At 48.5% G+C, this 56,707-nt stretch carries 60 protein-coding genes and 2 pseudogenes; 12 read left to right on the top strand and 50 right to left on the bottom strand.

All coding sequences use genetic code 11. The features are described 5' to 3' along the window. Nucleotides 1-92: 92 nt before the first annotated feature. Nucleotides 93-1,286 carry a DUF819 family protein gene (locus D479_RS12110; protein WP_008637425.1) on the bottom strand — a complete coding sequence of 398 codons (1,194 nt, stop codon included), beginning with the start codon at nucleotides 1,284-1,286 and terminating at the stop codon, nucleotides 93-95. Between the two features lie 233 nt (nucleotides 1,287-1,519). On the opposite strand from D479_RS12110, the gene D479_RS12105 reads away from it, so the two are divergent. Then, complete coding sequence (locus D479_RS12105; RefSeq protein WP_008637424.1) at nucleotides 1,520-2,755, top strand: dicarboxylate/amino acid:cation symporter; 1,236 nt, start codon at nucleotides 1,520-1,522, stop codon at nucleotides 2,753-2,755. Between the two features lie 177 nt (nucleotides 2,756-2,932). Here D479_RS12105 and dacB read toward each other — a convergent pair. Further along, nucleotides 2,933-4,380 (bottom strand): annotated as a pseudogene (dacB, locus tag D479_RS12100) (D-alanyl-D-alanine carboxypeptidase/D-alanyl-D-alanine-endopeptidase). A 284-nt stretch (nucleotides 4,381-4,664) separates the two neighbouring features. Beyond that, nucleotides 4,665-4,880 (bottom strand): hypothetical protein, encoded by a 216-nt coding sequence (locus D479_RS12095; protein ID WP_008637421.1) that lies wholly within the window; start codon nucleotides 4,878-4,880, stop codon nucleotides 4,665-4,667. A 395-nt stretch (nucleotides 4,881-5,275) separates the two neighbouring features. Here D479_RS12095 and yfkAB point away from each other — a divergent pair, with 395 nt between their 5' ends. Beyond that, nucleotides 5,276-6,400, top strand: coding sequence for a radical SAM/CxCxxxxC motif protein YfkAB (yfkAB, locus tag D479_RS12090; protein WP_008637419.1), 1,125 nt, complete (start codon nucleotides 5,276-5,278; stop codon nucleotides 6,398-6,400). A gap of 253 nt (nucleotides 6,401-6,653) precedes the next feature. On the opposite strand, the gene D479_RS12085 is transcribed toward yfkAB, so the two are convergent. From D479_RS12085 to D479_RS12070, 4 genes and pseudogenes are all read right to left on the bottom strand, one after another. Next, nucleotides 6,654-7,358 (bottom strand): hypothetical protein, encoded by a 705-nt coding sequence (locus D479_RS12085; protein ID WP_008637418.1) that lies wholly within the window; start codon nucleotides 7,356-7,358, stop codon nucleotides 6,654-6,656. Further along, a complete protein-coding gene (locus D479_RS12080; protein ID WP_008637410.1) occupies nucleotides 7,351-8,226 on the bottom strand; it encodes an ABC transporter ATP-binding protein in 876 nt (291 codons plus the stop codon). Before D479_RS12080 ends, D479_RS12085 begins: the two co-directional genes overlap by 8 nt. Further along, nucleotides 8,223-8,591, bottom strand: coding sequence for a GntR family transcriptional regulator (locus D479_RS12075; protein ID WP_008637408.1), 369 nt, complete (start codon nucleotides 8,589-8,591; stop codon nucleotides 8,223-8,225). The genes D479_RS12080 and D479_RS12075 overlap by 4 nt, the downstream gene beginning before the upstream one ends. A 272-nt stretch (nucleotides 8,592-8,863) precedes the next feature. Continuing rightward, a pseudogene (locus tag D479_RS12070) lies at nucleotides 8,864-10,605 on the bottom strand (solute:sodium symporter family transporter). A 382-nt stretch (nucleotides 10,606-10,987) separates the two neighbouring features. Here D479_RS12070 and D479_RS12065 point away from each other — a divergent pair. Beyond that, nucleotides 10,988-11,287 carry a hypothetical protein gene (locus D479_RS12065; RefSeq protein ID WP_008637402.1) on the top strand — a complete coding sequence of 100 codons (300 nt, stop codon included), beginning with the start codon at nucleotides 10,988-10,990 and terminating at the stop codon, nucleotides 11,285-11,287. A 196-nt stretch (nucleotides 11,288-11,483) separates the two neighbouring features. Here the strand turns inward: D479_RS12065 and D479_RS12060 are convergent, their stop codons facing one another. Genes D479_RS12060 through qoxA form a run of 5 tightly spaced genes read right to left on the bottom strand, consistent with a single transcriptional unit; the run spans nucleotide 11,484 to nucleotide 15,633 of the window. Beyond that, on the bottom strand, nucleotides 11,484-11,711 hold the full coding sequence (locus D479_RS12060; RefSeq protein ID WP_008637400.1) for a hypothetical protein: 228 nt from the start codon (nucleotides 11,709-11,711) through the stop codon (nucleotides 11,484-11,486). Between the two features lie 24 nt (nucleotides 11,712-11,735). Next, the gene (gene qoxD, locus D479_RS12055) at nucleotides 11,736-12,122 is read right to left on the bottom strand and encodes a cytochrome aa3 quinol oxidase subunit IV (protein WP_008637398.1); all 387 of its coding nucleotides are present in this window, start codon (nucleotides 12,120-12,122) and stop codon (nucleotides 11,736-11,738) included. Then, nucleotides 12,123-12,728 (bottom strand): cytochrome aa3 quinol oxidase subunit III, encoded by a 606-nt coding sequence (qoxC, locus tag D479_RS12050; protein WP_008637396.1) that lies wholly within the window; start codon nucleotides 12,726-12,728, stop codon nucleotides 12,123-12,125. Nucleotide 12,729: 1 nt separating this feature from the next. Beyond that, nucleotides 12,730-14,670, bottom strand: a complete 1,941-nt coding sequence (gene qoxB, locus D479_RS12045; protein WP_008637394.1) for a cytochrome aa3 quinol oxidase subunit I — start codon at nucleotides 14,668-14,670, stop codon at nucleotides 12,730-12,732. Between the two features lie 18 nt (nucleotides 14,671-14,688). After that, complete coding sequence (qoxA, locus tag D479_RS12040; RefSeq protein WP_008637393.1) at nucleotides 14,689-15,633, bottom strand: cytochrome aa3 quinol oxidase subunit II; 945 nt, start codon at nucleotides 15,631-15,633, stop codon at nucleotides 14,689-14,691. A gap of 300 nt (nucleotides 15,634-15,933) precedes the next feature. Between qoxA and D479_RS12035 the strand changes: the two genes are divergently transcribed. Then, on the top strand, nucleotides 15,934-16,533 hold the full coding sequence (locus tag D479_RS12035) for a YgjP-like metallopeptidase domain-containing protein (RefSeq protein WP_008637391.1): 600 nt from the start codon (nucleotides 15,934-15,936) through the stop codon (nucleotides 16,531-16,533). A gap of 53 nt (nucleotides 16,534-16,586) precedes the next feature. Here the strand turns inward: D479_RS12035 and zupT are convergent, their stop codons facing one another. Together zupT and D479_RS12025 are read right to left on the bottom strand one after the other, a co-directional pair. After that, on the bottom strand, nucleotides 16,587-17,384 hold the full coding sequence (gene zupT, locus D479_RS12030; protein WP_039871414.1) for a zinc transporter ZupT: 798 nt from the start codon (nucleotides 17,382-17,384) through the stop codon (nucleotides 16,587-16,589). A gap of 234 nt (nucleotides 17,385-17,618) precedes the next feature. Continuing rightward, nucleotides 17,619-18,254: an SIMPL domain-containing protein gene (locus tag D479_RS12025; RefSeq protein ID WP_008637389.1), complete on the bottom strand. Its 636-nt coding sequence runs from the start codon at nucleotides 18,252-18,254 to the stop codon at nucleotides 17,619-17,621. Between the two features lie 122 nt (nucleotides 18,255-18,376). On the opposite strand from D479_RS12025, the gene D479_RS12020 reads away from it, so the two are divergent. Next, the gene (locus tag D479_RS12020; protein ID WP_008637388.1) at nucleotides 18,377-19,846 is read left to right on the top strand and encodes a flavin monoamine oxidase family protein; all 1,470 of its coding nucleotides are present in this window, start codon (nucleotides 18,377-18,379) and stop codon (nucleotides 19,844-19,846) included. 436 nt (nucleotides 19,847-20,282) lie between these two features. Here D479_RS12020 and D479_RS12010 read toward each other — a convergent pair whose 3' ends face one another. Further along, the gene (locus tag D479_RS12010; protein WP_008637386.1) at nucleotides 20,283-21,479 is read right to left on the bottom strand and encodes a trypsin-like peptidase domain-containing protein; all 1,197 of its coding nucleotides are present in this window, start codon (nucleotides 21,477-21,479) and stop codon (nucleotides 20,283-20,285) included. 11 nt (nucleotides 21,480-21,490) lie between these two features. Continuing rightward, complete coding sequence (locus tag D479_RS12005) at nucleotides 21,491-22,660, bottom strand: FxLYD domain-containing protein (protein WP_008637384.1); 1,170 nt, start codon at nucleotides 22,658-22,660, stop codon at nucleotides 21,491-21,493. Nucleotides 22,661-23,366: 706 nt separating this feature from the next. On the opposite strand from D479_RS12005, the gene D479_RS12000 reads away from it, so the two are divergent. Next, nucleotides 23,367-24,605, top strand: a complete 1,239-nt coding sequence (locus D479_RS12000; RefSeq protein WP_008637382.1) for a YeeE/YedE family protein — start codon at nucleotides 23,367-23,369, stop codon at nucleotides 24,603-24,605. 260 nt (nucleotides 24,606-24,865) lie between these two features. Continuing rightward, nucleotides 24,866-24,991 (top strand): hypothetical protein, encoded by a 126-nt coding sequence (locus D479_RS21200; RefSeq protein WP_255358479.1) that lies wholly within the window; start codon nucleotides 24,866-24,868, stop codon nucleotides 24,989-24,991. A 148-nt stretch (nucleotides 24,992-25,139) separates the two neighbouring features. Here D479_RS21200 and D479_RS11995 read toward each other — a convergent pair whose 3' ends face one another. The 10 genes from D479_RS11995 to D479_RS11950 form a co-directional block, all read right to left on the bottom strand. After that, nucleotides 25,140-25,535 (bottom strand): secondary thiamine-phosphate synthase enzyme YjbQ, encoded by a 396-nt coding sequence (locus D479_RS11995; protein ID WP_008637381.1) that lies wholly within the window; start codon nucleotides 25,533-25,535, stop codon nucleotides 25,140-25,142. Nucleotides 25,536-25,540: 5 nt separating this feature from the next. Next, entirely contained in the window at nucleotides 25,541-26,509 is a 969-nt protein-coding gene (dapF, locus tag D479_RS11990) for a diaminopimelate epimerase (RefSeq protein ID WP_008637380.1), read from the bottom strand. Nucleotides 26,510-26,553: 44 nt separating this feature from the next. After that, nucleotides 26,554-28,581, bottom strand: a complete 2,028-nt coding sequence (locus D479_RS11985; RefSeq protein ID WP_008637379.1) for an iron ABC transporter permease — start codon at nucleotides 28,579-28,581, stop codon at nucleotides 26,554-26,556. An 18-nt stretch (nucleotides 28,582-28,599) separates the two neighbouring features. Further along, nucleotides 28,600-29,592: an iron-siderophore ABC transporter substrate-binding protein gene (locus D479_RS11980; protein WP_039871412.1), complete on the bottom strand. Its 993-nt coding sequence runs from the start codon at nucleotides 29,590-29,592 to the stop codon at nucleotides 28,600-28,602. Nucleotides 29,593-29,684: 92 nt separating this feature from the next. Next, a complete protein-coding gene (locus D479_RS11975; protein ID WP_008637375.1) occupies nucleotides 29,685-30,509 on the bottom strand; it encodes a helix-turn-helix domain-containing protein in 825 nt (274 codons plus the stop codon). A gap of 152 nt (nucleotides 30,510-30,661) precedes the next feature. Next, nucleotides 30,662-31,162 carry a GNAT family N-acetyltransferase gene (locus D479_RS11970; protein ID WP_008637373.1) on the bottom strand — a complete coding sequence of 167 codons (501 nt, stop codon included), beginning with the start codon at nucleotides 31,160-31,162 and terminating at the stop codon, nucleotides 30,662-30,664. Nucleotides 31,163-31,173: 11 nt separating this feature from the next. Beyond that, nucleotides 31,174-31,839, bottom strand: coding sequence for an HAD family hydrolase (locus D479_RS11965; protein WP_008637371.1), 666 nt, complete (start codon nucleotides 31,837-31,839; stop codon nucleotides 31,174-31,176). An 18-nt stretch (nucleotides 31,840-31,857) separates the two neighbouring features. Beyond that, nucleotides 31,858-32,673, bottom strand: a complete 816-nt coding sequence (locus tag D479_RS11960; protein WP_008637368.1) for a lipid II flippase Amj family protein — start codon at nucleotides 32,671-32,673, stop codon at nucleotides 31,858-31,860. Nucleotides 32,674-32,709: 36 nt separating this feature from the next. Continuing rightward, on the bottom strand, nucleotides 32,710-33,234 hold the full coding sequence (locus D479_RS11955) for a GNAT family N-acetyltransferase (protein WP_008637365.1): 525 nt from the start codon (nucleotides 33,232-33,234) through the stop codon (nucleotides 32,710-32,712). Beyond that, entirely contained in the window at nucleotides 33,231-33,770 is a 540-nt protein-coding gene (locus D479_RS11950; RefSeq protein WP_008637363.1) for an adenylate kinase, read from the bottom strand. The genes D479_RS11955 and D479_RS11950 overlap by 4 nt, the downstream gene beginning before the upstream one ends. 55 nt (nucleotides 33,771-33,825) lie before the next feature. Here D479_RS11950 and D479_RS11945 point away from each other — a divergent pair, with 55 nt between their 5' ends. Further along, nucleotides 33,826-34,119 carry a hypothetical protein gene (locus D479_RS11945; RefSeq protein ID WP_008637361.1) on the top strand — a complete coding sequence of 98 codons (294 nt, stop codon included), beginning with the start codon at nucleotides 33,826-33,828 and terminating at the stop codon, nucleotides 34,117-34,119. A 4-nt stretch (nucleotides 34,120-34,123) separates the two neighbouring features. Here the strand turns inward: D479_RS11945 and D479_RS11940 are convergent, their stop codons facing one another. The 4 genes from D479_RS11940 to D479_RS11925 form a co-directional block, all read right to left on the bottom strand. Continuing rightward, nucleotides 34,124-34,939 (bottom strand): hypothetical protein, encoded by an 816-nt coding sequence (locus D479_RS11940; RefSeq protein ID WP_008637359.1) that lies wholly within the window; start codon nucleotides 34,937-34,939, stop codon nucleotides 34,124-34,126. Nucleotides 34,940-35,064: 125 nt separating this feature from the next. Then, a complete protein-coding gene (locus D479_RS11935; RefSeq protein ID WP_241210929.1) occupies nucleotides 35,065-35,541 on the bottom strand; it encodes a PadR family transcriptional regulator in 477 nt (158 codons plus the stop codon). 31 nt (nucleotides 35,542-35,572) lie between these two features. Then, entirely contained in the window at nucleotides 35,573-38,035 is a 2,463-nt protein-coding gene (locus D479_RS11930) for an FtsX-like permease family protein (protein ID WP_008637355.1), read from the bottom strand. Further along, on the bottom strand, nucleotides 38,004-38,723 hold the full coding sequence (locus D479_RS11925; protein WP_008637353.1) for an ABC transporter ATP-binding protein: 720 nt from the start codon (nucleotides 38,721-38,723) through the stop codon (nucleotides 38,004-38,006). Before D479_RS11925 ends, D479_RS11930 begins: the two co-directional genes overlap by 32 nt. Nucleotides 38,724-38,928: 205 nt before the next feature. Here D479_RS11925 and D479_RS11920 point away from each other — a divergent pair, with 205 nt between their 5' ends. Further along, a complete protein-coding gene (locus D479_RS11920) occupies nucleotides 38,929-39,687 on the top strand; it encodes a sporulation protein (protein ID WP_008637352.1) in 759 nt (252 codons plus the stop codon). 56 nt (nucleotides 39,688-39,743) lie between these two features. Here D479_RS11920 and D479_RS11915 read toward each other — a convergent pair whose 3' ends face one another. Next, nucleotides 39,744-40,052 carry a DUF5316 family protein gene (locus D479_RS11915; protein ID WP_008637351.1) on the bottom strand — a complete coding sequence of 103 codons (309 nt, stop codon included), beginning with the start codon at nucleotides 40,050-40,052 and terminating at the stop codon, nucleotides 39,744-39,746. 126 nt (nucleotides 40,053-40,178) lie between these two features. Further along, nucleotides 40,179-40,622, bottom strand: a complete 444-nt coding sequence (locus tag D479_RS11910; RefSeq protein ID WP_206536241.1) for a putative immunity protein — start codon at nucleotides 40,620-40,622, stop codon at nucleotides 40,179-40,181. A 582-nt stretch (nucleotides 40,623-41,204) separates the two neighbouring features. On the opposite strand from D479_RS11910, the gene D479_RS11905 reads away from it, so the two are divergent. Beyond that, a complete protein-coding gene (locus D479_RS11905; protein ID WP_008637349.1) occupies nucleotides 41,205-41,543 on the top strand; it encodes a hypothetical protein in 339 nt (112 codons plus the stop codon). A gap of 417 nt (nucleotides 41,544-41,960) precedes the next feature. Here the strand turns inward: D479_RS11905 and D479_RS11900 are convergent, their stop codons facing one another. The 5 genes from D479_RS11900 to D479_RS11880 all read right to left on the bottom strand — a co-directional run bounded on the left by D479_RS11900 (nucleotide 41,961) and on the right by D479_RS11880 (nucleotide 45,717). Continuing rightward, complete coding sequence (locus D479_RS11900; protein ID WP_008637348.1) at nucleotides 41,961-42,395, bottom strand: hypothetical protein; 435 nt, start codon at nucleotides 42,393-42,395, stop codon at nucleotides 41,961-41,963. A gap of 298 nt (nucleotides 42,396-42,693) precedes the next feature. Further along, nucleotides 42,694-43,887 (bottom strand): alpha/beta hydrolase, encoded by a 1,194-nt coding sequence (locus D479_RS19960; RefSeq protein WP_008637342.1) that lies wholly within the window; start codon nucleotides 43,885-43,887, stop codon nucleotides 42,694-42,696. A gap of 114 nt (nucleotides 43,888-44,001) precedes the next feature. Then, on the bottom strand, nucleotides 44,002-44,400 hold the full coding sequence (locus D479_RS11890; RefSeq protein WP_008637340.1) for a DoxX family membrane protein: 399 nt from the start codon (nucleotides 44,398-44,400) through the stop codon (nucleotides 44,002-44,004). A 53-nt stretch (nucleotides 44,401-44,453) separates the two neighbouring features. Beyond that, entirely contained in the window at nucleotides 44,454-45,302 is an 849-nt protein-coding gene (locus D479_RS11885; RefSeq protein WP_008637338.1) for a M56 family metallopeptidase, read from the bottom strand. Between the two features lies 1 nt (nucleotide 45,303). Then, on the bottom strand, nucleotides 45,304-45,717 hold the full coding sequence (locus tag D479_RS11880; RefSeq protein WP_008637336.1) for a BlaI/MecI/CopY family transcriptional regulator: 414 nt from the start codon (nucleotides 45,715-45,717) through the stop codon (nucleotides 45,304-45,306). Nucleotides 45,718-45,948: 231 nt separating this feature from the next. On the opposite strand from D479_RS11880, the gene D479_RS11875 reads away from it, so the two are divergent. Beyond that, nucleotides 45,949-46,617, top strand: coding sequence for a DsbA family protein (locus D479_RS11875; RefSeq protein ID WP_008637333.1), 669 nt, complete (start codon nucleotides 45,949-45,951; stop codon nucleotides 46,615-46,617). 41 nt (nucleotides 46,618-46,658) lie between these two features. On the opposite strand, the gene D479_RS11870 is transcribed toward D479_RS11875, so the two are convergent. Continuing rightward, nucleotides 46,659-47,414 (bottom strand): class I SAM-dependent methyltransferase, encoded by a 756-nt coding sequence (locus D479_RS11870; RefSeq protein ID WP_008637331.1) that lies wholly within the window; start codon nucleotides 47,412-47,414, stop codon nucleotides 46,659-46,661. 151 nt (nucleotides 47,415-47,565) lie between these two features. Here D479_RS11870 and D479_RS11865 point away from each other — a divergent pair, with 151 nt between their 5' ends. Continuing rightward, a complete protein-coding gene (locus D479_RS11865) occupies nucleotides 47,566-47,895 on the top strand; it encodes a hypothetical protein (protein WP_008637329.1) in 330 nt (109 codons plus the stop codon). Between the two features lie 190 nt (nucleotides 47,896-48,085). On the opposite strand, the gene D479_RS11860 is transcribed toward D479_RS11865, so the two are convergent. From D479_RS11860 to D479_RS19955, 12 genes are all read right to left on the bottom strand, one after another. Further along, a complete protein-coding gene (locus tag D479_RS11860) occupies nucleotides 48,086-48,577 on the bottom strand; it encodes a GNAT family N-acetyltransferase (RefSeq protein ID WP_008637327.1) in 492 nt (163 codons plus the stop codon). A gap of 54 nt (nucleotides 48,578-48,631) precedes the next feature. Beyond that, nucleotides 48,632-48,985 carry a DUF4181 domain-containing protein gene (locus tag D479_RS11855; protein WP_008637325.1) on the bottom strand — a complete coding sequence of 118 codons (354 nt, stop codon included), beginning with the start codon at nucleotides 48,983-48,985 and terminating at the stop codon, nucleotides 48,632-48,634. A gap of 2 nt (nucleotides 48,986-48,987) precedes the next feature. Then, the gene (locus D479_RS11850) at nucleotides 48,988-49,710 is read right to left on the bottom strand and encodes an AAA family ATPase (protein ID WP_008637322.1); all 723 of its coding nucleotides are present in this window, start codon (nucleotides 49,708-49,710) and stop codon (nucleotides 48,988-48,990) included. A 33-nt stretch (nucleotides 49,711-49,743) separates the two neighbouring features. Then, on the bottom strand, nucleotides 49,744-50,142 hold the full coding sequence (locus tag D479_RS11845) for a DUF1259 domain-containing protein (RefSeq protein ID WP_008637320.1): 399 nt from the start codon (nucleotides 50,140-50,142) through the stop codon (nucleotides 49,744-49,746). Nucleotides 50,143-50,239: 97 nt separating this feature from the next. After that, nucleotides 50,240-50,617: a DUF4440 domain-containing protein gene (locus D479_RS11840; RefSeq protein WP_008637318.1), complete on the bottom strand. Its 378-nt coding sequence runs from the start codon at nucleotides 50,615-50,617 to the stop codon at nucleotides 50,240-50,242. A 27-nt stretch (nucleotides 50,618-50,644) separates the two neighbouring features. Beyond that, nucleotides 50,645-51,061 carry a GNAT family N-acetyltransferase gene (locus tag D479_RS11835; RefSeq protein ID WP_008637316.1) on the bottom strand — a complete coding sequence of 139 codons (417 nt, stop codon included), beginning with the start codon at nucleotides 51,059-51,061 and terminating at the stop codon, nucleotides 50,645-50,647. Between the two features lie 19 nt (nucleotides 51,062-51,080). Continuing rightward, on the bottom strand, nucleotides 51,081-51,368 hold the full coding sequence (locus tag D479_RS11830; RefSeq protein ID WP_008637314.1) for a hypothetical protein: 288 nt from the start codon (nucleotides 51,366-51,368) through the stop codon (nucleotides 51,081-51,083). Between the two features lie 13 nt (nucleotides 51,369-51,381). Next, on the bottom strand, nucleotides 51,382-51,549 hold the full coding sequence (locus D479_RS20760; protein ID WP_161484894.1) for a hypothetical protein: 168 nt from the start codon (nucleotides 51,547-51,549) through the stop codon (nucleotides 51,382-51,384). A 12-nt stretch (nucleotides 51,550-51,561) separates the two neighbouring features. Then, the gene (locus D479_RS11825) at nucleotides 51,562-52,140 is read right to left on the bottom strand and encodes a type 1 glutamine amidotransferase family protein (protein ID WP_008637310.1); all 579 of its coding nucleotides are present in this window, start codon (nucleotides 52,138-52,140) and stop codon (nucleotides 51,562-51,564) included. Nucleotides 52,141-52,299: 159 nt separating this feature from the next. Beyond that, on the bottom strand, nucleotides 52,300-54,642 hold the full coding sequence (gene helD / locus D479_RS11820; protein WP_008637307.1) for an RNA polymerase recycling motor HelD: 2,343 nt from the start codon (nucleotides 54,640-54,642) through the stop codon (nucleotides 52,300-52,302). A 203-nt stretch (nucleotides 54,643-54,845) separates the two neighbouring features. After that, nucleotides 54,846-55,631, bottom strand: a complete 786-nt coding sequence (locus D479_RS11815) for a DUF4037 domain-containing protein (protein ID WP_008637305.1) — start codon at nucleotides 55,629-55,631, stop codon at nucleotides 54,846-54,848. Next, the gene (locus tag D479_RS19955; RefSeq protein WP_008637303.1) at nucleotides 55,628-55,948 is read right to left on the bottom strand and encodes a hypothetical protein; all 321 of its coding nucleotides are present in this window, start codon (nucleotides 55,946-55,948) and stop codon (nucleotides 55,628-55,630) included. Before D479_RS19955 ends, D479_RS11815 begins: the two co-directional genes overlap by 4 nt. Nucleotides 55,949-56,707: the final 759 nt, after the last annotated feature.

Raw genomic sequence — 56,707 nt, 5'->3', positions numbered from 1 at the left:
AAAATTTATTTAACTGTAGTATCAACCACAAGGAAGGAATTGTCAATAAGAAAAGCCGCTTTCCTTCATTCAAAAGGAAAGCGGCTTTTCTATCAACCTCCGGCAATCATACGTGCGAGCTGACCACAGAGCAGAGCAGCATAGGTTCCGACGACGTTACCGAGGATCCCCATCAGCAGGCCGACAGGGGCAAGCGCCGGCTGAAAGACCGATGCGACGATCGGTGCAGAGCTTGTCCCTCCGATATTCCCCTGTGAACCGACGGCGACAAAGAAGAGCGGCGCCTTCAATAAGCGGGCCGCAAGGAAAATACAAAGCACGTGGATGGCGAGCCAAACGATTCCCATCAGGATAAATTGCGGCGCTTCCACAATATCCAGAAGGTTCGCCTGGCTTCCGATCCCCGCCAGGAACAAGTAGATGCCGGCATAACCGATCTTACTGGCTCCATAATATTCGAGGTTCCGCACCTTCGTAAAGGACAAAAGAATTCCGACGGCCGTAATGATCAAGAACGTCCATGTCGACGTATTCATGACCTCCGACTTCGGAATAAAGGAAAGATCGGCAAACTGACGGACGAGGAACGAGCCGGCAATACCGATGGACAGAATTCCGAAGAGCTGCGGAAGCTCGAGCGGTCTGGCATTCTTCTCCACGTCTGTCGCGATCTCCTCATTCACCCGTTTAATGGTGGAGTTATCCGCACCATTCCATTTATTGAAGCGGTTCTGGAAGTTGGCAAGCGAAATCATGACCCCCATCCAGCCGATTCCGACGATCGTATCGGTCAAAATCATCGGGCTTAGTATATGATCCGGCGTATCAAAGGCTTCGATCATGGCTCCCATGTTAGCCGAGCCGCCGATCCAGCTTCCGGCAAGCGCCCCGACACCTCGCCACGCATCCTCAGGGAGAATCCCCTGGAACAAGGCGAACGCAATCGGTCCCCCGATCACGATGCCGATCGTACCCGCAAAGAAAACGAGCACGGCCTTCGCGCCAAGCTTGAACGTTGCCGGTACGTTCGTACTGATCATTAACAGCAGCAACCCGGCGGGAAGGATATACGTACTCAAAAAGCTGTACACATCCGAGCTCTGCGGGATGATTCCGAACGTCGTCGAAAGCATCGGAAGGAAATACATCCAAATAAGCGGAGGAAGATAGCCGAAGAATTTCTTCAAAGGCTTATACTCCATCGTTGATAACATGAACACGATTCCCACGACAGCGATAAGATAAGCGAATACCGCCATCGGTTCCTGTATAAGTGCGTGGTCCATAAACTTCTTACATCTCCTATCTGAAACCATTAGAAATTTGAAAAATTACAGATATGTAATTTTGCATTTTGCCAGTTTAGCACACAACCGCAGGAAAAGGAATTCATTGAACTTATGCATTTTTTTCCTCTATATACGCAAAATGACATGAGAGAGCATCGATCGAATATTACGCTACTGCAATCGGCACGGAACTGCTATACTGGGTCTATTGCTTATAAAGAGGTGAAAGTATGAAAAAGATTTGGCACTTATACAAAGATTCTTCTTTTCTATTGAAAATGACGCTCGGTTTCCTGCTCGGGATCGGAGCCGGCATCCTTTTCGGCCCGTCCATGGAGGCTGTCAAACCGCTCGGTACGATATTGATCAATTTGTTGAATTTGATCGCTGTTCCGGTCATATTCCTGACCGTCGTCCTTGCGATCAATCAAATGAACCCGAGGTACCTTGGCAGAATTGGAGGGAAGCTGCTCGTCTATTACGGCATAACGACCGCTGCAGCTGTCCTTATCGGGGTAGCACTCGCCCTGTGGATCAACCCGGGAGCCGGGCTGGAACTGCCAAACGCGGATGTCAAAAAGCCGGAAACGCCCGGATTTTCCGATGTACTGCTTAACATCGTCCCGGACAACTTGTTCGCTGCGTTTTCTTCCGGGGAGCTGATGGGCATCCTTTTCCTTGCCGTCATCACCGGCCTCGCTTTGGTGAAGATGCGCTATTCGGACAAGGACGAACTCAAGAAATCAGGAGAGACGCTGCACCAGTTTTTCTCGGCGGCCAATGATCTGTTCTTCCTGCTTCTGCAGGGGATCCTTCTCTATGCGCCTGTCGGAATCTTTGCGATCGGTGCTTCGACATTCGGCAGTCAAGGCTGGGAGACCTTCCGCTCGCTGTTCGCGTTTACCGGTGTGTTTTACTTAGGTGTCCTTCTGCTTTGGCTGCTAGTATATACGTCTTTCTTGAAACTTGCGAAGTGGCACGTTCGTGACTTCTTCGCTAGTACGAAGGACGCCTATGTTACGGCATTCTTTACATCAAGCAGTATCGCTTCCCTGCCCGTTGCGATGGAATCGGCGAAGAAAGCCGGCATTTCCGATCGGATTGTGAACTTCAGCCTACCGATCGGAGCCGTGTTCAACTCGGATGGCGGCGCCCTGCGTATGGGTGTTTCCATCGTGTTCGCCGCCAATGTGACAGGGCTTGATTTAACCGTCATGGATTTCATCACCATCGTCGTCATCGGCACACTGCTGTCGATCGGGACAGCAGGCATTCCCGCGGCCGGACTCGTCACCCTCGCAGCCGTGCTTACGATGTTCAACCTCCCGCTTGAAATCGTCGCATTAATTGCAGGCGTTGACGTCCTGATCGGGATGGCAGGAACGGCCTCGAACGTATTCGGTGATATGGTAGGATCCGCTTTTGTGGATAAAAAAGAAACCGACCGTACCAATCCAGAATCATAATTGTCCAATCAAAAAAGGATCAGAGCCTTCTCTGATCCTTTTTCCATATAGTCGGGAAACTTAAGAGCGCCTTGACTTCAGGTTGTTGAAGAAGTAATTTTCTTTGGCCGGTGAGCCTGATGGACTCTGCCCATTCCTCTCCACACGATGCCGCAATCGATCTTCCATAATCAGTAATTACTCTTCCTCTACAAATCGATGTTCCGCCAGAATGACTGCGATCCGGTCTTCCAGGTCTCCGACATCCTCGACCAGGTAATTATTCAAAACAATAGAGAAAATAAGCTTCTCTCCGTCTTTTGTCGTCACATAGCCCGATAAAGAGGAAACCCCTGTCAACGATCCGGTCTTTGCCTGTACGTTATCCTCGGCAGCCGTGTCCTGCATTCGGGAACGGATGGTGCCGCCGACGAACCGTTCGGCATTCCCTGCAACGGCAGGGAATTCAAATAGGCAGGGAACCATTTTTCGTCCTGGACCTGATAAAGCAGCTCCGATATTTCATGAGCGGGAATCATGTTGACATGGGACATCCCGGAACCGTCTCTTAATCGGAGGGTGGACGTGTCGACACCGGCGCTTTTCAGATAACTATCCACGACTTCAAGCCCCTTCTCCCAGCTGCCTTCGTCATGGACGACTTTCCCCATTTCCTTCACCAGCACCTCCGCATGGCCGTTGTTGCTCAGCTTCATGAACGGAATAAACAGCTCCGCAAGCGGCATCGATTCATGAGTGATCAGCTTGAGAGCTTTCTTCGGTGTCCGCTTCCCTTCCTTGTTTTTTCCTTTCACTTTGATTCCTTGTTCCTCCAAGGCGCTTCGGAATACATCCAAAGCAAGTCCGGTCGGTTCCGATACGGCTATCCAAGAGCGGGATCTGCTTGAGTCGAGAGGAATCGTTCCTTCCACGATGATCCGGTTCGTTTCATGCTCCCTTTCCATCGATATATCCCTCTCCCCATCTGCCGGCACCGTTTTCGTCCGGTTGATGATTTTCACATAATCCGTCTTCGGCGTGACTTCCACCCGAGCCGGGTCCCCTTCCTTCTCTGCCGGATAGGCAGCGACGATGACCGTCCCTGCGTCGTAATCTTCATTCGGCGCCACGGTCAAAGCAGAGACCTGCGCACCGTAGTAGTGGGTTTCATCGTTCCACGTAATGTCTTCAGAAAGCCGGACGTCGTCATACCATGTATCGTCCGCGATCAAATCCCCTTTCACTTCTCGTATGCCATTCTCCTTCAATTCTTCCGCCATCTTCTCAAGGTCTTCCATCATCAAGGTCGGGTCTCCCTTGCCTTTCAAATACAAGTCGCCATGCAGCTTATGCCCCCGAATCGTCCCCTCTGCATAGACTTCTGTAGAAAATGTATAGTCAGGACCAAGCTGATCCATCGCCGCGGCCCCACTGAACAGCTTCATATTGGAAGCCGGCTTCAGCCTTGTGTGGGCATCATGCTCATATATCACTTCGCCGGTTTCCGCCATCCGGATACTGACCCCGGCAAGAGCCCCTTTCAAATCTTCATCTGCAAGCACCGTATCCAGCTTCTTCTTCAAACCCGATTCCTCCTTTGCCGCATCCACTTCCGATTCCGCAGGAGCTTGGTACGAGGAAAACATTAAAAAAGATGCAAGCAGCGGAACGACGACGTGCTTTTTCTTCATTGAAATCATATATGTATGGGCCTCCCATCCAGTTTATTTACTTATAACCATAGCAAAGAACTTCATCTATTGTAATAATTTTCTAATAATTCTGACTAAAACAGACCGTTAGCCGGAGGTCAATGGTCCATCTTTATTCTATGCGAGAGAGGGAACTTTACCCTTTCCGTGCTGTTTCTCCTCCTGAAAAGACCGGAACCCGTCAGACGGGTTCCGGTCTTTTCTAGAGAGATGGACCCTCAGCCATTTACTTTTCGGTTATAGTACACGCGGGACAGGAAGTAGACGGCGACTCCTCCAATGAGAATGGTATACTGCCAGCCGCCCTCGCCCCCTTTCGTGATCTGATTATAGATCGACCAGATCAAGAGTACGACGGTATAATAGACAAACCCATTCTTTGCCGCCCTACCGCTTTGGTGTTTCTCCATTTCGTCCTGCTTCTTCCACTTCATTTCTTTTCCTCCTCATACGAAAACAGCTCGTCTACGGATGTTTTTACCGCGAGAGACAATGGAAAGGCGGGTTTTCGTGTCGAGTCGTATTTATCGTCTCCCTCGTCACCAGGCGCCGTTTTGCCAGTACATCCGGAGAGTTCTTCTTCGCTTTCCTTTTGGACCGGATGCAATTATTTAATCAGAGGTCCCCTCATTATGTAAAAACTTTTCACATATTCAGTATAGAGAAATAAACAAACATGTCAAAACCTTTTTACATTTAAAAGCTTTTCCAAAAAGTCCGATACTCCCGGAGAAATCCGAGCAGGAATGGTATGGTTATCTCTAGAATAGTGTTAGAATAGGAAGGGTTTGTCCTAAACCAATTTTAATAGAAAGGAAGTTTCATACTTATGAGTACCAACATGAAGCTTCAAGAACTCTCCCCATCCTTTGATCCTTGGGAAGCATACATGGATGTAAAGGAACACGGAGACATGACGTTATCCAACATAGAATTTACGACGACGACACTCTGCAACATGCGCTGTGCGCACTGTGCTGTCGGTTATACGCTGCAGTCGAAGGACCCGGATGCCCTGCCGATGGACCTGATCATTAATCGTCTGGATGAAATCCCTCACCTGCGCACCTTGAGCATCACCGGCGGAGAACCGATGATGTCGAAGAAATCGGTCGACAATTATGTCCTGCCGCTTCTTAAATATGCCCATGAGCGCGGCGTTCGGACTCAGATTAATTCCAATCTGACGCTGCCGTACGAGCGCTATGTTCCGATCATCCCTTATCTCGATGTGCTACATATTTCTCATAACTGGGGAACAATCGAGGAGTTCGTTACGACCGGCTTCGCCCGCATGGAAAGAAAGCCGTTGGAGGAGGCACGCAGGAAGTTCTTCGACCGGATGGTGGAGAACTCCCAGAAACTCGCCGCAGAAGGCGTCATGGTATCTGCAGAAACGATGCTGAACAAACGGACATTCCCTTATCTGGAATCGATCCATGACCATGTCAAGGAAATGAAGTGCGCCCGCCACGAAATCCACCCGATGTATCCGGTCGATTTCGCTAGCGCGCTTGAAACACTGAGCTTGGAAGAAATGCGGGAAGGTATCAACCGCCTGCTGGATCACCGTGATGAAGATATGTGGATGCTGTTCGGCACGCTGCCCTACTACCCTTGCAGCACTTCCGACGAAGATTTGGACATGCTGAAACGTTTGTATAGTGCAAAGAATGTAACGGTCAGAAATGATCCGGACGGACGTTCCCGCCTGAATGTAAACATCTTCAGCGGCGATATCATCGTGACCGATTTCGGAGACGAACCGGGCCTCGGCAACATCCAGGATACGAAGCTGACGGACGCTTACCAGCAATGGATGGAAACAGACACAGCAAAAAGCCTGAACTGCCACTGCCCCGCTGTCGAATGTCTCGGACCGAACGTACTCGTCAAGAACGCCTACTATTCCGATATCGACTTCCAGAAACGAAAAGCCAAGATCTCCTTATAAAAAGGACGAAAGCCCCGCTGATAGGTATCAGCGGGGCTTTCAGCTTTTTGAAGAAGTGATTCCCAGCTAGGGAGAGGGCGGGGTCCGGGAAATGGGACGCTTTCCACGCGGCGGCCGGTGAGCCTCCTCATCGCGTTGTTCTTCCAGAGTCTCTCCTGTCCCGCTAATCCCGTCGGTGTCTGCCCATTTCCCTCTACCCTTTGCCGGAATGATCCCTCCCATAATTACTGCTGTTCCTTTCACCAGGACGCTCTTATCTTGCTCTTGCAGCAGTCGTCGAGGCTTTTCTTAGGACCATCCAGCTCGGAACGAAAGTCAACAGGGCTGCAACCAGAAGAAGGAGGAAATCCACGTGAAGCGTCATCCCCTGAAGTCGAAAAACCTCACTGAACAGATAATCCTTCGTGACAGGAAGCATCATCAACACCCCAAAGACCGCCACCCCGCTGAAGCCTCCAATAAGGCCGTATCGGTAAAAGACGGAACCGAGCAGGAACCCGATGGAGATGAACAGAAAGAACAATAAACCAAGCACCCAGATTTCGTTATACCAGGCTGCCTGCACATCCAACATGTCCATAAGAGAATAGTGACGGATGCTTGATATCTTTTCCGCATCCAGGACTGCCCGGAATCCACGTACAATCCCGAGATGAACCATGGATAAAACGAGAGAGAAAAACAGGCTGAAAGCGAACGTACCGAGCAGATACCGGGTACGCGTCGTCCCCATTTTCACACAGAACGGGAAAGTTTCCTTCGTCATATTAAGGCCGGAAATGACACAGAAAACGAAGACGATGGGACTTGTAAAGACAATCATGGAACTGTCCGGAACAAGAATAGAAAGCAGCGTAAACCCAACGAGCGTCGCCGTTAATATGCTCCAAAACACTAGAAAGGAAAAGCGGTAATCGATTAATAAATAATAGAAAATCCCTTTTAAATCCCTAAGCATTCTTCTCCACCCCTTCGAGTTCCGTCAAATGAACCATGATGCCCTGCATGGAAATATGCTCCGCTTCAAGCCCGGCATTTCTGGCGCCTTCAAGCGAATAGCCCTCTCCATACAACCACACCGTTTTCATCCCCATCATTTCCTGCTCTTTTAATACATGCTTATCCGTGGTGAAAGCATCCACCTTTTCTTTCATGCCGGCGACCTTCAAGCTCTTCTGAACCATCGCTTCCGCCTGATCGTGAAACATGATTTCACCATTATGAAGCATGATCACCTCTTCAAACAGCCGGCTTACCTCATCAATCAAGTGCGTCGAAAGCAGAAACGTACGCGGAAATTCTTGAAATTCTTCCAGCAACAAGTCATAAAACATATACCGGGCAGCTGCGTCGAGTCCGATATACGGTTCGTCGAATATCGTAATCTTCGCTCTTGAAGACAGACCGATGATAATCCCAAGCGCTGATTCCATTCCTTTGGAAAGTCCGCTGGCGTTCGTGCGTGGGTGCAGGTGGAATTTCTCCATGAGGCGGTCAGCCGTTTCCTGGGACCAATTCGGGTAAAACATGGAGACAATCTTCAGCACATCTTTAATTTTCAGGCGCCGCTTAAAGTTGCTCGTCTCATTGATCAGGCATATATCCTGCAGCACCGTCCTATTATCAAACGGGGACTGCCCATCCACCAGCACCTCCCCGGAAGTGGGAAGCGTGTGACCGGCCAAAAGCTGCATCAAGGTCGTCTTTCCCGCTCCGTTCTTTCCAAGCAGCCCGTAGAATTTATTTTCTTCCAGCGTCAGGTTGATCCCGTTCAGCGCCGTTTTCTCTCCATACTTTTTCGTCAAGTTCTTCAGTTCGATTTTCATTTGATTCCCGCCTCCCCTAATAGACGATCCAGTTCTTCCTTATCCAACCCGATTTTCTCTGCTTCCTCCTTCAAAGGAAGAATATACTCTTCATAGAAAACCGTTTTACGCTTTTTGAGTACGATAGCCCGCGCACCTTCTGCAACAAACATGCCGATTCCCCTCTTCTTGAATATGATCCCCTCATCCACCAGCAGATTGATTCCTTTGGCAGCCGTCGCGGGATTGATCTGATAGAACTTGGCGAATTCATTCGTTGATGGGACCCTTTCCCCTTCGGTTATCGATTGATCCAAAATTCCTGCTTCGACTTTTTCCGCTATTTGTTGAAATATCGGCTTGTCGACCGCCAAATCACGATCCATAAAAGCACCTCTTCGTTGGTTCATTAGTTATGTAACTAACCATATAACTAGGATGGTGGAAAGTCAAGAAATATTTTACAAATAAAAAAAGCTGTCGGGTACATTCCCGGCAGCTTCTCGCTTCAGTTTCTTCGAAATAAGCACACAATACACGTCCAACAGCAGGTATATCCTTCGACTACTGCTTCATACCGCTCTTGTTTTGTCATGTATGATCCTCCTCATCCACAACTTTATTTATATAATTTCCTTCCTCTACTTTCATTAAACGCTCATTTATGCAACTGGGTCACTTTCGGAGAAATAGGACCTGCTTTCACTCTTTCTCTCCGCGTTTCCGTTCGCTTGAAGAACCAGAAGACGGCTCCAAGCAGTACGAGTGATCCGATCATGAAGACGACGGACAGCGGCGAGTAGCCACCTGCAGATTCTGCGATTCCGATCGGAGAGAAGAAGACATACATCGCGATCATCAAACTAATGGTGAAAATGGCGAAAGCTTCGCATGTTTCCAAGGGGTCAAGTCCACTTTTCCTGCATCGAGAAGAACATAAGGTGTGATGCGCGGTTTCAGTTTTCCTACCAGCACCATAATAAAGATGTTCAGCGGGAACAGGATCGCGAGGACATAAAGGAAGTTGACATGCCCAAGAAAAACCTTACTCAACGAATAGGCGATCAAGTGAACAATGATCGTAATCTTCGGTGCACTGGCCGGCACATATTTGCTGAAGAAGCCGACGAGGACCATGGCAATGATCGGCAGGTTATAGAATCCGAACATCTCCTGTAAGTAACTGTACAGTCCGGAGGGTGCAAATATGATAAATGGTGCGACGAGCACGGAAACGAGAGCCAGTGCTCCTGCGAAGAAGCGTCCCGCTTTAACAAGCTCCCTCTCGGATGCTTCCGGTTTAAAAATCGGTTGATATATATCAAGCGTGAATAACGTAATCGAACTGTTCAAGGCAGCATTGAACGAGCTTAAGATTGCTCCGAACAAAACGGCAGCTAGAAATCCTGACAGTGCAAGCGGCAGGACATCACTGACGAGTGTCGGATAAGCCATATCCCCTGTAGGAAGAGTATTTCCGTAAAGGAAAGAGGCGATGATTCCCGGCAGGACGAGGAAGAATACCCCGAATATCTTGAATAAGCCGGCGAACAAGACTCCCTTTTGCCCTTCAGCCAGATTCTTCGCAGCGAAGGTCCGCTGGATGATGGACTGGTTCGTACACCAGTAAAAAAGATTATTGAACAAGAGTCCTGTCAACAGCACCGTCCAGGGTACCGAGGATTCATGATTACCAATTGCGTTCAGCTTAGCGGGATTCTTATCGATCAATTCTTTAAAGCCGCCGACAAGATCTCCTCCGCCGATCGCCACAAGTGCAAGGATCGGAATCAAGAGACCGCCGATTATGAGACCGATCCCATTGATGGTATCACTGATTGCACAAGCCCGTAGCCCTCCGAAGATAACATAACCGCAGCCGATGATGCCGATTGCTGCCGCCACGATGGAAACAGTCATGATCTGACTCGTACCTGCAATGCTTGATAAAGAGAAAATGCTGTCCAGCACCAACGCTCCAGAATAAAGGACCGTCGGTAAATAGGCGACCGCATAACCAAGAAGGAAAAGGACAGAAACGATCTGTCTCGTTTTTCTGTCATACCGCTGCTCAAGGAAATCAGGAATGGTCGTGATGCCGGACTTCAAATACCTTGGAAGAAATACGAACGCCATCAGGATGAGCACCAGTGGACTCGTCACTTCCCAGCCCATGACTGCCATCGTCTCTGAAAACCCCTGTCCGTTCAAACCGACAAGCTGCTCCGTCGAAAGATTGGTTAATATTAAAGACCCTGCGATGACGACGCCCGTCAGGCTGCGCCCTCCCAGAAAATATCCATCTGAACTGGAAAGATTCGTTTTCCGCGTTTTGAACCACGAATACCAGGCGACGAATATGGTGTAAAAAAGAAAGCTGAAGATGATGATGCCTATCATATGAAATCCTCCCTAAGTTATGTAGTGAAAAGATGACAAGAACGAAATGTTAAATCCTCCCTGTTTTTTTCACTTAACTCAGAGATACCCCGGCGAAAAAAAGCCAAAACTAAAGTAAGCGATTGCAATGTTATTTTTCTAAAAAACCATCAAATCATACGGAAGGACCCCGCCCTTTTTTTGGAGGATATTTCTGCCTTCAGACACTTTTTATTCCTAAATATGAACAAGCTCAAAGCCTGTATTATCAAGGGTCACAGCAATAAGCAAGCCTATTTTTAAATAAATTTCGAACATTTTGTGTCCAAAATAAGAAATTTCTGTTACAATGAATACAAAGAAACCGTTTACACAAACTAGTGTAACAAAGGAGATGAATATAATGGGTGTAGCATCCATGTTCTTGTTGTTGGCGACAGTGACTCCGATTTTGTTTCTGATGATGAAGAAACCTGCTTTTGCGATCGTTCATTCTGTCTTGCTTATGGGCATGTGGGTCTATTACTTCCAAGTACTCCTTTATACAACACCTACCGCATTCTCACCGACATGGACGATGTTCTACCTCGCCCTCATCGGTACACATATCGGATGGGTGATGTTCTTCATAGCAACCGTCAAAGAAGGCCCGATCTACAAACAGGCACTTCAAGAGAAAATCGAAGCGCCGGACAAAATATAATCCACCGAAGTGAAAAGACCCCTTACCGCCTGCCGGTAAGGGGTCTTTTCTGGGAGAAAAATAAAAGCGAATTAAAGTTGGAAGAGGAAAGCTGCAAGAAGACTACCTGACGCGCGCAAAAAGCGATCTTTTTTTGCAGCACGCCCCTACCCAAAAAAAAAGCCTCTTCCTTACTATTAAGGAAGAGGCCTTTCTATTATTGATCCTCGATCGGCTGCGCTTTGAACAGCTGAATCATAGCCTGAACAAAAGCGACACCGCTCAGGATATAGAGAACGAAAGTCGGTTCATAATGAGAATACATCGCACCTGTAAGAGAGAAAGCCGCCAATACGACACATAGAACAAACCCGATCATATGCTTCCACTGCAAGCCTCCGATCATTGGTGCCTGCTCATTGTCCATCTGCTGTTTCTGTTCCATTACTTTCTCCCCCTGTTTGATGTATTAATGCCCGCTGTGTTCTCCACTGTCCATATTCATTTCCTCGTGATTCATGTTTTCCATGTCCCCGTGGTCTCCGTGTTCCCCGTGTTGGAACCCGAAGGACATCGTGAATAAGGAACCTGCTACGAGAATCGCAGCAAGAGCGAAACCGTGGAACATCATATTCCATGGAACATGACCGCCACCGCTGCCCTTTTCTGTGATGTGCATGAACATGAACAACTGAACACCAGCCTGAAGCAGCGCCAGAATCAGAATACCTGAAATGATCACTGCAACTGGAAGGTCGGAATTGATTGCTGCCCAAGCAGCGACAAGCGTCATAACGACGGATAACAAGAATCCTATTACGTGACTAGTCGGTACTTTCTTTGACGTATCTGCCATCTAGACCACCATCCCTATCAGATAGACAGCTGTGAAGATGAAGATCCACACAACGTCCAGGAAGTGCCAGTACAAACTGACGATAAAGAATTTTCGACTTGTCTTTGTTGTAAGTCCGCGTTTTCTTAGTTGAATCAGAAGTCCGATCGCCCATCCGATACCAAGGGTTACGTGAAGCCCGTGGGTTCCGGCAAGGACGAAGAATGCTGACCAGAAGGCAGCCGACTGCAGTGTCGCGCCTTCGTGCGTATAATGGAAGAACTCGAAGATTTCGAATCCAAGGAATCCTAAACCAAGGGCAAGCGTTATGATCATCCATAACGTCATGCCTTTGACATTCCCTTTACGCATTTGGTGAATCGCAAGTCCACACGTGAAACTACTCACCAAAAGCAGGAACGTCATGATTAACACGATGCCTGGCTCGAACAACTCACCAGGTGTCGGTGCATCAGCTGTACGGCCGAATAGGACGGCATACGTTGCGAACAGCGTAGAGAAAAGTACGACTTCGGCTCCAAGGAAAATCCAAAATCCGAGAATACTCATCTGTCCTTCTTGCGTCCGGTATTCTAATGGACCTGTTTTCAATTCTTCTGCAGCCATATCATAACCCCCTCGCTTTTCGCTCGATGCGTTTCACTTCATCGACGCTTACATAGTAACCGTCATCGTAGTCGAAGGAACGGATGATCATCATGATCACACCACCAACAAGACCGAAGATCGCCACAGGCATCCACTCGAAGACGAGACCGAAGCTTCCGATGAACAGGAATGTCATCATGATGATCGGCTGCCCGGTGTAACTCGGCATGTGGATCGGCTTCAATTTCGATTCGTCGAATGTCGTTTGACCTTCTTCTCTCATGCGCTCATACGGGTCGATACGATCGACGTATGGTACGGTAGCAAAGTTATAGAACGGTACCGGAGTTGTCGTAGACCACTCAAGCGTACGTCCATGGCCCCAGGAGTCGCCGTTTGTTTCACGTTCTGCATAGCGGTAGCTGTAGTAAACGTTGTAAACGAAGACGATGAAACCAAGTCCCATTCCAAATGCACCGACAGTAGAGATGACGTTCAATGGAAGCCACTCGACTACGTTTGTGATGAACAAACGACGAGGCATTCCATCCAAACCTAGGAAATACTGCGGGAAGAAGCAGACATGGAAGCCGGCAAAGAACAACCAGAATGCCCATTTCCCGAGACGTTCGTTCATCTTGTGACCGAACATCTTCGGATACCAGTAAGTCAAACCTGCGAAACAGCCGAAGACTGTTCCGGCGATCAGCACGTAGTGGAAGTGCGCGATCAGGAAGTAAGAGTTATGGAACTGGTAGTCCGCTGCTGCCATACCGAGCATAACCCCTGTCACCCCGCCGAGTACGAAACTCGGAATGAAGGATAGAGACCAAAGCATCGGTACGGTAATTTCGATTTTCGACTTGTACAATGTCGCAAGCCAGTTAAAGATTTTAACCCCTGTCGGTACAGCGATCAACATCGTCGATACAGAGAAGACGGAGTTTACGAACGCGCCTGCTCCCATCGTGAAGAAGTGGTGTACCCAAACAAGGAAACTCAGTAGTGCAATAATGATCATGGACCAAACCATGGCGTTGTAACCGAACAAACGTTTCTTCGCAAAAGCCGCAATGACTTCGGAGAAGATACCGAATGCCGGCAGAATAACGATGTAAACCTCAGGGTGTCCCCACATCCAAAATAAGTTCGCCCACATCATCGGCAGTCCTTCTCCGGTCAGTGTGAAGAACTGAGCACCGAAGACACGGTCGATTGTAAGCAGCGCAAGCGCTACTGTAAGGATTGGGAATGCGAACACGATGATGAAACATGTAACCAATGTCGACCATGTGAAGATCGGCATGTGGAACAGTTTCATACCAGGGGCACGCATCTTAAGGATGGTTACCATCAAGTTGATTCCGGTACCCAATGTACCGATACCCGAGAGCTGTAAGCCCATCAAGTAGAAGTTCTGACCCGGTCCTGGACTCATTGCCGCACCTGCAAGCGGTGTGTAACTTGTCCAACCAGCGTCCGGTGATCCCCCGATGACGAAGGAAATGTTAAATAGAATAGCTCCGAATGCAAACGACCAGAAGCTGACAGCGTTCAAATAAGGGAACGCAAAGTCACGTGCTCCGATTTGCAATGGAACGATAATGTTCATCAAACCGATAAGGAACGGCATCGCCATGAAGATGATCATGATCGTACCGTGTGTCGTAAAGATTTCATTATAGTGTTGGGAATCTAGGAATCCAAGCCCTGGAAAAGCAAGCTGGATCCTCATCATTAAGGCGTCGACACCACCACGGAATAACATGAGCAGTGCAGCCAGGATGTACATGATTCCGATTTTCTTATGGTCGACGGTAGTCAACCATTCACGCCAAAGCCAGCCCCATTTCTTGAAATACGTCAATACGAAGACGATTGCGATCGAAACGAGTGCAATCGACACCATAGCGCCGTAAATAAGCGGTTCGCCGGTGACTAATATATCAGTAATGTGCATGTCCTCTCACCTGCTTTCTTAATCGAATGTTTCTTGTGTTTCAACCTCGTCGTTACCTAAGTGCAGCTTCTCTCCATAAAGATCGAAGTATCTGTCAACGACGTAAGACGCTCCTTCATGTGTACCGTGATCAACAAATTCCAAGTGCGTAGAGGAATAAGATGATTTGTCTGTCAGACCAGGTTTGACCAAATCATTGTATTGATCCTGTGTAAGTTCCGGAGACTCGTTCTGGATATCGCTGACCCAGCTGTTAAAGTTCTCTTCGCTTTCCGCATGAACTTTGAACGTCTGTGCTGCGAAACCTTCTCCGTTGAAGTTGGAGTTACGTCCATCGTAGACCCCTTCTTCATCTGCCTGAAGATAAAGCTTCGTCATCATTCCTGCCATGTTGTACTTCTGACCACCGAGTGCCGGGATCCAAAGTGCGGACATGGAGTCTGCGGATGTCAATCGGAATTCGATCGGACGATCCGTCGGAATGTGTAAGTAGTTCACTGTTTCAATGTCCTGTTCCGGATAACTGAAGAACCATTTCCAATCCGCTGCTGTCGCATAAACGACCAGAGGTTCTTTCGCCTCTTCTCCTGCAGCAGGTTCTGGAGGTTTCTCCAGGTCGAACAATGTAGTGACCGTCGGGATCGATAGTAATGTAACGATAATGATCGGAATAACTGTCCAAACAACTTCAATAGCTGTGTTACCGTGAAGGTTCGGAGCATAGTCCTTATCGCCTCGACCAGGACGATCGCGGTACTTGATGACCATATACGCAAATAGTGCAAAAACAACCACGACAATTCCAAGCATGAACCATAAGGAATATACGATTAGATCTTTCTGGCTTTCCGCCACTGGACCTTTCGGGTTAAGCACAGTCATTTGCCCACAGCCGCTCAGGAACAATACCAGGCTTAGTGGAAGTAGTCCTAGCCATCTAGAACGCAGATGTTTAGCTTTCATTTGTTTTAACCCTCCTATCAGACTATTATTTATAAGTACAAGAATGAGACATCTATGACTCTCATCCATACTACTAGGGCTTGAATGATTATATCAGATTTTGTAGAATTTCACCTCCCTTTCACAAATATTTCACATTAACAGGCGCATCTTTGTTAACTTTTTGTTACAATCAAGCGTTTACATGCTATTTACTTCCATTTATTAATAAATTTGTAACACTTTTATCTCAATCTTGGACTTTTGACGGAATCTTCCGTCTCCATTAAACTGGTTAATAGAATAAAGGAGAGAATACTCATGCAGACCATCGTATATGATGACAAGGAAATACACTATGACCTACATAAAAAACCGGATGTCCCGTTTATCAAAATTTATATGGACGATTTGAACGGCGTACAGGTGACGGCTTCTTCTAATAAAGACGAAACACGGATCCGCGCTTTCGTCGAGAAGAAAGCCGGCTGGATCATCGATCGTTGGTGCGGCACCCATGAAGACTTATACATCCTGGATACGATCGATTTTAAGGAAGAGGAACAGCGGATTCCCTACCTTGGCCGCTCCTATAAGCTGAAGATTCATCCGGAAACAGACTCGACCGAGGCTTCCTTCGCCTTCCGTAAAGGAGGGTTCGCCTTCCATTTCCCACAGGAGTGGAACGAAGAGAAGCGTCAGGAAGCGTGGCGGGAGCAGACAAAGGCATGGTTTAAACAAAAGGCTGCCGATAAGCTCGCCTCCCTTGCAGAGGAAACCTCTGTATCCATCGAAGAGGACCACATCCGCTTGGGACGTAAGCATAAGGACGGCATTCAATTGAACTGGCGGCTCGTCCATCGGCCGAAAGAAACGACTGCCCGGACGATCCAGGACCTGATCGAAGAAAAAGCATACTGACATAAAAAACCCTTCCACCTATATAGTGGAAGGGTTTTTTCGATGAGTAAAATTCAGATGAATAGCAATAAGCTGAGCGCCATCACAGCCATACCGGCTACGACACCGTAAATGGATAAGTGTGCTTCCCCGTACCGTCTCGAAGCCGGAAGCAGTTCATCAAGGGAAATGAAGACCATGATTCCGGCAACACCGGCGAACAACACTCCGAACATGACATCATTCAGAAACGGCATGAGAATCAGAAAGGCGAGAATAGCACCAAGCGGCTCAGATAACCCGCTTAAGAAGGAAAGCTTGAACGCCTTCTTCTTATCTCCCGTTGCGAAGTAAATGGGAACGGACACCGCGATTCCCTCCGGGATGTTGTGGATTGCTATGGCTGCGGCAATCGCAATCCCAAGCGTTGGATCATTAAGCGCGGCTGTGAACGTGGCAATCCCTTCCGGAAAGTTGTGAATCGCTATAGCTAGTGCCGTGAAGGTTCCCATCTTCAGAAGAGCCGGATCATGGACAGCGGAAGCACCGCCGCTCTTCATATCTTCGACTTTCTTCACTTCGTGCGGATTTCCGGCTTTCGGAATCAAGCGGTCAATCAGAGCAATGACGAGCATTCCGCCGAAGAAGGCACCGACCGTCGACCACTTCCCAGGGACTTCACCGAGCGCACTCGTCAGCGAATCCTGCGCTTTAAAGAAAATTTCCACCATCGACACATAGATCATCACCCCTGCCGAAAACCCGAGTGCCAGCGATAGGAACCTCGTGTTTGTCGTGGAAGTGAAAAAAGCGAGCACGCTGCCGATCCCGGTCGCCAATCCTGCAAATAATGTGAGCCCGAGGCTAATAATACATTTTCCATACTACCTCTCCTTCTATCTCGTACTATCTAATCGACATTTTACTCGAAGTTTTTCCTTAGTGCAACTTTTTTTGTTTCAGTTATATTTTATGCGCCTATGTAAAAAACGTACCTTTTCCTCGAAAAAATTATCTTGTTTCTTTTGAACCTTTTGCATAGATTGTCCTTTTTCAGAATCTGCTATGTCCGCTGTACGCAAAAAAACCACAGGCACCTGTGGGGATCAAGGCAAATATTGAAACCACACCTCCACGGCTGCGGATGTTTCGATCGTTCCCGGCTGAATCGGTGTGGCGGAACCTTGGAGCATCTGCGTCTTCTGGAACGGCTGCACGGGCTCGGTTCCACTCCTGATTTCCGTCATACGGACCGGTGTCGGGTCAAGCTGCACAGCCATCGCCTCTGCCATTGTCCCGGCATGGGTAACGGCACCGGCCAGGGCTTTAGTCAATGCCTGTTGATAAGCCTGTTCCGGATTCCTGATGGTGAATGTAATGCTGGAAACACGGTTGGCCCCATTGGCGACAGCGGTATCGATTAAATAACCGGTTTGTTCCACCTGGTCGATCGTAATTTGAAGGAGATGGGTCACCTGATACCCCCGAAAGACCTGGCTCCCGTCCACGTAGTCATATTCCGGAAATATCGTATATTGCGATGTTTGGATCGCTTCTTCCGGAACACCCGCCTCCATCAGCTGCCGCTTCACTCTCTCCGTGACAGCGGCATTTTCTTTCTGTGCCTGCTCCAGGCTCTCTTTCTCTGTCACGACACCGACCTCTAATACGGCTCTGTCCGGAATGACGTCGACTGTCCCGCTTCCGGTCACCTTCATGATTCGCCCTTCTCCATGCCTCATGTTCCATTCCTCCCCTTTTTTTCATTCGATGTCGCGGCTTTACGGATTATGCCTGGAAAAGGGAACAAAATCTCATAATGGACGGCATTCAATTGGAATATATAGTAAGAGGGGGTGTTTTCATGCACACGAGGAAACCTGAAGAGCTGTCCTACCCGGAAGATTTCCTGAACATCATCCGGCAGGGACTTCCGTCCGCGGAAAACAAAAAGAAGGTCATCATTATCGGTGGAGGGATGGCCGGGCTCGTAGCTGCGGCGCTGTTGAAGAGCGCCTCCCACGACGTGACGATCCTGGAAGGGAACAATCGGCTGGGAGGACGTGTTCATACTGTCAGGGAGCCGTTTTCACAAGGGAACTACCTCGACGTCGGTGCCATGCGCATCCCTTCCAACCATCTGCTCGTCCAGGAATATATCAAAGGGTTCGGGCTTCCAACCCAGCCGTTCGCCAATACAAGAGACACCGATGTTCTGATGGTGAATGGGAAGAAAGTCTATAAGAGAGCGTATGAAGAAAATCCGGATATCCTCGACTATCCTGTCAATGAAGAGGAAAAAGGAAAAACCGCACAGGAATTGTTTGTGGAAGCTGTCGGGACCTTTTTTTCGATATATGAGAACAGCACGGAGGAAGAACAGGAGAAGCTGCGCAAACAATTCTCCTCCTATTCGATGGGAGAATACCTGCGTGAGAATCCTCTCGGCCCGTCGCTCTCTTCAGACGCCGTCCGCAAAATTAAAGTGCTGCTCGGAATTGAAGGGTTTCCGGAATTTGCGTTTCTCGACATCTTGACCGACATCACCTATCCGATCTTCAACGAAGGGACGACGTTCGTCGAAATTGAAGGCGGCAACGACCGCCTTCCTTATTCCTTCTATCCATACCTCGCATCCGACATTCATTTGAACCAGCGTGTAGAGCGGATTGTCCAGTTCCCGGATAAAGTGAACGTCTATACCGTTGATACACAGACGAACGCCCAAAGGGTTTGGGAGGGAGATTACGTCTTGACGACCATCCCTTTCACCACCTTCCAATTCGTCGATGTGTATCCTCATGACTCGATCTCCTTCAAGAAAAGGGAGGCCATTCAGGAAATCATCAACGTCCCGGCTGTCAAAATCGGAATGGAGTTCAGCCGTCCGTTCTGGGAAGAGTATCTCATCGGCAACGTCACCTCCGACCTGCCCATCCGGTTTATGTATCTACCTAGCCACGGGCAGGGAAAAGATGGGCCTGCCGTCCTTCTGGCTAGTTATTCATGGGGACAGAATGCCATGCTCTGGAACAGTCTGACGAAAGACCAGATTGTCAAAGAGGTGCTGGAGAACCTTTATTTGATCTATGGTCCTGTCGTCTATGAAACCTACATGCAGACCGTCGTTTACAACTGGACCAGGAACCCATTCTCGGCCGGATGTTTCACCTTATTCACCCCCGGACAAAGCCGTGACCTCGGAGACGTGATCACCAAGCCGGAGGGCCGGATCCACTTCGCCGGCGAGCACACCTCCTCCTTCCACGGCTGGATCGAAGGGGCGGTGGAATCAGGCATCCGCGCCGCGAATGAAATTCATCATCGTTCCTGATCCCTGAAAAAGATTGCAGCGTATCAGGGACCTTTCAACGAAGAAAATCCATCCTATGTAGATAAAGCTTTCTCTAACGGGAAGGCTTTTTTCAGGCTATCAAGAAAAGCGCTTGGGACAGTAACTGGAGGTAACACATTTATCTAATGAAACGAGCTAGAAAGAATATCTTACCTCCAGTCCCCGTCCTATTCCCATTAAAGAATTGCCACTTATTGTGGAAGGCTCCGTTTCGATATATTAGGAGTTAGTACCGTTTCAAGATAACTATTCCCGTGCAGGGAAACAAGATTCCATGTAGGTTTCAACACTTGGAAATAATATTCTCTCCGTCATCATATAATTCCAGTCAGGATACAGATAAAGATACTTCGGTGGTGCTCCATTAGAATGCTGTTGCATAATAAAAAACCTCTCCCAAACGGGAGAGGTTTTTTTACGCTGCTTCTTCTTTTTCGCCATCTTTTTTCTCTTTAGAATCTTCTGCTTCTTCGTCTTCCGCCTTCAGCTCCTGCACGCTGCCTTCGCCGATTTTAACAGCGCGATTTTCCGATACGACAGGGTAGACGACTTTATATTTTTTCGTCACCACATCTCCGTCAACTGTCTCCTCGGTTGTCAGGAAGGCTGTCACTTCCACGGAACCCTCTTTCGGATCAGCGACGACGTTGTCCACTTGAACGTTCAGGATGTCATGGTATGTGGAACGAAACTCCTCAAAGGATGCTTTCTCCTGCCAGCTGCTGCTTAACAGAGAAAAAGCGGTTACGAAATCGCCTTGATTGATGCTGTCATAGAAATATTGGACGAGGTAACTCGCCTGTTCCGCATCCGTGCCGGTGACAGGGGAAGGGGTCTGGTCACTGAATTCTGGAAATTCCGGCAGGGACTTCATCGGAGACTCACTCCAGCGCTCGACCATAGGCAGTACGTCCGCAATTGGTATACTGAAGCCGATCGTCTCTTCATCCAGCTTTGCTGAATTGATGCCGATGACGTCACCCGTCGTCCTGTCCAACAGCGGACCACCGCTGTTCCCTCTTTCGATCGGTGCAGAGATCTGATACATGTTCTCATAGCGGAACGGGTCGATGTCGAGGGTGCGATCCAGCCCGCTGATTTCTCCGCGCGTCACGGTATTCTGCAACCCAAGCGGGCTTCCGAGAGCCAGCACCTCATCCAACAGTTTAGCAGAGTCTTCCCTGCGGATCGGAAGCGGCTCTTTCCCTTTCAATCCTGGTACGCGGACGACCGCGATATCCGTATCTCTGCTGATGCCGATCACTTCCCCGGGCATGCTCTTCGAGTCGGCGGTTATGACACTCACATCTTTCGCATTGGCGACGACGTGGGCGTTGGTCAGAATGTCTCCTTTATCGTTGTAAAGGAAACCGGACCCGATCGTCCCGTCCTCCAATTCTACCTGGACGACAAGCTTTTGTGATTCGAATATAATTTGCTGCGTATCTTTCGGTACCTGCGTTTTCTCTGCATCTTCTTCCGGGGGCGCACTAAGCACAGCCTGCACAGTCATTTGTCCAGGCACAGATTTCATGATGTAGAAAACGCCCGCAGCGCCGCCCCCTATCAATATGAGGGAAACAGCGATGCTGATGATCCATGCGCGATTCATCTGCTATCCTCCTATTCTACCATCCATTCCATCTCTGTCATGTTGACAGAGTATTCGCCTTCTTCAAGCTCGTAATATACCTTTTCGAAGCTGCCTTTTGTACCCGGATTTATATACGTCGGATACACTTTCGCAGATTCAGAACGGACGACTTTCCCGTCTTTATCGAGAATGTCATACTTTACCGTAACGGTACTGATGATCTGGGTGGCCACACTCTCCAGCTGGCCTTTCACCTTGTAATCCCCGAACTCATCCTTTGTAATGTCGAAGCTCAACACTTTCAACGCTTCCGTCTGGTTGACGAGTTCATCTTCCGCCGCCTGCTGCATCGCCTGCTCCAACCGTTGCTGCTCTGCCTGCTCGAAGGCCTCTTTCTCCTTCTGGATCCGTTCCTTCAGCTGGATCAGCTGGTCATCATTGGACACATACTGCAACCCCTGGTCGATCAATGCAATCGCTTCGGTGTACTGCTTTTCTTTCATGGCGGCTTCCGCTTCTTTGGTCGATCGGTTAACGATCTTCTCGAAGATTTTCTCTCTCACCTTTGCCGTCTCTTCCAAATTCAAATCCGACAGCGTATTCAATTTAGCCGCCAGCTCATCGACGCTGGAAAGCTTCGCCAGTTCCTTATTTACTTCCTGAAGCGTAATGGTGGAATTCAATTCATTTAATCTCGGTACAAGGGTAAGGATGACCCTGCTCTGGTTTTGTTGGATCTTCTCCTGGATCGCAGAGAGCCTCTCCTTCGCTTTCGCCAGGTCTTCCTTCTCTATCTGCTTCTCCGCTTCCGTTAACTTCTTATCGAGACCTACCGCTACCTGTACTTCCTTCAGTTCTGCTTTCAACGATTCATTACCCGGACGCTGATCGATCGCTTTCGAGAGCAGCGTTTCCGCCTGACGATACTCCCCGTCCATTGCAACATTCTCGGCCTTCTTCTTCCATGCGGCCACTTCTTCATTCACATGCTTTTCCTGCTCATATACAAAATAAAGGGCTACCCCAATCACGACCAGAACAACCGCTGGTGTGACAACGGGCAACCACGATCTCTTCTTATTTTTGTTAGAATTATTTATTAGTTGAGACTCCCCGTCTTGATTCAACGCAGCTCCGCAGTGGGAGCAGTACCGGGAGTTTTCCGTCATTTCCTGTTTACATTGAGGACATTCTTTCACAGTCCCGTCCTCCTCCTCTATCAATCTTACATAATAATGGAACGAGTTCCATGCTAACAAACATTATAGCACGCCTGTATACAGTTCTGTAAACGTTCTTTAGGCCTTTTTTTCAAGGTAGAAAGTAATTTTTTTCACAAAAAGCGGGAAAAGCGAACACCCCTCTGACCTGCGGCCTGCATACAATGGATTATCTCAATGTTGAGAGGAGGGATTCTATATGGGAAGCCGCGGAAATCAACAAAGTCAGCCGAAAAGAAAACCCTGCTGTGGACGTAAGCCGAAAGGAAACTCACGCTAAGCGCTCCTCCCTTCGGGCAGTCGTGCCCTACAAAGAACGCAAGCCCTGCATTCATAAAGAATACAGGGCTTTCTTACATATATTTGTTACACGGGGGAGGTGCGCCGGATGTATGCCAAGAGGTTCTTCGAATTGCATTCAAGTGAACGACGAAAAACCGACGAGTGACATAAGAGCGAACGACGACAGGTATAAGACATCCCTCCCATTATTATTAACAAAGCCTGTCTACACTTCCATTCTACCATTCTGCGGGACGGCCGAATGTAAAATCCTTGTAAATCAGGTACTTGTCCCCTCTGTACAACCAATGTATGCATGTTTGTTTACAAAAAGAACACCATCCCTTAAAATGAGAAAAAGTTAATACCGAGTAAACAAATGAGTATTAGGAGGTTTTTATAGATGCAGCAAGAAGCTGTCCACCAAGACAACAGACGTACGACCGTCGTCGCTCCGCTTGATCCAGTGCAGAAACCGTTCGTATGGATCGGCGTCATCGTATCCATTGTTCTGCTGATTGCTATCACAGCGGCCACGACTATGACACAAGGGGTGCTTTTCCTCATCGGAATCGCGCTCGGACTCGTGCTGCTCCATGCACGTTTCGGTTTCACATCGGCCTTCCGCAGACTCGCTTCTGTCGGAAATGTACAGGGGCTGCAGGCACATATGCTGATGCTCGCCGTAGCTACAACACTTTTCGCCATCATTCTCTCTACCGGCTTCAGTTTCACAGGGACGACCCCGCAAGGGTATGTATCCCCCGTCGGGATCAGCGTCATCTTCGGTTCGTTCCTTTTCGGAATCGGGATGCAGCTTGGATCCGGCTGTGCGTCCGGAACGTTATATACGGTCGGAGGCGGGAAATCGTCCATGATTCTGACGCTGCTCGGTTTCATTGCCGGTTCCGTTCTAGGTGCCTATCACATCGGTTTCTGGCGGGAAACACCATCCCTTCCGGCGATTTCCCTCGCGGAATCAACCGGCTTCGGTTATTTTGGCGGTTGGGTGCTGCAGATGCTTATTTTCCTAGGGATTTACGGCGCAACCGTTAAAATCGCCAAAAAGAAGAACCCACCGAAAATGGCGCCGCTGAAGACAACGACTGGCTTTAAGAAATTATGGCGCGGGGCATGGCCGCTGCTCGTTGCTGCCGTACTGCTTGCCCTGCTCAACGCACTCACACTGACGGTACGCGGCAATCCTTGGGGCATCACCTCCGCTTTCGCGCTGTGGGGTTCCAAATTCATTCAGATGTTCGGCGTGGACGTCGCAAGCTGGACGTACTGGGCGGATAACCCTGCACCACTGAACCAATCTGTCCTTGCCGATTCCACAAGTGTCATGAACTTCGGCATCATTCTTGGCGCGTTCATCGCAGCGAGCTTCCAAGGAAACTTCAAACCAGGTAAAATCAAGCCCGGTATTGCGACGGCTTCCATCTTCGGAGGCATCGCTATGGGCTACGGCGCACGCCTTGCCTTCGGTTGTAACATCGGTGCTTACTTCGGAGGAATCGCCTCCTTCAGTCTGCATGGATGGGTATGGATGATCATGGCTCTGCTTGGTACGTACCTGGCGCTGTTCATCCGACCGATGTTTGGATTGAAGAATCCGAGTCCGAAAGATTCCATCTGCTGATCGGACAGTCCTATAAAAGAACGAACGCATCCTTTCCTGCATAGGAATAGGATGCGTTCGTTTTATTTTCAAAAAGGAAAAAAGCGCCCTTTTATTGAGAAATGTGGTATGATAATGGTAGATAAAGGGTACACATGAAGAAAGAGGCCGCAGCTGGCACTGCGACCTCCCCGGATAGCTGTCGTCCAAAAGGGGCGCAGCCTACATGAAGAAAAATAGACTCACCCGCATTCACGTCAGAATAGGGAGTCTATTTTTTTATGCGAAAAATCGCTACGACTAAACCGAGGATCGATACAGTAAGGGAACTGAAGGCGATCATCACCATCAACGATTCATACATACTCAGAGGCATCACCCCCTCCAGCCTTCGACATGGGGATTAGCCGACACCCTATTCAGTTGGAACGAACAACTACCCTATACAAATTATACCATGTTCACCCGCCAAGAAAGACAGGTTTTTCGACTATCCTTAGTCCCCACCTGTCCCGCTTTTTCCACAAAAAAAGAGGCGTCATCCGCCTCTTTTCCCTATAACAGCTTCGCTACGAATTTCCGTTGCCTCGGACCGTCGAACTCACAGAAATACAAGCCCTGCCACGTCCCGAGTACAAGCCGCCCGCCGTCAATGATCAGCGTTTGGGCATGACCGATGGTGCTCACTTTCATGTGAGAAGCCGTGTTTCCCTCCATATGCCGGTCCTCGGGATGTTCCCAGGGATACACTTCACGGAAACGACGGAGCATATCCGTCTTCACATCCGGGTCGGCATTTTCGTTGACGGTAAGTCCCGCCGTCGTGTGAAGGGAGGAAACGACGACGATGCCGTCCTTCACTCCCTGTTCCTGAATCCAATCTTCCACTTGAGCCGTCACATCGATCATTTGATCGTGGTGATCGGTTTTTACATGGAACGTCTTCATCACAGCAATCAGCCTCCAATTTCAGAAGCAGCGAAAGCTTCCAGTTTTTCGTACAACGCATTCTCTTCTTCAAAATATTCCTTCTCGGAAACGGTGAACGCAGCTGCATGTAAATCCACCTCGACAGCCGCTTCGTACACATTCGTTCCATTCCCGCGCAGCTGGATGGAGAAACGCCCTTCCTTCTTCTCCACGACGCAGTTGACCATTCCGCCTTTGTTAATGACGACAATCGGCGTATCAAGATCGTTCGGTCCAAGGATGGTCGACACCAGAGAAGAAGCGGACATGGCTGTTCCACAGGCATTCGTCAAGCCGACACCACGCTCATAGGTACGAACGAATATTTTGTTCTTCTCAAGCACCTGAACAAAGCTTACGTTTACCCCGTTCGGAAATACCTCCGGAAGATCATTCGCCTTCCTGCCAACCGCCAGGATTTCTTCCTCCTCCACACGGTCGACAAGGGTTACAATATGCGGATTCGGGACGCTCAAAGCAGTGAACGTGCGAATATCCGAAAGCTCCGGAATCTTTATATCCACCGCTTCCGATCCCTCTGTGCGTATCGGCAGGCTGGCCGGATCAAAGGAAACCGGTTCGATCATAACGGAATACGTATCAACATCCGGGTAGATTTCTTTGACTTTCCTGACAGGAAGAACGGCTTTCTCTGTTTCAATAGCGATATCCTCGCGGCCGATCTTGTCGATCATATGACGGGCGACACATCGGAGACCGTTGCCGCACATCTCTGCTTCTGTTCCGTCTGAGTTGAACATCCGCATCCGTCCTTCTGCTTTCTTACTCGGCAGGACGAACAGAATTCCGTCAGAGCCGATCCCACGCTCGCGGTCGCATAAAAGCAAAGACAGCTCTCTTCTATCGTCCTCTGTGAATGCAAAGTCATGTTCTATTTCATCGATCAGGATAAAATCGTTTCCCGACCCGTGGCATTTAATGAATGGAATGCGCATGTTGGTTCTCTCCCCTGTTGTTTTTTCCTATCATAGCATATTTGTTAAGCGGTGCGGCGTTTCATCAACCATAGAAAATAAGGTGCTCCGATCAAAGCGACGAGAATGCCGGACGGAATCTCATTCGGTGCAAGAAGCGTCCGGCTGAAAAGATCCGCAATGACAAGCAGAGCGCCGCCAATGAGCATCGTCACCGGCAGCAGCTTTTGGTTGACGCTGCCGACAAGCAGGCGTGCTACATGTGGTGCAATCAGTCCGACGAAGCCGATGGCACCGACAGCTGCGACGCTCGAGGCCGCAAGCAGTGTCGCAATGAAAGCCATTTGAAAGCGGATCGAGCGGACATGCAGCCCGAGGCCTTTTGCCGTATCATCGCCAAGCGCCAGCACATCGAGCGTTTTCATATAGAAAAGGAGCAGCGGCACGAACAGGAGTACCGGCCAGATCAAGTACTGAATCAAGTCCGACCACCCTTTTGCATAGGTCGTTCCGGACAGCCACGTCAAGGCGGAGGCGACACCCAGATCCGCCTGCACGACAAGGATTTGGATCAGGGCCGAACCGAATGCGGACATCCCGATACCGAGAAGAGCGAGCACCGTCGGCTGAAACTCCGCCTTCGCACCGAGCGTCATGACAATTAAGAAGAAAACAAAGGCACCGACCATCGCTCCGACTGGAATCCAAATGGCCGACACGCTGAACACATACATCGTGAACAGGGCACCGACGCCGGCGCCGGAAGTAATCCCGATGACAGACGGGTCCGCAAGAGGATTCCGCATCACCCCTTGAAAAATGAGCCCGCTGACCGCAAGCACCGCGCCGCTGAAGAGAGCGACAAGTGCCCGGGGCAGCCTTAAATCAATGATGAGGCTCTGCAGGAACGTATTCCCTTCTCCGAAGAACGCCTGATAAGTGACGAGCGGTTCGAAGCCGTAGTTCCCGGAAGCGAGGCTGACGAGCACGGTCAGAAGAATGACGATGACGAGGACAGGGAGCATTTTCTTCAGCGGCCATTTAACCGAGTGTTTCCCGGCAAGCAGCGCTCCCGTCTCCTGTTTATTTCCGGACTGCTTCATACGCAGGACAAGCCAGATCAGCCACGGCGACCCGATCAACGCCGTAATGGCACCGACAGGAAGTTCATTGAAGGATGGATCGATGACGCGTGCAAGCACATCGGCAAGCAGCAGCACATTCGCTCCCCATAGAAACGAACCGAGCAGCAGGAGCACATGGGAACGATAGCCGAGCAGCTTGATCAGATGCGGAGCTACGAGGCCGACGAATCCGATCGGACCGACGATGCTGACCGTTACACTAGTCAAAAGAACTGCAGCGAGTACTGTAACCAACTTCACCGTCCGGACATTTTGTCCAAGGGCTGTCGCCACATCGTCCCCCAGGGTGAGCGTGTCGAGCTTCCCGGCAAACACTAAAGCAGCAGTCAAGCCGAAGGCAATCAGCGGCAGGGAAAAGCGGACGCCGCTCCAGTCATTTTGGATCAGCGTACCGGACCCCCACAAGAACAGCCCCTGTGTTTCGTTCTCGAAGAAGATTTGCAGGACAGAAGTCAGGGAGGAGAACAGGAACGTGACAATCATTCCGGCGAGAACCATTCGGACCGGCGTCGCATCGCTGCCGCCAGACAGCACGTACACGAACAGGAAAGTAAGGATTCCGCCGAGGAAAGCCGTCAGAATTCCATTCCCGAACATGACGGACGGGAAGAAGATCGTGGAGACGACGACAGCGAAATACGTACCGGAATGGATACCAAGCGTACTTGCAGAAGACAGCGGATTTTTCGTAACCGTCTGGAGGATCACTCCGGACACAGCAAGTGCTCCGCCCGCAAGTATCCCCATCACCGCCCGCGGCATCCGAAGCGTACGGACGGTATGATGCTCAAGCGTATCCTCCGGACGGAAGACCGCATCGATCACTGTTGATAAGGGAATCGAAACATTCCCTTGATTGATATGTATAAATGTTAAAAGACACAACAGCGCGGTCCCACCTCCGAAGGTGAGGACCGCAACTATTGTGTTCTTAAGCTTAGCGTTCATCCGTAATCACGCCCTTTTCTACTCTTCCAGAGCGGCATCCGCTACCTGCTCAGCGAGTACCTCTGCGGACAATGGTCCACCGAACGTCCACGCATCACCGGGTAGTTGATACGTCCGGTCTTCTTTAACGAAGCCGAGACCGTCCCATACAGGGTTTCCTTCCAGCTGGTTCGTGAAGATATTGTCTTCTTCCTGCACGATATAGAAGAAGTTCGAATCCTGATAGTTTTGCAAGGCTTCAACCGTTGTTTCCGTGTAGCCGTAAACTTCCAGATTCTCCGATTCGTAATCGTTCTTCATGCCCATCTGGTTCATAATTTGAGCGGCCATCGAGTTGTCTGTGAACAAGCGGAGTGTCGGTGTGTTTTGAGCGGTGAATGCCTGAGTCAGCACATAATTCATCCCATCCTTGCCGCTATCCTCGAGACGCTTGGCCTGTTCCTCAAATGTCTGTTCCATGTCCTGGATGACTTCATCCGCTTTATCTTCTTTATCCAGGATTTTAGCCATGGCTGCAAATTCATCCTTCATGTTCTGGAACTGATCTTTGGAGGCTTCTTCAGAATATGGAGCGAACAATACCGTCGGAGCAATCTTCTCCAAATCCTCTTTGATCGCTTCATGACGGAAATCGACCCCGATGATCAAATCAGGGTTCAAGCGGGAGATCGCCTCGAGGTTCGGTTCCTGGCGCGTACCGACGTCTTCGACGGAGTCACTGAAAGGGATACCGACATTGACCCAGTCCCCGTAATCACTCAATCCGGCTACACCGACAGGCTCCATGCCGAGCGCCTGCATATTTTCTGCATACGTCCACTCGAGAACGACGACTTTCTCAGGTGTTCCTTCGATCGTCTTCTCCCCTGTAGCATCTTCAATCGTTACGGAGCGGGAATCGGTTCCTTCTCCGCTTTGACTATCCGAGCTGTCTTCGCTTTCTTCCTGACCACCACAGGCAGCAAGCAGCACCAACCCTAACATTAACGCAAACAACCAAACTTTCTTCACGTTCAACACCCTTTCGAATTATGTAAATGATAAAGATTCTCATTCTCATAACATCTATCATAATCTATGCTCAATTTTCTGTCAATAACCTTTCACACGCTTTCATTCACTTGGAGCCAGTCATAATAAAGGAGGGATTCCTGCCGCTGAAAAGCCTCTTTCCTGGCCTGTATTTCAAACGTCCGCACAAGCCCTCCGTAATAATAGCGCAGCAGCTCTGTCCGTATTCTTCCCTTTTTCCACGCGTACACGCCCTGTTTGAAGGTTTGGATGTACAAGTCTTCATAAGCTTCCAACGGCATCATCAAATCTGACTGTTTATAGGCATTTTCTACCGTGCGCCATGCATCAAGGATCTTATCTGTCTGTAAAAAGGGTATTGTTGTTTGAATGAAGCGATTCGGTATGAAAGAGGGAAGGTAGGATGCGTCGAGGGGTACTGATTTACTAAGAGAAGCTTTTCTTTGTTTCTCCTTTGTTTCCGGTTGGGAAAATGATGCTTCCGAGCAGAGATGGAAAGGTTTCTCTGATTTTTGAGGGGTGTCAGGAAGGGTGTCGCGAGGGGTGTCATCAACGGGAAGGGAACCCGTGTCCTGTGGAAGGAAAACGATCAGATTCACGCCCTGCCGACCGTTCGGTTTCGTCGTCCTTACTTTTTCAATCAGGCCTTCCTGGACGAGCCGCCGGAGTGCCCTTACGACTGTGCTCTCACTCAGGCCGGTGCTTTTTACGACGGTCTGCCTTTTAGGGAAAGCGACGCCTGGAAACTTCACGGCGTGCCGCCAAAGGAACGTAAGCACCTCAAGCGTCCCCTCCGACAAAGCGGCCTTTCTTCTATACAAGAAGCTTCTTACGTGCTTGTCCAACTCCGCCTTCGATTGAAATGTTTGATGCTTGCGGACCCAGTTCATCATCATTCGTCATTCCTCCGATTTAAGTGTTCTATCCTAATAATCGAAAGAAGGACTAAGGGAGGTGTCTATAAAATGAAAAAATCCGCATAAAAATATGCGGATGATGCGTTTATAGAAAAAGCGTGGCCCGGGAATGGACACGATCCTACCTGTACTCACGCTTCCAGCTGCCAATACCATTCCCCGTCCGACTCGCCGGTCCGCTGGAATCCGGCTTTCTCAAGCACCCGGATCGATGCTTGATTTCCGGTCGAGCATGACGCCGTGATTTTCTTTACACCCGGCTGCTTTAACCCCCAGCGGACGATCGACGACGCCATCTCCGAAGCATAGCCGTTTCCGCGATATTCTGGAAGGATGCTGTAGCCGATGTCCATTTCCCCATTCTCATCGGGGCCGCCTTTGAAGCCCATATCTCCGATGATTGTGTTCGATTCTGTATGAATGATGAGACCTTCCCATAGATTCTCTTCCGGATATTCGTGAAATCGTTCGATTTTGTACGGCAGCATCTGCTTGTACAATTCCATCGGATAATTCTCCGGAACCTCACAGCCCGATGCTTCCTTAAGCCGGGTGTTACTCTCAAGAGCAGCGTTCATCATATCCAAAGTAAAAACCATCATCGTCAATCGTTCCGTTTGGTATTGATCCATTTGTCCTCCCCCTATTCCACGCTTACCGTCTGCATAACGACGGGCAGCAGATCCTGTAAGTCATTAATGATATAATCCGCTTCGGCAAGTTCTTCTTCCTTGGCAAAGTCAAAACGGCAGCCGACAGAAACCAACCCGTTTGTCTCTGCCGCCCGAATATCGGAGAGACGATCACCGACGACTACTGCGTCCTTTAAATCGTATTTGTTCACGATTTCCTTTACCAGGTCTGCCTTATCGAGAGAATCGATTTGTTCAATGCTGAACGTCTCCGTCACCCATTCATCCAAACTGTAACAGCGAACAATTGACTGAAGGTAGTCGATCAGACCGTTGCTGGCTATGAATAAACGGCAGCCTTTCTCCTTCAGCAAACGCAGCGTCTCTCCAGCATGAGGGTAAAGGGCCCCGTTCCCTTCTTTGATGTGGTGAAGGAGCCTGGCAAGAAAGAAAGCATCCGTCAAACGTCTGTCCTCTTCGGAATGATCCGGCATCAGGGCTTTCCATACTTCCGGAAGCGGCACACCCATGATTTCCCGATACAGCTCAATCGGTGTTTGTCCTTCCCATTTTCCGGAATTCCTCAAGTAGTCGAAAGCATCATCCAGTGCTGATTCCAATACCAGATTCGTTTGAAACAAGGTTCCATCCATGTCAAAAATCACGGCTTTTTCCATTTTCTAATCCCCTTTTCTTTATACTAAGAATTTAGTGAACCAACCGATATAATAAGCGCCCGGTATAAACAGCAGTTGGGCAAGCAGCGTTCCCAGAAGCCGGGAGGTGATCATCATCAGCGAGACGCTTTTTAATCGGCTGTAATCCCCGCGCTTATGAATGACGTCATCCGCCATGACGGAAATCTTCGGATCGACGAAAACGGCAAGCAGAATCGTCGCGATCCCGTTAATCATCCCGGAAGCCATCACTGCGGTATTGGACCGTTCAGGGACGAGCAGCGAAGCGTATAGAGCAGACAGCACGCCGATGGTATAGACGGCTGTGACAACCATGTTGATGAAGAACAAGCGTTTCGGGATACGTGTGAACGATACCCCTTTCAAATAAGAGCGCTTCGGTATATGCATCAAATGAAGACCGCGCTTGATGTACTGCGGGGTGAGAAGCAGTTTGATCAAAGACGGCACCGAGCCTCCCTGCTTCGACAGCTGAATGATTGCCCGCGAGAACAGGGCGATGAATGTCGGCAGCAGAATAATGCCAAGCAGGGTACCTAGCGTTGACGCTCCGATGATGACACGGAATTGATCTTCGATAAAACCAAGCGCGTTCCCGTCCGGAGCCTTATCCACCAGACTTCCGGTAAAAGGCTGTTGGAGCATATTCGCCATCCGTGACACGATGACCATCAGATTGAACAAAGACAGGGCCGCCGCGATCATCCCGACCCGCGCCCCTGACAGCCGGACTGCATAGGCAAGGGTCTCGATCGTATGAATAATTAAAATGAACAAGGAAATATACAAGACTTTCGCTGTGATGAACGCCATCTTTCCTTCTCCTCTTTCTCTGTGTTTTACTAAGTATTAAAAGGAATGAAACCTTGCCATCAGAAGCGTATCGTAATAGCCGTCTGCGAGACGTTTATCTGCCCGCAGCCTGCCTTCTTCTACAAAACCATATTGCTTATACAGCTCCACTGCTTTTTGATTGGCTGCGAGGACACTCAGCGTAAGTTTAACAATCCCGCTCCTGTCCGCCCAGGCAACAGCTGATTCAAGGAGTCCCCTCCCAATCCCACATCTCCAGTACTCCTTGCTTACGGCAACACCGAACTCCGCCTGATGGGCTTTCCTTTTTAAATCCATCCCTTCACACCGTGCAAAACCGACCAGTTTCCCTTCTGATTCTGCAACAAGAAACAAACGGTTCTCCGCTTCTGCATCCTTCTCAATCAACTTACGGAAGCCTGTCTCATCAAGGAACGCTTCCCCCTGTTCCCGATCGAGGTATTCCGTCTCCCCATCTATCTGATAACGTAAGGCAGACAACTCTCCCGCATCCGCCACTTCGGCCGACCGGATCGTCCACCGGCGTACGTCATGCTTCATCCCATATCCCTCCTGCGCACCAGACTGTCCAGGTTTTCAAGATCGCCGCTCCACCGCGTCACCCGTTTCGTCTTCGGAAGCAACCCGGCTTCTGACTGCAGGAACTTCCGTTTCTCCACCTTTTCGAAATGTCTGTTCCAACGAAACATCCGCAGGAAAATTTTCAGAGAGGGACGATAATTGGCTGATTCCAAGCCTGCTTTCTGACGGAAGAAACGGCGGATAATCCGCCAGGTTCTAAGCATGTATGGCGGATCCAACATAAGGACGACATCCGCTTCGAAGAACGTATCCTCCGTCCAGTCCCCTCGGTGCACCCCCTCGAGGATCCACTGATCTTCCACCAGAACTTGGTGAAGGCAAGCATCCCTCTCTTGCGGTGTACGCCGACGGTCTGTCCCGCCCCCTCTGTCCCATACAAGATTATCCATTTCAATATAGGGAATATGTAAATATTCGGAAAGTTCCTTAGCCAGCGTCGTCTTCCCGCTTGCCACCGAGCCGATAATCCTGATCTTCTTTGTAGCGTCATCCATTCTGCATCTCTCCACCCACTAGATTCCCAGACTCTTTACAGAAAGGAAAAAGTCTATGATTACAATTCTGATCGTCATTCTCATTCTATTGAACACAGCCGTAGCCACTTTTGTGAAAAGGAATAAGAAAAGCTGGCTGATCACCGGAGCCCTTCTGTCCACAGCAGGCGCTGCTGTATTCTACTTTCTTATCCGGGCGGCGCTCGCTCTTTTTGTCACCCGCGACCTTGACGGAGCGGAACACGTCTTCGGAGCGATCGGCGCGATGGTCCTCTTCTTCAACGGACTGATCATCATGGCAGGCGGCCTGCTGTTCAAGCCCAAATATTACCCAAAAGATCTTCGTTGATCCACTACCGGTTTCTCTGCTGACGCTCCATGAAAAGGAAGCCGACAGCACCGATCACCAGCTGCTTCTCGTCCTCCCGAAGCTGTCCGGAGAGTCCGACGATATCATTATCGATATCCCGAAACAGTTCCGTATATTCATGCGGGAACCTGCCGTTATAAAAGTCCGCCCAACACCGCCCTTCTTCGTCCACCAGGTTGAAATCACCGGAAAACCCGGACACCTGAACAGACAGAAGTTTGTTTCCATCGGTTCCCCTGAGCTCCCCCTTAATATGGACAAGGCTTTTGAATTCTTTCTGTATGTAAGACCCGAGCGTTTCCCCATCCCGGTCGTAAATCGTTACGACCGTATCTTTAAACCCTTTTCGACTCCAGGAGAGGATTCGTTCCCCTGTGTTGGAGTAAAATCCGAATGTCGCCGGAAAGAATGACAGCACCGATTTTCGATAGAGGATCAGAGGGCGCACCCACCAGGCGGCTTTGTCTAGCTTCCATCCGCCCAGATAAGCGCCGTTCTTTTCGAAGATGAGCAGGCGGGGGAACCATCCGGCATCTCCTTTCAGCACAAGATGATCCACCTCTGAAAGAGAATTATTCGATTCCGGTACCTCCACTTTCTTTACTTTGTTATATTTCTGTCTGCTGGAAACCACCATACTGCCCATGAATAGAAGTGGGAGCGCAAACACAGCAATATTCAGCCACTGCTCCGCTGTTCCCGGCGGTCTCCATAACACATAGACAGAGAGCACGGCCAAAAGAATGACGGACAGCAGGGCGGCCAGTTTCTCCCTCCGTTTATACATCGTTGCAAGCATTCGTTCACGACCACCTTTTTAGAATTTTCAATATTCCACCTTTATCCAATGTAGCATGGTACGGTGTCTAATGGAATAGTAAAAAAAAGCAGGGGACCCTTTCTCGGGATCCCCTGCCTGAATCGTTATCGTATCCTGTTTTCCACCTGCATGATCCAGTTCAAGTCCGCCTCCAGGTGCAGCAGCAGCCCGCTCATCCATAGGTACGTATTCTCGTCTCCCTTCATAAGGGCTTCCGTCTTCGCGGACGTCAGTTCCATGACCCCTTTAAGGATCACTTCCTTCTGATTCTGGAGCATTTTATCTTCGTCCTGAAAACCGATTCTGCGGGAGCAGTTCCATTTGAAAAAGAAGTCGTCCTTCGTCGAATGATAAGGCACCGGTTCCAGCAGCCACTTTTCCACCTGGTCCTTCCCCTTCTGCTCCAATTCGAACAGCTTCCTGTCCTGATCATCCAAGCCCGGAGACGATACCAATTCGTCCCGGATCAAACGGTCGAGCGTCGTGTAAATCTGTCCTGGATTGACTTTTCCCTTCATACCAAGAAGGGAGTCCATCTCCAGCTTCAATTCGTAGCCATGATGTCTCTCTACATATAACAAAGTTAAAATTCCATATTTAACGGACAATGTATCAACCTTCTTTAAGTGATGCCTGTACATCGATTTTACTTGCCGACCGGCTTGAAATCCACGCCGCGCCTATACTTAAGACAATTCCGGCAGCCAGCGCCACCATCATCGTCGGTACAGGGAGGCGGAACGTCATAAACCCTTCCATCAGTTCGGATTTACTCGTCGCATAGATGAAAAGCACCCCAGACAATAAACCGCCTGCTACGCCCGATAAGCCGATGAGGAGCCCTTCGGACAGAATCATCGTCTTCACCTGCTTTTTCGTAAAACCGAGCGCTCGCATCGTTCCGATCTCAAACCTGCGCTCGTACGTATTCATCAACAGCGTATTGGCGGTACCGACACTTGATAAGGCAATGATGATGACCATCAATAACAGGATCAATTCATTCATCCCTGTAATAGCGGAAGTGGTGGACTGAATTTCTTCCTCTGCTGTCTGCACCTTGGACAGATGCTCCCCGAAATCCTGCCACAACTGATTGCGCAGCGCCTGGTCGGCGTTGTTCGTTACCGTTAACAGCATATCATAGCTTTGGCTCCAACCGAATTCATCCGCCAAGTTCTCCTCCTTCATGAAAGCTGTATAGCCGGCATGATGGGAGGTTTTCACGACGTCGACCACTTCGTACTGCTGCTCTCCGTTCGGAGTGTTCATCAAGATGGAGTCCCCGATCTCCCCGCCCCATTCATCAAAGGCCCGTTCACCAAGCGCAATCGTAGATTCCTTTTCCAGGGAGGCATAGGTGTCTTCTGTCCCCTTTTCTTCAAATAAGACGGGGCCTTCCTCCCTCACAGAAAGCACCGAAAACTGCCGCCTCTCTCCTCCCACGGTTTCCCATGTAATCGGAGCAGCTTCCGACAAAGGCTCTACATCCGTAATTTCCTTATACGTAAGCAGTTTATCCACATCATCCTGCGTCCACGGAGCCTCTGAAGTGATTCTCATATCCCCGCCGTACGTACTCGTAATTTCTTTTTCATAACCTTCCGGCGCTGTTTCAATTACGGCACTAAGTAACAAAATGATTGCTACTCCAACAGCGAGGATCGCAGCGGTATTGGCGTTTCTGTTTATCTGCTGATACAGATTCCTGACAGCCACTACACCCGGATAGTGAAAAAATGACCGGAATAAAGGGGCCGTCAGTTTCCCTATCCCCGCTAACAAAAGCGGGAACAAGAGAAGGACACCTGCAATTCCCGCCGCGTAGGAAATTGGATGATCGATGAAAACACAGCAAATAAGCACAAGTCCTGCGAGCCCTCTTCCTACATAGCTTGTTGATGAAGGCTGTTTGACACCTGCTTCCTTCAACGCCAATAAAATAGAAACCTTCCCCGCGTGATAGATGGGAAAAAGAGAAAACAACACAGGATAGCAGAGACTGAGCAGGAAGGCGGTCAAAACAGGTCCCTTCCAATTTAACGTGTAAACCATATCGAATTGGAATACTTGCAGAAGCGCCCCCATGAATGCATCCCCCATCCAAATACCAAGCGGTACCCCGACGAAGGAGCCGATTAAAGCGAGAAGCACCATTTCAATAAGAACCAGTTTGGAAACAGAACCCTTCGTGTAACCAAGGCTCTTCATAATGGCGAATTCTTTCTTCCGCTCAATCACGCTCGTATAAATCATATTGAACACGATGAATCCGCTGATAAATATGGCAAGTGCTGCAATGATATAGAAGAAGGTGTACAGCCCTCCGATGTCATTACTCTGCAGATCATCGGCGACGACAGGTTCGATATAGGCGCCCGTCCCCTGGAATTTCTCCTGCCATTTCCGGAACAGCGCTTCCCCATCCCCATCTGTTTGAAAACGAACATAGGACAGCGCATCTTCCTCCCCGGTCCACTCTCTTAACAGGTCAAGTGGAGCCATGACGCGGAAGCTGCTAGATTCCGCCCCTTCCCAGTCACTTGGACTGGAGAGCAGCTGGGTATATTCCGTAATGGCAGACACTTTCGCCTCTCCCATGCCTGTGAAGCGGACGGTATCGCCGACTTCCTTATCCAGCAGGGCTGCAACCGGTTCCGGAAGGACGATCCCCTCATTATCGAGCTCACCCTCTATTACAGGAATCTTCAAAAGAGAACTCTTTTGATCATCGACGCCGGTAATCCGGACAGACCTCTCATTAAGAGTACGATCCCCCTCCAATTCGAAGAAGGTCTGCTTATCAAGTGCATGCAGCGTCTCTGTAACAGCCGGATCATTCTCCATTGGAGCGATCGTGGATTCCGGATACGTCTCCCCTTCGCTCAGCACCCAATAGTCCGCATCCGCTACATACATATCTTCGTAATAGTCAAAGACGTCTTCCGTCGTTTCATTCGCGATCAACATCGCCGTCAACATCATCGTTCCAACGATAATCGCAAGCAGGGTAAAGAAAAAGCGCTTCTTGTTCGACGTCGTATTACGCCATGAAATCAGCCAAGTATTTAGCATAGTCCCGATCCTTCCTGGATATGACCTGATCGACGACCCCGTCACGGAAAAGAACGATTCGATCCGCAAAACCCGCCGCAAAGATATCATGGGTCACCATGACGATCGTTTGTTTCTGTTCGCGGTGGAATTTGGAAAACAACACGAGAATCTCTTCCGCCTTTTGTCTGTCCAAATTCCCGGTCGGCTCATCCGCCAGCAGGACAGCCGGGTCATTGACAAGTGCACGGGCAATGGCGACCCGCTGCTGCTGCCCTCCGCTCAAAAGGTTGGCCCGTTTCTTATGCAGTCCCTCCAACCCTACCGATTGAAGCAGCTCATGGACGTATTCCTTCTTTTCTCTCGTCAGCTTCCCATCTGCATGGAGCGGAAACGCGACGTTCTCCTCCACCGTCAAGGTCGGGAGCAGTTGATAATTTTGAAAGACAAACCCTAATTCTTTTCTCCTGAAGATCGTTCTTTCCTTCTCCTTCATGTCATGCAGCGGACGCCCCTTCACATGCATCTCTCCGTCTGTCGGCGCATCCAGCCCTCCCAACAGCTGCAGAAGCGTACTCTTCCCCGACCCGCTCGCCCCCATGATCGCGACGAATTCTCCTTCCTGCACTGACAAATCGACGCCTTTCAACACGTCCACTCGCTGCCTCCCCTGGACAAAGTCTTTCGTTAAACCATTAACTGTAATCATTAACAATCCCTCCCATCTTTATCTACGCTCATTATATACTAAGTATATATAAAAGGGTAGGAATAATCCTAGAATAATTATCTAAATGTGACAAATAAAGAAATAAACCATTATACTAAGTATGCACGCAAATTAGTTTTCTGTTAAATTTTGAACCCTTTTGTGTTGTCCGGACGTAGGTATAAAAAAGAGGAGGAGAGGCCCTATGTTTAAGAAATTCCTGGCAAGTGTCGGCGTCGGTGCTGCGAAAGTGGATACCCAATTGGAAAAGAATCAATTCGTTCCCGGGGAGGACGTGCGTGGGAGAGTCGTCATTAAAGGAGGAGATGTCGAGCAGTCGATCGATTCTATCCATATGTTTCTGATGACCGAAGCGGTGCGCGAAGTAGATGAAAAGAAAGTGAAAGAAAAAGTGGCGCTCGAGAAATACTTGATTGCAGACAACGAAACGATCGGGGCAGGCGAAACGAAAGAAATACCGTTCGTCATACAAATGCCATTTCACGCTCCCGCTTCCCACGGCCGCCTGCCGATCTGGTTTGAAACGGGACTGGATATTCCGATGGCACTGGACCCGGGTGACAGGGATCCGATTAAGATCGCTCCGCATCCGTCCATCCAGAAAGTGATCGAAGCACTCGAATCCATCGGCTTTCACATTAGGAAAGTGGATATGGAGGTATCGAAACGCCACGGGTACGTCCAGGAATTCGAGTTCGTTCCTAACGGGGAATACCGCAGCTACCTGGACGAATTGGAGGTCATCTTCTTCCTGAACGAAAATAAACTGGATGTCATGCTGGAAGTGGACCGCCGGGCCAGGGGGCTTAAAGGGCTGTTCTCAGAAGCGTTGGAGATGGACGAGAGTATCGTGAAAGTATCCTTTGACGAGCAAGAACTTCAAGAAGGAACGACAGCGATAGCCGGTAAACTGAGGACATCCATCGACCCCCTTAAACAATAATACTTCCCATAAAAAAAACGTCTGAGAAGCCAATTCTCAGACGTTTTCCTATCCTTTTAAAAACCGCCGTTCTGGACGACAGCGATGACAACGAAGAGGAGCACACAGACGGCATTCGGTGCCCCGATCAGCAGGAAGCGTACCGTCCAGCTGCCCCTTGCCTTCCTCGTCTCCTTGTCCCCGGAATGATAATTCGCTCTGTTCCGATCCCCGCTGACGAACACCCCCGCAAGCAGACCGGCAAGCAGAAGAGGCACCAGCGCGAACCAGCCGATGATCTGCACTGTCGTTTCCCAACGCTGCGTGAAAAAACCATAAATAAGAGCCAGAAGGGTACCGATCAAACCTATTCCGATGTATCGCACACCGTCCACTCCTTCCTATCCCAAAGAAAGACGACCTCCTCCGTTTAGGAGACCATCCTCCCTTAACAAAAGCTATGCTTGATATGCCGGTTGTGTGCCCGGATTAAAGCGATCCCGGGTCCTTTTTTATTGTAGAAATTCCGCCCATTCCCGGTCACACGTATCCGTATTCTCTATCCAATAATCCAGCCGGTGATGGTATTCCTTGATTCTTTTCCTTGCATGGCTTGTAAAATCCATCCTGCCATATTCATAGACCAGAGCTGTTAACTCATAAATCGGTAACCCTAATGCATGGGTTCCTACGTGCACAGTTGCTCCAGCATGGCCGACAGCTTGACATAGAGGGGCATACGCAGGATCCGCTATTTCTTTGGAAGCGGCATGCGCATCCAGGATGGCTCTCTTTGCTTCCGGCATCTTGACAGCTCCCCGCGCCCATTCATCGCAGCGCTCCAGACAGATCCTCGGCCTCTCTTCCTCCGGGTATCGATCCTGCAGGCGTAAGAGCGGAACACGGGCACTCTCCAACGCCCACATCACAAGCGTTCTGCGGGGCTGTATGGCCATGCGATCTCTTAATGACTGTAAAGAAGGGCTGTTTCGAGTAAATAGAAGCTTATTTTTCCTGTCTATATTTCTTTTCACATCAGAAAATATGTCATTCATCCTATCGTTCATTCCCTCTTATGAAATTCCCTGCCCCTTTTGCTAACCATACCTGCGTTTTGTTGTCCTCAGCCGTTCGTTCGACCTTGTTTATAAACTATTCCGCATCCCTGCCTGTGAGGGTTTTGATCTTTCTGCCTTCCTAAGTTAAGAAAACCGCACCGTTTTTACGCGATTGCAATTGTTAAATATTACCTTTTACCAACTGTTGTTTACCTATCCCCATCTTCACGCTCCCTTAAACACCGGCAGATTTGTCTAGATTGGATGGAATATCTATCTCTTGAAGCTTTAAATACGATTGATGATGACTACCACAATTTAGAAAAAATTGTCATCAACGAGATAGATTTTAATCGGCCAAAACATCCTCTAGACCGGAAACACAAAGATTGCTGATAACCATTCTTTTTCATTTTCCCCATCTTGTGTACCTACATTACTTTTGATAGCATCTATTGATGTGGGAAAGGAGACCTTATTTTGAAACGTTTTTTATTTATAATTTTATTTTTATCACTTATTTTATTTAGCGCTTGTTCTAAGACCAATTCCAATGATACTTCAAACAAATCAACAGAAAATGACCATGAAAAGACTGAAGAATCTGAAAGTGAAAATGTTTTTTCTTTAGGTGATTTTGAAGTTGTTAACTCAAAAAAAGAAATCGGAACCTTGGAATCTGGCCCAATATCGGTAAAAGTCCACGCCATCTCATTACAAAGAGGGGAAATGAATAGTAATCTATCAGAATCCCTACCAGAAGGCGAAGCCGAGTTTATTAGAATGGATATGACAGTTATTTCAGAAGAAAAAATTTAACTTTTGACGAAAAGCATTTTCAATTAAAAACGAAAGAAAGTGAAGAGTGGATCGAACCAAATCTCCTAATGAGTGGCAATTTGAGATTCGGCTACAGAGGTCCAGGGGAATATAGGGCTCAAGCCACCTATTTACTAGACGAAGTAAGTATTGAAGATATAAAGTCTATGACTTTACGAATAAAATCTCCGTTGAACGGAAATAGTGAGCGTCTAGGTGAAGATCAAACAGTAACTGTGAATTTTTAATTGATTAGACAAACAAAAGAAATAGGTTCTTGTAAATCTCCCATATTTAGATATTAATAACACGATTAAGTAAGTTATGTCTTAATCCTTCTTTTGACAACAGCCCTCGTTCGGGGGCTGTTGTTATTACAACCACAGTTAAATTTGAATGGACCACGATTCTGATTCCTTATACCAGACTGAAATTAAAGAAAACCATAAGACCCAGATTTAAGAATAATAAAGGGTATTTTTTCCAACCAAGAGCAAAAATACCACTTAACAATCCAAGAAACGGCGCTACAAACAATCCAACAAACATGCTCAACGCAATAATTCCTGAAATGGAAAAGAAATAACTCACATATATTCTGACACCAACCCACAAGAATACAAAGACAAACGCAAAAAAGAGCGAAACCTTAATGAATATGGTCCAATTCTTTTCAATTAATGAAACTGCAACATACCCATAATATCCTTCTTCTACTGAATAGGATCGGTTCACTACAAAAGCATCAAGTAGCCGTTCCATAGTTTTACTTTTAGGTCTTACTTTACCTTGTTCAAAACTCTCATTCATTACACCGGAGTCTATAAGTGTTTTTTCAACGCGCTTTAACATGCTGGGTACGCTTTCTGTTCTTTTAATTAGAAGGTTCATTCTCAGGTGATATACTAGAAGAGCCAAATGAAACCACGTGATTTTTTTTATATAAATGTCTAAAATCCTCTCTAATATTAGCGTCCATGGAAAAATAACAAAATTCTACCCCTTAACAATAAGTAGAACGTCTTTCAACATAATATATTATGCTTTTTAGAACAATATTATATCAAAAATAATTGATTCCCCAACCCTAATCCGCATAAATTGTTTTAATAGAAAGCTAGGAATGACACTCTAATAGAGTTAAAAGATCTTAAACATGAGATATAGGTATGGAATAGATTGATAAGGTAGTACGCTTCCTGTTGATCACCCACTCCGCAAACACTGCCGCCCCTCTACTGATACTCTCGGCACGAATCGAGTGGAACAAGTCGAAGTTATGCTCCGCACCCGGCAATTCTACATAAACAACCGGATGTACAGAGGACCCGGCGATGTGCTGAGAAAGACGCCTCGCCCCTTTTTGGCTCACGTACGTATCCCGGTCCCCGTGCACAAGAAAGAAGGGAGGAGCGTCCTTCGCATCATGATTCAGAGGAGAAGAAAGTTCCTTCTCCATCTCCATTCTTCCATAATACCCGTAGAAGGAGATGGCTGCGGCGATCGTTGTGTCCGCTTCTTCAAAACCCGGCTGGTACACAGGATCATTGACTGTCAGTGCGGCCATCGTGGCCAAATGACCGCCTGCTGAATTCCCTGCTAGGACAATCTTATCAGGATCTATGTTGTACGTGCCGGCATGCCTGCGCACCCAGGCAATCAACTTCTTCACATCGATGAGCGGTTCCGGGAACTCCGCATCGGGAAGAAGCCTGTAGTTCGCACTGATGCAGACCCATCCACGCTTTACAAAGTGCTGGATCATCGGCAGCGATTGGGTGCTTTTCTTCCCGCTGACGAAACCGCCCCCATGCAGGTGAATCAAAACAGGAACTCGATCCGGACAACGTTTGTGCCGGTACAGATCCATGCGGTTGCGTGAACCCTTATCCGCATAGGCAATATTGCGGGTCCTCTTCACTCCTCTCCATATCCGGAAAGGACCGAGGAATGCACGGACGGAAAAACTGTGCCTGATGGCGGCTTGCGCACCGGTTCGGCGCCATCCTTCGAGGTGTTCATCAAAAGCATGCCGGAGGATGGACGCTGTTTTTAAACTTTTTGAGATGCCCCATAGGACGGCCGCAGCAGATGCAGCCATGATCACGAAGGAAACCGGGCCGAGAACCGAATTCAAATCCCCCTCGATTACAGCAAGAAAGGTGGATAAAAACAAGAACAACAGCAGATGAAAAGGTAGCTCGGTAAACATCAGCAGATACTTCCCCGGCGACCGAAAAGGCAGCGCCCACTTTCTTGGTACGACCGCAAAACAGACACCCGACGCATACAGCAGAGCTGTCACAAAGTAGCCCACCGGTTCCACTACGTCACTTCCTTCCACTATACAATGCCCTTCTCTCTATACCATTCAAGAATCTCCGCAGTGATTCCTTCTATTCTCGTTTGGATAAAAAAACAGGATCGCCTCCAATTAAGAGACAACCCTGCGTTTATTTTAGGATACAGCCTTTTCTGATGTTTTGCCTGTGAAGCGGCTATCCAATGCGAGCGGACCGCTGCCTCCGATAAGGAGTGCGATGGACATACTCAGAAGAGCAAGATCGAACTCGACTCCTCCGACGAAGCCTTGACCGATTTTAACAGTGAAGATCGCCCCTAGCATAACGATCATGAACAAGCCGGCGATGACGCGGGTAGCGAGCCCGAGAATCATCAGCGCCCCTCCCAGAAGCTCAATGACGGCGACGGCATACGCCATCACCCCGGGAATGCCGAGACTGTCAAAGAAACCTGCTGTGTTGGATATTCCTCCGGAAAACTTCTGTGCTCCGTGGACGAGGAATATGATTCCCAGAACCACCCTTAAAATAGTCATACTTGTCGTTGTCTTCATTATTATTTCCTCCTTGATTCACTACACTATGTAGTGCTTTGATTTAAAAATTTTTAGGGAAGGGCGATGATGAACATGCCCGTCATCCCTAAAAAGATGATGAAAGATAACAGTGCTGACCCTAATGGAACCGCTACTTTGACCTGCTCGTCCGGCTTAACCAGCTGCTGGATCCTATAATTGACCGCGGTATCGGCAAAAGAAACAGCGAACGAATGCGCCGCTTTTCCTTGTCCATTCCTGACGAGCTTCAAGAGCGCGGCACTCAGATACAAATCATTGTCCATCTGGTCAATCGAATATTGATCGGCTGCCAGCTCCTTACAGACATGATATTGTTCCGCCACCCACTTTAGTATCGGAATATACCAGAATGCTGCGGTAAGGGTCTGGATGAGTAATTTCTTCAACGGATCGAAATATCTTTGGTGATACCCTTCATGATAAACGACCGCACGAAGTTCATCCTTCTCCAAACCTGCTACCATTTCGGACGAGAGAATGATTTTCGGTTTCAGGAACCCGCATGTGAGCGCCATCCACTCGTCACTTTGGACAACGATCAGGTTCTTGTTCCCAAAGCCGGTCGTCTCTCTGACCTCGGTAGTCAACGGTTCATCACGCAGGGCTTCCATCCTCCGGTGAAACCGGTGATGGAGCCGGAACTGCCTTCCGATTTGGATCAGAAAAAGTACAATTGTCGAGATCGCAAGCAGCTGGAGAAGAGCATTCAGCGGCGACACGTCGATGGCCTGCAGCCAGTTGTGACAGACTTTTGCGATGTTTAAAAATAAATTATGGCTCGTCACCACATAGAAGCCGTACCATGACATCTGAGCAATGACCGCACTGATCAACAGAAACGACAGGACAAAAAGAAACTTGAGCTCCCTGATTTTCATTCTACTTCTCCTTATTCAGCTGCTGCACCTTCTTCTCCAGCTTCTCAAGCAAGCCGGGGTCCGCTTCCTCCAAGGCATCCAGCATGTGATTGACGGCAAGCGAACCGAATTCATCCATGATTCCTTTGGTCAGCTCTTTCGATTGATCGTTCAGGAATTCCTCTCTTGTAAGGACAGGAGTATATAACGATTTCCGCTTCTCTATCCGCTTTGTAAGCACACCTTTATCAACGAGACGGTTCATCACGGTCATGACCGTATTGAACTTCGCCTCCTGCTCCTGATCGAGTCTTTCTTTGACAGCTTTGATCGACATTTCAGATCCGTCCCAAAGCACATCCATTACACGCGCTTCCAGCGGTCCAAAGAAACGGTTCAGCCCTTTTTCATTTGTTTTGAACGGTTGAATTTTCATCTCTACACCTCTCAACTACAGATTGTAGTGTAGACTTCCCTCCCCGTCAAGACGCGAATTTTCCCCTTTGACTTTTCACACTACATCATGTAGTGTCTTGGTGAAGGAACTTTCCACTCTTTTTTAGAGGAAGAAGAAGCTTCCACACGATCGATAAGGGGAAAAGTAACAAGCACAACAGCAGAATCCCTGACTGATCATACGTTTACACGAAGGACAGGAGGACAACTCATGAAGAAGCCATGGATATGGATGTTGGTTTTTCTCGGCATCGTAGTCATCGCAGGAATCATCGGGGTCTATGCAGCAACGAATTCCGATGATGATACAGGCTCCGGGGATGCACCATCCGCAGACACCTATGAAGGACAGCCTTATCTTGGAGATGAGGATGCAGAAGTGAAGATCGTCGAGTTCGGCGACTATAAGTGCCCGTACTGCAAAGACTTTACCGCAAATACGTACCCATTGATCGATAAAGACCTCATTCAGACAGGAAAAGCGAAGTTCTATTTCGTCAACTACCCGTTCATCCACGAGGATTCCAAACGGTCGGCTGAATTCGCCGAAGTCGTTTATCAGGAACTTGGAAATGAAACGTTCTGGGAATTCCATGACCTATTGTATGAAAAACAGAACCCTGGTGAAGAGCAGGAAGAAGTCTATACGGAAGACTACCTCGTAGAGACGCTGGAAAGCATTGCAAGCGAGGAAGAAGCACAAACCGTACTGGAAGCGTACCAGAACGGCGAAGGAGAAGATGCCGTCGAGCGCGACTTGGATCTGGTGAAAGAGTGGGGCGTCACCAGCACTCCTGCGCTGTTCATTGACGGCGAGCGCTTTGAAGGAAGCACGCATGAAGATTTCGTACAGGCTGTTGAGGAAGCACAGGGAGAATAATCGAAACAGGCAGAAGGAGCACATCCGCTCCTCTGCCTGTTTTATTTTTTCACTGCTTCAAATGTGATGACCTGATCGGGCTTTGACGGATACACTCCGCGCTTATAATCTGCAGATATCTCTTTCACCTCAAACCCGCACGCTTGCAGAACCAGAGAGAATTCCTCCACTCCGTACCACCGGGTCGGAAAACGCTCCTGTTCACTTTCCATCAGCTTCCCATTTCTCCACCGCTCATACCGATGATGCGAAACGACATACTGACGGATGTAATCCACTTCCACCTGCTTCGCTTCCAGCGTAATCGTATCCCCGTTCGGGCAGTCCCACTGCTTCACAGACACCTTCCCGAGTTGGATATCCGTCTCCAGAAAGACATCGAGGAGCAGTTTTCCTCCTGTTTTCAAATGATGATGAAACTGCCGGAGGGCCGCGATCGACTTCTCCCGTTCATGAATCAAAAGGAACGTCCCGGTCGGTACTACGATCGTCCCGTATTCCTCACCCAGGTCGAAGTCGGTCATATCCGCTTCGAAAAGCTTTGGAGCAACCCCGCTCTGCCGGCAGTTGTTACGGCAGACAGCGAGCATGTCCGGAGACAAATCGAACCCGTCCACGTCATATCCATTTTCAAGCAGCGGAATCAACAGCCGGCCGGTGCCGACGGCAGGCTCCAATAGTCTGCCGTTCACCCCGCCCAGATGGTCCAAATAAAATTCGATATCCCCGAAGGAATGGCCGATCGGTTTATCCAGGTCATACACTTCTGCAGATAAAGAGTTGTAAAATCCGAACATTTCCTCACCTCATTTCAATCCTCATTTTCCAATGAGAGATTTATAAAGAGTAATTTTCATGATTGAATGTAATACATAATTTTACATATCATTCACGAAATGACCTTCCCTTATTTTGTGATAACCAAAAAAAACCATTAAGGAGACTACTATGTTAAAAGGGAAAAAAAGTAAATGGACCATTCTCATACTAGCGGCCGCCCTTGTTTGTCTATCTATTTTCTCCATGTATCAGATGTTACAAAACTATTCCCAACAGGAGCTACATGATAGAGAAGAACTCTTAGCTGCTGTTATGTGGGAAATTACAAACGAAGACAGTGGCCTTGCGAAAGAAGCAATTGATGAAATTACTGTCATAAAAGCGAAAGCCGGCATTCCCCCGTTCAACTATGATGTAGCTGTCAATAAAAAGAATGGAGAACAGGTGCTGTATTCCTGGAAAGACGAAGAGAAAAGTGCTGTTCAACGAATAAATTAAGGAAAGGGAGCATCCTCTATTTAAACTAATACTTACAAAAAATGAACAGCCCGCCCCTCACTGATCTTTCTTCTTGGAATTCGCCGCAAAAATACCGCTGAACAATGCAAGGCAAATGGCAAACCATGTCCAAAAACTCATCCGTATCCCTCCGCTTTCCGACATCTCTCCTTACATATTTCTACAATGGTCAGGAGAAGTCCTCCGGCGAACAGGAATTGGTGATTACATCCTTCCACATGTGAGCCCTCTGTCCATCATCCACGTACATTTCATAACCATTATCCATATAAAACCGGATAGCCTGTTCCCATTCCCGATGGGTTTCCAGCACCAGCTTCCTGTACCCGGTTTGAAACGCATACCTTTCCATAGAGCGCAGCATCCTTCTTCCTATCCCGGACCGCCTGAATTCCTTCACGACAGACATACGCACGAGCCTTGCCGTACCTTCGTCCTCTTTCACCACAGCTGCCGTCGCAATCACCCGGGCTTCAAAGACGGCGATAAGAAATTTACTGCCCACCTTTTGATAGCTCAATAAAATATCATCCAAATCAGGATTCAGAGAATGGTCGATAAAGCCGAAATACTCTTCCATTCCGGCAAGGATCACCCGCTTCGCTTCTCTTTCAAATCGGCTTTCTATTTCCATGATTTTTATATTTTCTGTATCTATCATCGTATCCTCCTTCATAAAAGAGTGCGAGCGAATGGACCATCTCCTCGACCGTTCTCAGAGAATGACATAATGCCCTGCGAGTAAAAGAAGGAGGACAGACACCATAAGCAGGAGCGTTACGACAAACTGCCTGGAGTTCTTAATATACATCCACTCAAGCAGAGCATGGAAACTGTTAAAAGCAACAATCCCACTGATAAATAACCAAAACCAGTTCTCAGCTGTCCGATCTATGCTCCATAACAGGAGGAGAAAGAGGATGAAGAATAGACGACTTCCCCACCGCTCCACTCTCCACGCTTTCGTCGTTGACAGGTCAACCTTGTTTACGCCTAACCACCGGTGGAGGTATTTATCCAACAGATACATAAGCAGACCGGCGCTGATAAAAAACAAAAGAATATCCATACCTATCCCTCTTCTTCCCGGAACAGTTCATCAAGGATACGCTCTTTTTTTTCAAGGAAAGCCCTCGTTATTTGATAGTGATCCGTTTCTTCATAAGAGATCCGTTCGATTTTCCCGCCGTCGAACGAGAGGATATCCGCATTCGGGTAGCCCAGCAGGATCGGGGAATGGGTGGCGATGAGAAACTGGCTGTCCCCTTCTGTCTCCAAGTCATGGAGAATCTTCAAAAAAGAGAGCTGATGTTGCGGGGACAAGGCCGCTTCCGGTTCATCCAGCAAGTAAACCGCCTTCCCTTGGAAGCGGTTCGTAAACAGAGAAAGAAACGATTCCCCGTGGGACTGCTTGTGAAGGGAGCGGCCGCCGTAGCCTCCGAGCGCCCCCACTTCCTCGATATGAGTAGCGAAGTTGTAGAAAGATTCCGCTCGTAGGAAGAAGCCCCTGGACACTTTCGGCATCCACGAAAGCCTGATATAGTCACCGAGGTCAGACGCTGCAGCATGAACATCATACGTGTTATTGCGCCCGCCGCCGGCGGTGTGAAAGCCGCACATATCGGCGACGGCTTCCAGCAGCGTCGATTTTCCGGATCCGTTCTCTCCGACGAAAAATGTCACACGGCTTTTCAGATCGAGATGGTCAAGGCTCCGGATGGCGGGTATGGAAAAAGGATAAGCTTCATAGGATTCGATATTCTCTCGCAGGAGACGGATTTCTTTCAAAAACATATGCTGCCTCCTTTATTGTTGTTCTCTTTCTAATCAAGGGACGGGATAACTGCTTAACGATGAAAACGCCCGCGCCATTTTACCGGCGAAATCAAGCGGCGGTTCCACTGATTGGATGTGCATATACATGACAGTCGGATTCATATACAGCCAATGATTATGAAGCGCGCCCACAACCAGTCCCTGCTGGACAACGGCACGCATAAAACCCGGTATTTCCTCTTCTAATACCGCTACTTCTGCAAGACACAAAGCTCTTCCATTCGTATCAAGGGATTCAAAAGAAAGACCGACAGGGACGACCGCCCGACTAGGACGGCCTTGAACCGCGGCCTGGAAAGTCCGATGCAGCGATACGGTACAGGTCCCGTGTTCCAAGCGGCTCCTGCCGTTTACCAGCTCAGCGAAATGATCACATAGGGAGGATGGCATGAAATCAGTCCTTCCTTCTTTTATTCGTCCATGTATATTCGCTTGCTCAGCGGTTCAGAAGAAGGTGCATCGTTTCTGAACAACCCAATTTTACTTCCTATCTTTCCAGTTCTATGTATTCCTTCACGAGTTTCCAATCATCCGCTTCTTTCCTCCAAACGAACATACACTGTGCAGTAAAGGCGGTTCCCTGGATGACGTTGGTCTCCCTCCCGAGCACGATCCTCTCCTGCCCGTCCTTCCTCTCCCCTATAGAAGCGACTTCAAAAGTCTTCTCCGCCTCATCCATCTGCTTCAAGACAGCTTCCAAGTCATAGTCGTAGAAATATGGATCCGGCTGCAGAATATCCGACCGGGACCAATAACCGACGAAATCCTTGGACATAAACGCTCGTATGCCCACAGCCTCTTTCGTAGCAAATCCCTCATTCCAAGCAGAAAAATACGCGTCCAGTACTTTTTCTATTTTTTCCATAGATATGCTCCTTTCTATGAATAATCTTCAACGGTCGAACCGTTTGACCATGTAATACTGCGCGAATCCCTCCGGGTGATCCTCCAGTGTTCCGAACACCTCGAATCCATGCCGCTTATAAAAGTCCGGTGCCTGGAAGCTGAACGTATCCAAATGGATGAAGCGGCATCCTTTTTCGCGGGCGGCCGTTTCCATTTTTTCAAGCAGCGCACTTCCGTATCCTTTTCCTCTTAATGTTTCCTCCACCCAGAAGAATTCAATATGCATGTGATGCCAGAACATGTTCGCCGTAATGCCTCCGACGATCGTATCGTCGTCCTCTTTCAACAGGAAACTGATATCTTCATTCGGCGTCTTAAGCTCATCCGGCAGCATACGCATGTTATGTTCGATGACTTTCTCCCTTACATAATCCTCCAGTTTTTCTTCTTCTATGATTCTCAATTCTCCTCCTCCTTCCCGATTATGGATAATGACAGAGGGTAAACCCCTGTTTTTGCGCGCATTCCTGCATTTGTTTCACTAGATTGTCATGAGAAGACGCTGTTTCCCCCTGCGTTATTACACGTCCGTCCACCTCGAACTCCTCATAAATGAGAAAGCTGGAGCGATTAATCTTCCTCACAATGAAGGTATTGCATTCATATTCCCCGCTCCTTATATTGGGAGATTGGATAAAGGCAAGAATGCCTTCATAGTACTCCTGATCAGTAATTTCCGACTCGAGAAAAGCCTGCAAATCATCCATCATGTTCCCACCTCCATCACCAGTCGAATAAAGAATGGAGCGCCTTCCCGGCCATTCGGAGCATCCAAAGAAGGAGTCGGAACGGAAGCAGCAGCAATTCAGGGATGAATAACAGAATATCCAGCCAGTCGCCGGAATCAGACTTCCTTGCTTTCTTCCGTTTCCATTTACTTTTCCTATTCATCTCACTTCCCCCTCAATTTGGCAGGAATCCTTCTTTAAAGAAGCCGTACCATTCCTCGCGACCGCGCTCATCCATTACGTTCAATTCCGTAAGAATATCCCGCGAAAATTCCAGCGCCGCACTGCCGTTAGCCGTGATCAAACCGCTGCTGCGAACAGACTGCGCCTCTATATACAAGGAGTCTCCCTCATAAGCAGCCGCCCCTTCCTTCAAATATGCCAATGAGTTACCGGTATGCTTCCGATTATCAAGGAACCCATGCCTGCCGAGGAACGTCGCTGCATCACAGATGGCCGCTACCGGTACATCCAGGTCCAAACAACTCCGTACGAGCGCTTCCGCCTGCTGGTTTTTCTCTTCTCTCCATCCCGTCCCGCCCGGAAATATGACCATAGCAGGAGATGGGTCCAAGCGGTCGCCCAACTGATAATCGGGCAGCACCGTCATACCGCCCATCGACACTTTCGGTTCCTTATCAATCCCCATCGTTTCGATACTGTACCCCGTTCCCGGTTTATTCAACTCCGCCGTTATGTAGCCCACTTCCCAATCCGCATAACCATCTGTAACAAACACGAGCACCGTCTTCATCTGAACCCTCTCCCTTTATGAATCCTGTCTATTAACAATTTATCATTTATTTCATTTTTTTAACATATTTAACAATGGAAAGGAGCCCTCTTCCTTTGAGACAGCAAAAAAGCTTACCCATCAGGATAAGCTTTTTTACCATTATCATAGATCTCCGTTTCACTTCCACACAGCGAGAACCGTGCCAAGAGATACTCCGTTCAACAGACGCGTCGGCTCCCCGACACTGTACAGGTAAAGCGTGTGCATCGCACGCGTACAGGCGGTATAAAACAGCCGGCGCAGGTGCTCTTCTCCATAGACCCGATCCGATGCATCATAAATAAGGACCGCATCGAATTCGATCCCTTTTGCAAGATAGGACGGAAGGACGACCACACCCTGCTCGTATTCGTCCGTGCTTTTCTTAACGAGCTTAAGGTCGTCTACTGCCCCTAGTCCCTCAAAGGCATCCGCGCTTTCCCGAGCCGATTTACAAATGATGGCAATCGTATGGTGGCCTTCCTGTTTCAACGCAGCGACCCGGGACACGATCTCTGCATGCAGCTCTTCCCGGGTATCAAGCGTGGTCAGCGTGGGCTTTTCTCCTTCCCGCTCAAACGCCTTGATCTGTTCCCCTTCCGGCACAAGCTCTCTTGTGAATTCAATGATCTGCTTCGTCGACCGGTAGCTGCGATCCAGCGTAATGCTTTCTGTTTCCTCTGGTCCGTACAACCCACTCAGAAAATCAAAGTTCACCGATTGGTCCGCGTGGGCGAATATCGCCTGATTGAAATCTCCCAACACCGTCATGCGGGCTCTCGGGAACAATCGTTTGATGAACTCGAATTGGAACACCGAATAGTCCTGCGCTTCATCGATCAGCACATATTTGATGGCGTTATTTGACTGGAAGCCTTGAATAAGCTCCTTCAAAAGAAGGTAAGGCGTCGCATCTTCCTGATACAGCTTCCCTTCCTTCAACGCCTCCTTCGTCATTTCACAAATACGGGACCACTCATCCGGTATACGACTGTCGTCCCACAACTTGTCATGGAGAGATTCATCGAAGATCTGACGATACAAGTTCTTGATATGGATGAACTGAAGCGCCTCGATCTTTCGGCGGAGCGGCTTCAACCTTCTACGGACGATCAAACGGGAAAGGACTTCCTGTTCTTTTTCATAAAATTTATACGTGCCGTCTTCGTATTCTTTTTCCTTATCCAGACGAGAATATACCTTCTGGAGATCATCTTTACTGAGCAGCTCGATTTCTTCCTGGACCCACGGCTTTTCCAGTTCCCTAACCTCGATCCGGTCGATCATCTCGAGAAGCCAGTCCTTCAGCTTCTCGATCCTGTTGTTGAAACGGAAATTTGTATCCTCCGTATAAAAGCGCTCGGCGATATCCGCTGCTTTGACCAGCGATTTTCCGCGAAACTTCAGCCCACGGAAAATCATGCCGGAGGACTCCAGCATGTCGCGGTATGTTTTCATCCCTTCAAAGAAAACGGAGGAGGCTTTAAATTGAGCACTTGCCCTTCTTACGCCGTAATCAGGGTCGTCCGTGCATTCCAGCATGTACTCCAGCTGCTCGTAAGGACCTTCCACGGAGAAGGAATCCTGGAGCCGGTACTCCAAATAGTCCTGGAATGTTTCCTGCTCCATATTTTCTTCCCCTAATTCCGGCAGGACGTGGGAGACGTAATTGGAGAACATAGCATTAGGAGAAAAAAGGATGATCTGGTCCGCTCTCAAGTTTTCCCGGAATTTATACAGGAAATAAGCGATTCGCTGGAGCGCGGCCGACGTCTTGCCGCTGCCCGCTGCGCCGTGAACCATCAGGAGTTTCCCTTTCACATGCCGGATGATCTTGTTCTGCTCTTTCTGGATGGTTGCAACGATGCTCTGCATGTGTTTGTTGGAACCCTGGCCAAGAACTCCCTGAAGTATTTCATCCCCGATGGTCACACTCGTATCAAACATGGACTCAATGACACCATTCTTAATGTTGTACTGCCACTTTTTTTCAAGCTCCCCGTGAATGCGGCCCTCCGGTGTGTGATAGGCGGCAGGGCCCGGCGCATAGTCATAATAGACACTTGAAATCGGGGCCCGCCAGTCATAGATGAGAATCGATTCATCGGCTTCATCCGTAATCGTCGATATCCCGATATGAACAGACTCCGCTTCCTCCTGACCCTCTTCTCTGAAATCGATCCGGCCGAAATACGGAACTTCTTCCACCCGCTTCAGCCTTTCCAAGCGGTGGAAGGCCTGTCTGTGCGTTCCCTGACTGACCGACAGATCCTGCGCCTGCTGTCTCATCCCGATGATCGTTTCCAGATAGTCGTCGAACGTATCCATGTTGATTTTCAGATCATCCCAAAAGTGCTTACGGATATGGATCACTTCTTCTTTCCGCTTGGCGGCGTCCGCTTCCAATACGCCGATCTGCCTTGCGATATCTGCCATCACCATATCCAAATATCTCTGTTCTTTCTGTATTTCGTCGCCCAAAATAAGTCCTCCTTTAGAAAAAAACGCATCCGCTATTGACTCCGCGCCCTTTTTAAGTTATAATTTATAATGGATACTTATGTTCAATAATTAAAATAGAGTCACTGATTAAATTTACCATACCTTTCTTCCCTATGCAATACTTTTTGAGAATATAGATAAAACCAGCGGAGCATAGAGCTCCGCTGTTTTTTTAATACCTGTCAACCGCGCTTCGATACCAAGGCCCGCACCTCTTCCACCAACGCTTCCAAGTCAGCGAGCGTATCCGCGGGATCTTTAGAGATAAGGGTGGACATCCGCTCGCCAAAACGGTCCGGCTTTTCTTCCATTCTGTCTATGTTCCATACCATCCACTTGAAAGAAGGATGCTGGACATACATCCGGTTCATGCCGAACAATACGCCCATCAACTTTTTCTGGACAAACGTCACAAGATCATAAAACATCAACCAGTCCCCGCGGACCTTCAGCGCCTGTCGGTTGCTCCAGCGATTCGTCAGCTCGAGGTTTTCAGAAATCATCTTCGCTGCGAGCACATCCGGATAAGCATCCGTCCTTGTTTTCATCCGTTGCCCCTGCGCTTTTCCATAAAGAATCTTTCCATCCTGAATGGAAGACAGGATGCACTGTTTATCATAATCGAACTCTCCGTCTTCGACGACGTCTGTTATGTACCGTTCCACTGTCTCCGTAAGGAAACTGCTGATTTCAAACTTCAGCCCCGACTCGTCGGTGTAGGCTTCCGACCATTCTTCGTCTTCATATGGTTCGAAGCTCAGAATCGATCCACCCACCTCAGAAACCGGGCCGATTCGATCCTCCTCCGTCGGCGGCGCTTTCCAAAGGATGTGCAATTCAATGTCCGAAAACGCATCATCCCATCCGCGCGCGACCGATCCCGCAAGAAAGATCACCTCCACCTTCGGATTTTCCGCGTAAAACGCGGCCTGCGCCTCTGCTTTCTTTACCAGATCCGCTCCCCTCACAGGAAATAATCCTTGTAATAAATGATCGTGGCGATAAGAGCGACGATCGTATAAACGACAGCCGTATAAAAAACGACCGTCGGCCGGAAGGTCTGCTTATCCTTCTCCACTTTGATGCCCGTCTGTGCCTGGGCACTCAGACGGATGGCATCCGATGCAAATCCCCCGGAAGAATTAAAAAAGCCAACGGTGGTAGCCGCCGCTAAACCGGTAAGGAAGGCATAATCCATCACCGCTCCTCCCAAGAAGGCGGCAATAAGCCAGTTGGCCGCCGCTATGGCCACGATTGTCGCTGAAGACCAAAACACATGCTTCATCATCATCCCCCCCTTTATTTTGTATACGTTTGAGTATATTAGATGTTTCAAAATATTCTAAATTCATTGCCCCTGTTATAATTTAGTGTTGATATTATTACAAATAAGAAACTTCCAATTTAACACTCAGTATCGAGTTGTTTTCACATAGAGCTATGTGCTAATTAACTATATTAAATCAATGTGTAAACCATCAAACAAAATATAAAATTACTGAGATAATCAGTAGAATTCTACTACTAATTGCAGCTAAGGAAATATAACAACCTTGACGTACTTTTTACCACTGAATGACAAGAAATACAGCAGTAAACGACAATAATTAACACCATTTATTCTGGTTTAGTTAAGTCCCTGTAAACGCTAAACCAGAGTTAACAGTAGTGTAGCCACTACTGTTAAAACAACCCATCGTATTATTGAAGTTCTCATAATCAGGAATATCGGCTTGCCCTACACCTACTGTAATTAGTAATGCTAATAAAACTACTACTAAAGTAAACTTTATTAATCATAAATTTTCTCTTTGTATAAGAATTACTTTTTATCTCTAGCTAAATTTGTTTGTTTCAGCCTTAACATCGTATCCAGTATATCCGTTATCATAAAAATTACCAAAAGCAGTAGAATAGTCTCTTATTTTCCTGAAACTTGCCCCCCAAGTTGCAATAGATCCTCAAGCATAAATAACAGGTAACTTTTCCCTCGTTCCATTTGACTCCTTATTAAATTAAATCGTAATGTTATGTTTATTTATTA

Source organism: Halobacillus sp. BAB-2008 (assembly GCF_000328325.1).
In the GTDB taxonomy this organism is placed as follows: Bacteria; Bacillota; Bacilli; order Bacillales; family Halobacillaceae; genus Halobacillus.
This window is presented reverse-complemented; position numbering and strand designations above follow the sequence as displayed.

What these genes read in the sequence shown, in the direction of transcription:
- D479_RS11900 (WP_008637348.1), bottom strand. Translation starts at nt 42,395, where the DNA reads ATGTTAAAGCGCGTTGAAAAAACACTTATAGACTCCGGTGTAATGAAT.
- D479_RS12105 (WP_008637424.1), top strand. Translation starts at nt 1,520, where the DNA reads ATGAAAAAGATTTGGCACTTATACAAAGATTCTTCTTTTCTATTGAAA.
- D479_RS11870 (WP_008637331.1), bottom strand. Translation starts at nt 47,414, where the DNA reads ATGTTCGGATTTTACAACTCTTTATCTGCAGAAGTGTATGACCTGGAT.
- D479_RS11970 (WP_008637373.1), bottom strand. Translation starts at nt 31,162, where the DNA reads ATGGATCAATACCAAACGGAACGATTGACGATGATGGTTTTTACTTTG.
- D479_RS11845 (WP_008637320.1), bottom strand. Translation starts at nt 50,142, where the DNA reads ATGCCATCCTCCCTATGTGATCATTTCGCTGAGCTGGTAAACGGCAGG.
- qoxA (WP_008637393.1), bottom strand. Translation starts at nt 15,633, where the DNA reads ATGAAAGCTAAACATCTGCGTTCTAGATGGCTAGGACTACTTCCACTA.
- D479_RS12035 (WP_008637391.1), top strand. Translation starts at nt 15,934, where the DNA reads ATGCAGACCATCGTATATGATGACAAGGAAATACACTATGACCTACAT.
- D479_RS12095 (WP_008637421.1), bottom strand. Translation starts at nt 4,880, where the DNA reads ATGAAGTGGAAGAAGCAGGACGAAATGGAGAAACACCAAAGCGGTAGG.
- yfkAB (WP_008637419.1), top strand. Translation starts at nt 5,276, where the DNA reads ATGAGTACCAACATGAAGCTTCAAGAACTCTCCCCATCCTTTGATCCT.
- qoxC (WP_008637396.1), bottom strand. Translation starts at nt 12,728, where the DNA reads ATGGCTGCAGAAGAATTGAAAACAGGTCCATTAGAATACCGGACGCAA.
- qoxB (WP_008637394.1), bottom strand. Translation starts at nt 14,670, where the DNA reads ATGCACATTACTGATATATTAGTCACCGGCGAACCGCTTATTTACGGC.
- D479_RS12110 (WP_008637425.1), bottom strand. Translation starts at nt 1,286, where the DNA reads ATGGACCACGCACTTATACAGGAACCGATGGCGGTATTCGCTTATCTT.
- D479_RS19955 (WP_008637303.1), bottom strand. Translation starts at nt 55,948, where the DNA reads ATGAAGCATGTGTTTTGGTCTTCAGCGACAATCGTGGCCATAGCGGCG.
- D479_RS11945 (WP_008637361.1), top strand. Translation starts at nt 33,826, where the DNA reads ATGATTACAATTCTGATCGTCATTCTCATTCTATTGAACACAGCCGTA.
- D479_RS11840 (WP_008637318.1), bottom strand. Translation starts at nt 50,617, where the DNA reads ATGGAAAAAATAGAAAAAGTACTGGACGCGTATTTTTCTGCTTGGAAT.
- dapF (WP_008637380.1), bottom strand. Translation starts at nt 26,509, where the DNA reads ATGCGCATTCCATTCATTAAATGCCACGGGTCGGGAAACGATTTTATC.
- D479_RS11910 (WP_206536241.1), bottom strand. Translation starts at nt 40,622, where the DNA reads ATGGCCATACAGCCCCGCAGAACGCTTGTGATGTGGGCGTTGGAGAGT.
- D479_RS11850 (WP_008637322.1), bottom strand. Translation starts at nt 49,710, where the DNA reads ATGTTTTTGAAAGAAATCCGTCTCCTGCGAGAGAATATCGAATCCTAT.
- D479_RS11825 (WP_008637310.1), bottom strand. Translation starts at nt 52,140, where the DNA reads ATGAAGACGGTGCTCGTGTTTGTTACAGATGGTTATGCGGATTGGGAA.
- D479_RS12075 (WP_008637408.1), bottom strand. Translation starts at nt 8,591, where the DNA reads ATGGATCGTGATTTGGCGGTCGACAAGCCGATATTTCAACAAATAGCG.
- D479_RS20760 (WP_161484894.1), bottom strand. Translation starts at nt 51,549, where the DNA reads ATGAATAGGAAAAGTAAATGGAAACGGAAGAAAGCAAGGAAGTCTGAT.
- qoxD (WP_008637398.1), bottom strand. Translation starts at nt 12,122, where the DNA reads ATGGCAGATACGTCAAAGAAAGTACCGACTAGTCACGTAATAGGATTC.
- D479_RS12020 (WP_008637388.1), top strand. Translation starts at nt 18,377, where the DNA reads ATGCACACGAGGAAACCTGAAGAGCTGTCCTACCCGGAAGATTTCCTG.
- D479_RS11930 (WP_008637355.1), bottom strand. Translation starts at nt 38,035, where the DNA reads ATGCTAAATACTTGGCTGATTTCATGGCGTAATACGACGTCGAACAAG.
- D479_RS12080 (WP_008637410.1), bottom strand. Translation starts at nt 8,226, where the DNA reads ATGAAAATCGAACTGAAGAACTTGACGAAAAAGTATGGAGAGAAAACG.
- D479_RS11940 (WP_008637359.1), bottom strand. Translation starts at nt 34,939, where the DNA reads ATGCTTGCAACGATGTATAAACGGAGGGAGAAACTGGCCGCCCTGCTG.
- D479_RS11975 (WP_008637375.1), bottom strand. Translation starts at nt 30,509, where the DNA reads ATGATGATGAACTGGGTCCGCAAGCATCAAACATTTCAATCGAAGGCG.
- D479_RS11880 (WP_008637336.1), bottom strand. Translation starts at nt 45,717, where the DNA reads ATGAAAATTCAACCGTTCAAAACAAATGAAAAAGGGCTGAACCGTTTC.
- D479_RS12085 (WP_008637418.1), bottom strand. Translation starts at nt 7,358, where the DNA reads ATGCTTAGGGATTTAAAAGGGATTTTCTATTATTTATTAATCGATTAC.
- D479_RS11890 (WP_008637340.1), bottom strand. Translation starts at nt 44,400, where the DNA reads ATGAAGACAACGACAAGTATGACTATTTTAAGGGTGGTTCTGGGAATC.
- D479_RS11865 (WP_008637329.1), top strand. Translation starts at nt 47,566, where the DNA reads ATGTTAAAAGGGAAAAAAAGTAAATGGACCATTCTCATACTAGCGGCC.
- D479_RS11920 (WP_008637352.1), top strand. Translation starts at nt 38,929, where the DNA reads ATGTTTAAGAAATTCCTGGCAAGTGTCGGCGTCGGTGCTGCGAAAGTG.
- D479_RS11950 (WP_008637363.1), bottom strand. Translation starts at nt 33,770, where the DNA reads ATGGATGACGCTACAAAGAAGATCAGGATTATCGGCTCGGTGGCAAGC.
- D479_RS11960 (WP_008637368.1), bottom strand. Translation starts at nt 32,673, where the DNA reads ATGGCGTTCATCACAGCGAAAGTCTTGTATATTTCCTTGTTCATTTTA.
- D479_RS11830 (WP_008637314.1), bottom strand. Translation starts at nt 51,368, where the DNA reads ATGATGGATGATTTGCAGGCTTTTCTCGAGTCGGAAATTACTGATCAG.
- D479_RS11965 (WP_008637371.1), bottom strand. Translation starts at nt 31,839, where the DNA reads ATGGAAAAAGCCGTGATTTTTGACATGGATGGAACCTTGTTTCAAACG.
- D479_RS11925 (WP_008637353.1), bottom strand. Translation starts at nt 38,723, where the DNA reads ATGATTACAGTTAATGGTTTAACGAAAGACTTTGTCCAGGGGAGGCAG.
- D479_RS12025 (WP_008637389.1), bottom strand. Translation starts at nt 18,254, where the DNA reads ATGAGGCATGGAGAAGGGCGAATCATGAAGGTGACCGGAAGCGGGACA.
- D479_RS12065 (WP_008637402.1), top strand. Translation starts at nt 10,988, where the DNA reads ATGGGTGTAGCATCCATGTTCTTGTTGTTGGCGACAGTGACTCCGATT.
- D479_RS12060 (WP_008637400.1), bottom strand. Translation starts at nt 11,711, where the DNA reads ATGGAACAGAAACAGCAGATGGACAATGAGCAGGCACCAATGATCGGA.
- D479_RS12000 (WP_008637382.1), top strand. Translation starts at nt 23,367, where the DNA reads ATGCAGCAAGAAGCTGTCCACCAAGACAACAGACGTACGACCGTCGTC.
- D479_RS11875 (WP_008637333.1), top strand. Translation starts at nt 45,949, where the DNA reads ATGAAGAAGCCATGGATATGGATGTTGGTTTTTCTCGGCATCGTAGTC.
- D479_RS11885 (WP_008637338.1), bottom strand. Translation starts at nt 45,302, where the DNA reads ATGAAAATCAGGGAGCTCAAGTTTCTTTTTGTCCTGTCGTTTCTGTTG.
- D479_RS12010 (WP_008637386.1), bottom strand. Translation starts at nt 21,479, where the DNA reads ATGAATCGCGCATGGATCATCAGCATCGCTGTTTCCCTCATATTGATA.
- D479_RS11985 (WP_008637379.1), bottom strand. Translation starts at nt 28,581, where the DNA reads ATGAACGCTAAGCTTAAGAACACAATAGTTGCGGTCCTCACCTTCGGA.
- D479_RS11860 (WP_008637327.1), bottom strand. Translation starts at nt 48,577, where the DNA reads ATGATAGATACAGAAAATATAAAAATCATGGAAATAGAAAGCCGATTT.
- D479_RS21200 (WP_255358479.1), top strand. Translation starts at nt 24,866, where the DNA reads ATGCGAAAAATCGCTACGACTAAACCGAGGATCGATACAGTAAGGGAA.
- D479_RS11955 (WP_008637365.1), bottom strand. Translation starts at nt 33,234, where the DNA reads ATGAAGCATGACGTACGCCGGTGGACGATCCGGTCGGCCGAAGTGGCG.
- D479_RS11855 (WP_008637325.1), bottom strand. Translation starts at nt 48,985, where the DNA reads ATGGATATTCTTTTGTTTTTTATCAGCGCCGGTCTGCTTATGTATCTG.